The organism is Candidatus Scalindua japonica (genome assembly GCF_002443295.1).
Taxonomy (GTDB): Bacteria; Planctomycetota; Brocadiia; order Brocadiales; family Scalinduaceae; genus Scalindua; species Scalindua japonica.
The window spans coordinates 173,015-219,109 of sequence record NZ_BAOS01000022.1 but is presented as its reverse complement, the minus strand read 5'-3'; the positions used below and the strand labels follow the sequence as shown (position 1 = coordinate 219,109).

At 40.7% G+C, this 46,095-nt stretch carries 44 protein-coding genes and 2 pseudogenes (1 of these 46 running past the window's edge); 10 read left to right on the top strand and 36 right to left on the bottom strand.

Features of this window, described 5'->3' with window-relative positions:
- From SCALIN_RS12885 to SCALIN_RS12865, 5 genes are all read right to left on the bottom strand, one after another.
- Window positions 1–4,752, bottom strand: a 4,752-nt coding sequence (locus tag SCALIN_RS12885) for a MopE-related protein (protein WP_203415476.1), incomplete at its 3' end; no start/stop codon positions are given.
- Window positions 4,753–5,215: 463 nt separating this feature from the next.
- Window positions 5,216–5,497, bottom strand: a complete 282-nt coding sequence (locus SCALIN_RS12880; protein WP_096894879.1) for a transcriptional regulator — start codon at window positions 5,495–5,497, stop codon at window positions 5,216–5,218.
- Between the two features lie 38 nt (window positions 5,498–5,535).
- Window positions 5,536–5,811: a hypothetical protein gene (locus SCALIN_RS12875; protein WP_133111884.1), complete on the bottom strand. Its 276-nt coding sequence runs from the start codon at window positions 5,809–5,811 to the stop codon at window positions 5,536–5,538.
- Window positions 5,812–5,862: 51 nt separating this feature from the next.
- Window positions 5,863–6,621, bottom strand: coding sequence for a phosphoribosylformimino-5-aminoimidazole carboxamide ribotide isomerase (gene hisA, locus SCALIN_RS12870; RefSeq protein ID WP_096894877.1), 759 nt, complete (start codon window positions 6,619–6,621; stop codon window positions 5,863–5,865).
- A gap of 41 nt (window positions 6,622–6,662) precedes the next feature.
- The gene (locus tag SCALIN_RS12865) at window positions 6,663–6,902 is read right to left on the bottom strand and encodes an HP1242/YdcH family protein (RefSeq protein ID WP_096894876.1); all 240 of its coding nucleotides are present in this window, start codon (window positions 6,900–6,902) and stop codon (window positions 6,663–6,665) included.
- A gap of 247 nt (window positions 6,903–7,149) precedes the next feature.
- Between SCALIN_RS12865 and SCALIN_RS12860 the strand changes: the two genes are divergently transcribed.
- Both SCALIN_RS12860 and SCALIN_RS12855 read left to right on the top strand, forming a co-directional pair.
- Window positions 7,150–7,614: a hypothetical protein gene (locus SCALIN_RS12860; RefSeq protein WP_096894875.1), complete on the top strand. Its 465-nt coding sequence runs from the start codon at window positions 7,150–7,152 to the stop codon at window positions 7,612–7,614.
- Between the two features lie 5 nt (window positions 7,615–7,619).
- Window positions 7,620–8,165 carry an FKBP-type peptidyl-prolyl cis-trans isomerase gene (locus SCALIN_RS12855; protein WP_096894874.1) on the top strand — a complete coding sequence of 182 codons (546 nt, stop codon included), beginning with the start codon at window positions 7,620–7,622 and terminating at the stop codon, window positions 8,163–8,165.
- 28 nt (window positions 8,166–8,193) lie between these two features.
- Here SCALIN_RS12855 and SCALIN_RS12850 read toward each other — a convergent pair whose 3' ends face one another.
- Window positions 8,194–9,156, bottom strand: a complete 963-nt coding sequence (locus tag SCALIN_RS12850) for a YheT family hydrolase (RefSeq protein ID WP_096894873.1) — start codon at window positions 9,154–9,156, stop codon at window positions 8,194–8,196.
- Between the two features lie 59 nt (window positions 9,157–9,215).
- Here SCALIN_RS12850 and SCALIN_RS12845 point away from each other — a divergent pair, with 59 nt between their 5' ends.
- The gene (locus tag SCALIN_RS12845) at window positions 9,216–9,617 is read left to right on the top strand and encodes a DUF423 domain-containing protein (protein ID WP_096894872.1); all 402 of its coding nucleotides are present in this window, start codon (window positions 9,216–9,218) and stop codon (window positions 9,615–9,617) included.
- A 73-nt stretch (window positions 9,618–9,690) separates the two neighbouring features.
- Here the strand turns inward: SCALIN_RS12845 and SCALIN_RS12840 are convergent, their stop codons facing one another.
- From SCALIN_RS12840 to SCALIN_RS12830, 3 genes are all read right to left on the bottom strand, one after another.
- Window positions 9,691–11,205: a SulP family inorganic anion transporter gene (locus SCALIN_RS12840; RefSeq protein WP_203415475.1), complete on the bottom strand. Its 1,515-nt coding sequence runs from the start codon at window positions 11,203–11,205 to the stop codon at window positions 9,691–9,693.
- Between the two features lie 431 nt (window positions 11,206–11,636).
- Complete coding sequence (locus tag SCALIN_RS12835) at window positions 11,637–12,869, bottom strand: formate/nitrite transporter family protein (protein ID WP_096894871.1); 1,233 nt, start codon at window positions 12,867–12,869, stop codon at window positions 11,637–11,639.
- 14 nt (window positions 12,870–12,883) lie between these two features.
- Complete coding sequence (locus SCALIN_RS12830) at window positions 12,884–13,798, bottom strand: formate/nitrite transporter family protein (RefSeq protein WP_096894870.1); 915 nt, start codon at window positions 13,796–13,798, stop codon at window positions 12,884–12,886.
- Between the two features lie 888 nt (window positions 13,799–14,686).
- On the opposite strand from SCALIN_RS12830, the gene SCALIN_RS12825 reads away from it, so the two are divergent.
- A complete protein-coding gene (locus SCALIN_RS12825; protein WP_096894869.1) occupies window positions 14,687–15,241 on the top strand; it encodes a YceI family protein in 555 nt (184 codons plus the stop codon).
- 56 nt (window positions 15,242–15,297) lie between these two features.
- Here the strand turns inward: SCALIN_RS12825 and SCALIN_RS12820 are convergent, their stop codons facing one another.
- Together SCALIN_RS12820 and SCALIN_RS12815 are read right to left on the bottom strand one after the other, a co-directional pair.
- Window positions 15,298–16,662: a sigma-54-dependent transcriptional regulator gene (locus SCALIN_RS12820; RefSeq protein WP_096894868.1), complete on the bottom strand. Its 1,365-nt coding sequence runs from the start codon at window positions 16,660–16,662 to the stop codon at window positions 15,298–15,300.
- A 119-nt stretch (window positions 16,663–16,781) separates the two neighbouring features.
- Window positions 16,782–17,870, bottom strand: coding sequence for a two-component system sensor histidine kinase NtrB (locus SCALIN_RS12815; protein ID WP_096894867.1), 1,089 nt, complete (start codon window positions 17,868–17,870; stop codon window positions 16,782–16,784).
- A gap of 610 nt (window positions 17,871–18,480) precedes the next feature.
- Between SCALIN_RS12815 and SCALIN_RS12810 the strand changes: the two genes are divergently transcribed.
- From SCALIN_RS12810 to SCALIN_RS12795, 4 genes are all read left to right on the top strand, one after another.
- On the top strand, window positions 18,481–18,969 hold the full coding sequence (locus tag SCALIN_RS12810; RefSeq protein WP_096894866.1) for a ferritin-like domain-containing protein: 489 nt from the start codon (window positions 18,481–18,483) through the stop codon (window positions 18,967–18,969).
- Window positions 18,970–19,098: 129 nt separating this feature from the next.
- The gene (locus SCALIN_RS12805) at window positions 19,099–20,337 is read left to right on the top strand and encodes a Glu/Leu/Phe/Val family dehydrogenase (protein ID WP_096894865.1); all 1,239 of its coding nucleotides are present in this window, start codon (window positions 19,099–19,101) and stop codon (window positions 20,335–20,337) included.
- A 66-nt stretch (window positions 20,338–20,403) separates the two neighbouring features.
- Window positions 20,404–21,003 (top strand): peroxiredoxin, encoded by a 600-nt coding sequence (locus SCALIN_RS12800; RefSeq protein WP_096894888.1) that lies wholly within the window; start codon window positions 20,404–20,406, stop codon window positions 21,001–21,003.
- Between the two features lie 152 nt (window positions 21,004–21,155).
- Window positions 21,156–21,650 (top strand): peroxiredoxin, encoded by a 495-nt coding sequence (locus SCALIN_RS12795; RefSeq protein ID WP_096894864.1) that lies wholly within the window; start codon window positions 21,156–21,158, stop codon window positions 21,648–21,650.
- Window positions 21,651–21,768: 118 nt separating this feature from the next.
- On the opposite strand, the gene SCALIN_RS12790 is transcribed toward SCALIN_RS12795, so the two are convergent.
- From SCALIN_RS12790 to ychF, 6 genes are all read right to left on the bottom strand, one after another.
- Window positions 21,769–22,011 carry a GlsB/YeaQ/YmgE family stress response membrane protein gene (locus SCALIN_RS12790; protein WP_096894863.1) on the bottom strand — a complete coding sequence of 81 codons (243 nt, stop codon included), beginning with the start codon at window positions 22,009–22,011 and terminating at the stop codon, window positions 21,769–21,771.
- A 364-nt stretch (window positions 22,012–22,375) separates the two neighbouring features.
- Complete coding sequence (locus tag SCALIN_RS12785; RefSeq protein ID WP_096894862.1) at window positions 22,376–22,573, bottom strand: hypothetical protein; 198 nt, start codon at window positions 22,571–22,573, stop codon at window positions 22,376–22,378.
- Between the two features lie 383 nt (window positions 22,574–22,956).
- Window positions 22,957–23,181: a hypothetical protein gene (locus SCALIN_RS12780; RefSeq protein ID WP_096894861.1), complete on the bottom strand. Its 225-nt coding sequence runs from the start codon at window positions 23,179–23,181 to the stop codon at window positions 22,957–22,959.
- Between the two features lie 182 nt (window positions 23,182–23,363).
- On the bottom strand, window positions 23,364–24,566 hold the full coding sequence (locus tag SCALIN_RS12775; RefSeq protein ID WP_096894860.1) for a class I SAM-dependent rRNA methyltransferase: 1,203 nt from the start codon (window positions 24,564–24,566) through the stop codon (window positions 23,364–23,366).
- Between the two features lie 54 nt (window positions 24,567–24,620).
- Window positions 24,621–25,634 carry an MORN repeat-containing protein gene (locus SCALIN_RS12770; protein ID WP_096894859.1) on the bottom strand — a complete coding sequence of 338 codons (1,014 nt, stop codon included), beginning with the start codon at window positions 25,632–25,634 and terminating at the stop codon, window positions 24,621–24,623.
- 74 nt (window positions 25,635–25,708) lie between these two features.
- On the bottom strand, window positions 25,709–26,797 hold the full coding sequence (ychF, locus tag SCALIN_RS12765; protein ID WP_096894858.1) for a redox-regulated ATPase YchF: 1,089 nt from the start codon (window positions 26,795–26,797) through the stop codon (window positions 25,709–25,711).
- A 177-nt stretch (window positions 26,798–26,974) separates the two neighbouring features.
- Here ychF and SCALIN_RS12760 point away from each other — a divergent pair, with 177 nt between their 5' ends.
- Window positions 26,975–27,208, top strand: coding sequence for a CV_2116 domain-containing protein (locus SCALIN_RS12760; RefSeq protein WP_096894857.1), 234 nt, complete (start codon window positions 26,975–26,977; stop codon window positions 27,206–27,208).
- 297 nt (window positions 27,209–27,505) lie between these two features.
- Here the strand turns inward: SCALIN_RS12760 and SCALIN_RS12755 are convergent, their stop codons facing one another.
- From SCALIN_RS12755 to SCALIN_RS12675, 19 genes and pseudogenes are all read right to left on the bottom strand, one after another.
- Window positions 27,506–28,222 (bottom strand): BamJ family beta-barrel-assembly machinery protein, encoded by a 717-nt coding sequence (locus SCALIN_RS12755; protein WP_096894856.1) that lies wholly within the window; start codon window positions 28,220–28,222, stop codon window positions 27,506–27,508.
- Between the two features lie 209 nt (window positions 28,223–28,431).
- Complete coding sequence (locus SCALIN_RS12750; protein ID WP_203415474.1) at window positions 28,432–28,983, bottom strand: GFA family protein; 552 nt, start codon at window positions 28,981–28,983, stop codon at window positions 28,432–28,434.
- Window positions 28,961–29,251, bottom strand: coding sequence for a methyltransferase family protein (locus SCALIN_RS24060; RefSeq protein ID WP_420885434.1), 291 nt, complete (start codon window positions 29,249–29,251; stop codon window positions 28,961–28,963). Before SCALIN_RS24060 ends, SCALIN_RS12750 begins: the two co-directional genes overlap by 23 nt.
- 15 nt (window positions 29,252–29,266) lie before the next feature.
- Complete coding sequence (locus SCALIN_RS12740) at window positions 29,267–29,533, bottom strand: hypothetical protein (protein WP_096894854.1); 267 nt, start codon at window positions 29,531–29,533, stop codon at window positions 29,267–29,269.
- Entirely contained in the window at window positions 29,523–30,035 is a 513-nt protein-coding gene (locus SCALIN_RS12735; RefSeq protein ID WP_162532303.1) for a thermonuclease family protein, read from the bottom strand. Before SCALIN_RS12735 ends, SCALIN_RS12740 begins: the two co-directional genes overlap by 11 nt.
- A 19-nt stretch (window positions 30,036–30,054) precedes the next feature.
- Window positions 30,055–31,251, bottom strand: a complete 1,197-nt coding sequence (serB, locus tag SCALIN_RS12730) for a phosphoserine phosphatase SerB (protein WP_096894852.1) — start codon at window positions 31,249–31,251, stop codon at window positions 30,055–30,057.
- Between the two features lie 388 nt (window positions 31,252–31,639).
- Window positions 31,640–31,774, bottom strand: a complete 135-nt coding sequence (locus SCALIN_RS23400; RefSeq protein WP_261341028.1) for a hypothetical protein — start codon at window positions 31,772–31,774, stop codon at window positions 31,640–31,642.
- 54 nt (window positions 31,775–31,828) lie between these two features.
- Window positions 31,829–32,377, bottom strand: a complete 549-nt coding sequence (locus SCALIN_RS12725; protein WP_096894851.1) for a YaeQ family protein — start codon at window positions 32,375–32,377, stop codon at window positions 31,829–31,831.
- Window positions 32,378–32,766: 389 nt separating this feature from the next.
- Complete coding sequence (locus tag SCALIN_RS12720; RefSeq protein WP_096894850.1) at window positions 32,767–33,651, bottom strand: ROK family protein; 885 nt, start codon at window positions 33,649–33,651, stop codon at window positions 32,767–32,769.
- A gap of 124 nt (window positions 33,652–33,775) precedes the next feature.
- Window positions 33,776–34,117 (bottom strand): hypothetical protein, encoded by a 342-nt coding sequence (locus tag SCALIN_RS12715; RefSeq protein WP_096894849.1) that lies wholly within the window; start codon window positions 34,115–34,117, stop codon window positions 33,776–33,778.
- 547 nt (window positions 34,118–34,664) lie between these two features.
- Window positions 34,665–34,904, bottom strand: coding sequence for a hypothetical protein (locus SCALIN_RS12710; protein WP_096894848.1), 240 nt, complete (start codon window positions 34,902–34,904; stop codon window positions 34,665–34,667).
- 297 nt (window positions 34,905–35,201) lie between these two features.
- A pseudogene (locus tag SCALIN_RS24055) lies at window positions 35,202–38,487 on the bottom strand (type I restriction endonuclease subunit R).
- A gap of 205 nt (window positions 38,488–38,692) precedes the next feature.
- Window positions 38,693–39,211, bottom strand: a complete 519-nt coding sequence (locus tag SCALIN_RS12700) for an REP-associated tyrosine transposase (protein WP_096894847.1) — start codon at window positions 39,209–39,211, stop codon at window positions 38,693–38,695.
- Window positions 39,212–39,247: 36 nt separating this feature from the next.
- Window positions 39,248–39,442 (bottom strand): hypothetical protein, encoded by a 195-nt coding sequence (locus tag SCALIN_RS21720; RefSeq protein ID WP_133111882.1) that lies wholly within the window; start codon window positions 39,440–39,442, stop codon window positions 39,248–39,250.
- 8 nt (window positions 39,443–39,450) lie between these two features.
- Entirely contained in the window at window positions 39,451–40,083 is a 633-nt protein-coding gene (locus SCALIN_RS12695) for a restriction endonuclease subunit S (protein ID WP_162532302.1), read from the bottom strand.
- Window positions 40,016–40,807 carry a restriction endonuclease subunit S gene (locus SCALIN_RS12690; RefSeq protein WP_096894845.1) on the bottom strand — a complete coding sequence of 264 codons (792 nt, stop codon included), beginning with the start codon at window positions 40,805–40,807 and terminating at the stop codon, window positions 40,016–40,018. Before SCALIN_RS12690 ends, SCALIN_RS12695 begins: the two co-directional genes overlap by 68 nt.
- Window positions 40,808–40,940: 133 nt before the next feature.
- Window positions 40,941–43,250 (bottom strand): type I restriction-modification system subunit M, encoded by a 2,310-nt coding sequence (locus tag SCALIN_RS12685; protein WP_096894844.1) that lies wholly within the window; start codon window positions 43,248–43,250, stop codon window positions 40,941–40,943.
- 326 nt (window positions 43,251–43,576) lie between these two features.
- A pseudogene (locus SCALIN_RS12680) lies at window positions 43,577–44,329 on the bottom strand (PDDEXK nuclease domain-containing protein); the annotation flags it as partial.
- 237 nt (window positions 44,330–44,566) lie between these two features.
- Complete coding sequence (locus SCALIN_RS12675) at window positions 44,567–45,037, bottom strand: tetratricopeptide repeat protein (protein WP_096894843.1); 471 nt, start codon at window positions 45,035–45,037, stop codon at window positions 44,567–44,569.
- Between the two features lie 255 nt (window positions 45,038–45,292).
- On the opposite strand from SCALIN_RS12675, the gene SCALIN_RS12670 reads away from it, so the two are divergent.
- On the top strand, window positions 45,293–46,095 hold the 5' portion of the coding sequence (locus tag SCALIN_RS12670) for a rhodanese-like domain-containing protein (protein ID WP_096894842.1). The gene runs 28 nt beyond the window's last position; 803 of the gene's 831 nt are visible here — the first part of the coding sequence; its start codon is at window positions 45,293–45,295; its stop codon lies off the right edge, out of view.

The window sequence follows — 46,095 nt, the reverse complement described above, 5'->3', positions numbered from 1 at the left end:
ATTATATGTATATGTTGTCTGACCTCTGGGGATTATCATTTTTTCTAACCGTCCTCCATTGTCATAGTTGTAACTGACGGTCTTATTATCCGGTCTTGTTATAAGGGTAAGCTGTTTGTCAAGATTGTAGGTATATATTGTGTTATTGACACTCGTTCCAACGTTTGGAGAGTCGTATTCCTCCTGAAGGTCTACCGCCGTATAGGTAAATAAATGCGGCGGACGTCCGGGCGGTGTGATAGAGGTAAGATTACCGTTTGCGTCATAGGCGTAGTTTACCTCTCTGCCGTCCGCCAGCGTCTCGCTGGTGACCCTTCCCGATAGATCATAATTAAAGCTTCTATTGCTTGAAAGTGGTCCGATTATACCGGACAGGTATCCCTCAGTGTTATAGCTCAGGGTATATACCCTTTCTTTTGCGCCTGTCCCCTGCTTCATTGTCTGTAGACGTCCACGTGTGTTGTATGTGTTGTTAACAGGTTCCAGGGAACCTGACTGTGTCTGCACAATGCGGTCTTTTGAATCAAGGCTTACGGTAGTTGTCCTCCCTGCAGGGGTAGTGGACATAATTTTGTCAGTGTCCGAGTCGTATAACGTACTGTAGATTTCTCCGTTTATATTTACGGTTACGATCTCCGTCTTAAGACTCATAGGATCAGGGACTTCCGTTGAGTCTGGCAATGTTCTGGTATTGAGCGTTACGGTGCGGCCGATATTCTGTATGTATGTCAATCCGTTCGGTGTTATTATGGTATTGTTGCCCGGAAGGTAGAGTTTGTTTCCCCAGCGAGGGTCTTTTGACACTCCTCCCGAATTTATTGTCCCGTCGGGCAGGGTAGTGGTATATACGCCGTCAGGTTTTTTTTCTGTCGTTGTGACCAGTCCCGCCGCGCCTGTATTGGTCTTTGTCATTCCCGTAACTATGGAATCCACCACGCTGTAACTGTATGAACGTCCCATGGCAGAGGTCATGGTTGTTGTATAGTCGGCTTTTGTTCCTGAACGGGACAGGGCCCACGAGCCGCCCGCGGGGTTTGTATCACTGATGAGCCTGCCGAGACTATCATGGATAAAACTGTAAATATTACCTCTCCTGTCTTTCAATGAGGTCAGGAGCCCGTCATTAGTATAGGTCAGTTCTATCTTCTCACCGGCGGGGTTGGTGATATCGGCAAGGTAATCATTGGCATTGAGCGTAAAATTTGTGCGCTGACCGTAAGGGCTGATTATAGCGGCAAGTTTGTCTGAAACTCGCTCTATAGTAGTAACGTTATTGTTGCTGTCTGTAATTGATGAGAGTAGCCCTGATGCATTATACGCGAAGGTGTAAAGCGTAAGACCGCTTTTCGCGTTGACTGTCTTCAGATGTGTCAGGTCAACACTGTCAAAATAGTAGAGTTGTGAGCCTCCCGGCGACGGGATGATGATATCTTTTATATTCGAGTCGGTATTAACATTTTTTACGGTGTCATTTGTTCCGTTTCCGTAGAATACCCTGCCTGATAGCTTGTAGGTGTGATGAATATCAATGCCCCAACCTCCCAGTCCCAGGTCTCTGGCGTCAAATACCGTAGCAACATTTTTCCGCCCCGGTGTCCTGTTACTCTTGTAGTAGAGGCGAAATGACGTGTCGGTTATATCAATGCCCTCACTAAGTATCTGGTTCTGCGCTTCGATGATGGAGCTGCATATTATATCGGAGTCAGCTGACGACAGGTCTCCGCTGCCGCCGCTTCCACTGCATGAGCCGGTGACTGCCGGGCTTCCCCCGCAGTGCCAGCCCGCTTTGATAACGCCCACTCCCGGATCTGACTTTATTATTGAGCCGTCCTCGTTTACCGTCCCTGTTCCAATGATCACAAACTGGCCCATGTCGTGGTCAAACGAGTACATCTTAGTTATCTCACCGGGTCCCAGCCCATCAACGTTTGGTATGGTTATCGGAGCCGGAGGATCAAACACTGCGCCCGGAGGCTGGATAGTGATAATAAAACGCGGCTGCAGTCCGTTTGGCGGCTCCATAGGCACTTTGTCAGCGTTTACCTGCGTAACAGAAATAAAGCCCTCATTGGACCCGTCCGGGAATGTAACTGAATTTTTCTTGATTGTTAATGAAAAACCGGGAATGTTTTCAAGTGTATACTCAACGTCTTCAACGCCGCCTACCCATTGTGTGTTGGTAGTATTGAGGGGAAGCATATATATGGGCATACCCAGTGTGTTCTTCTGTCCGGCCACTGTGACTATCTCAAATGATAAAATCGGATATTCCCCTGTAAACATCGCCGTGCTGCCGTCTGCTATAAGATGAAGCGGGCCTACCGGGACGTTTGATATGAGGAATTGGCCCTCATCATCCGTAACCGCTTCCCGTGTTGTACCTTCAACGCGCATCGTCACACCCGGAACAGGAATATTCGAGTTATCAAGGATGACACCACTGATTCTCGTATTGCCGGGATCACCTATGGCAAGCCCGGACGAAGTGAACACGGCCGGCGGACCGGTATTTCCCACAAAATCGGCGGTAACAACATTATTATTAATCCCTTCCTGTGTCCCCTGTACAAAACTGACAGTGGCACGGCCATCGCTGTCCGTATTGACGACCGATGTTCCTGAACCACTTATAGCGCCTCCGCCATCAGTAACAGTAAATGTTACAGGAACACCCCTGATAACGTTATGACCTTCATCCGTCACCACCGCCACGAGTGGTCTGGATAATGGCGTTAGCACAGCACCGCGCTGGTTGTTGCCGGAACCTATATTAATCTTGCTTGCGGAGCTCTCTGTGGCGGAGGCCGTAAATATTACCTTGCCTGTAAAACCGACTGCAGTCGCCTCTACTTTGTTGTTGCCCTCACCTGATGTTGAACCGAGGTTAAATAGTGCTCCAGCATGTCCGTTTACGTCCGTAACTCCTGCTATTGACAACGCCGCCCCGTTATTTCCTGTCAGTTGTCCATTGTTCCGGGTAACCTTAAATATCACAGTCTTACTTGCCGCGGGGGTCCCGTCTGAGTTTGCCAGTGATACTACCAGGGGTGCGGGAAGAGGTGTGTTTATGATGCCGGTCTGATTATTCCCGGAGACCATTTCTATCTTTTTATTAACCGAGGAGTTAAGTGTAACGTTTATGGCAGCACTGGCTGTGTTGCCGGTCTGGTCTGCGGCTATAGCTGTAATAACATTTTCACCTTCAACCAGAGGTAGGGCTTCGACACTAAAAGTGCCATTCGACACAGATGCTGTAACTCCGTTTACGGCCACAGCGGCATTGCTCCCGTTCACCGTCCCAATGACAATATCATTTATGGTACCCGTAACAGTTATGGGCGATGAGGTGGCCACATACCCGTTCTCCGGTGAAATTATATTTATATTTGGAGCGGTGGAGTCAAGATAGACGGTAATATTGTCCGTATTCACATTATTAGACGAGTCAACGGCCATCGCGGTAATAGTATTAGCGCCTTCTTCAATTGCGATGCCTGAAACAGTATATGTGTTGCCGGTTACAACAACACTCACTCCGTTTACAGTCACAATAGCAGCCGGATTGCTTATGGATCCGGTTACTGTGATCGGCGAACTGCCTACCGTCGAAAGTGTCGCGGGAGATGTGATGGTTACCAGAGGTGGGTCTGATCCGTCGCAGTTTTCATCAATTCCGTTAGCGGGTATGTCCGTGGCGCCGGGATGTATGTTGTTATTGGTGTCATCGCAGTCTGTGCTATTTGAAACATATCCGGAAGGCGGCTCACATGCCATGATGGAATCGCCTGGGTTTCCATATCCATCACTATCAGTATCCGCGTAAAAGGCGGTCATCACTCCCTCATCAACCTGACCGTTGCTGTTATTATCAATCCCATCACATATCTCCAGCGCATCCGGATTTATGGCCGGGTCATTATCATCACTATCTCCGTTGTTTGTAACAAATCCCGAGGGTTGACTGCACGCGTTTGAGACAGAACCCGGGTTTCCGTAACCATCGCCATCCTTGTCCTCATAATACGCGGTTGTCACGCCTTCATCCGTCTGCCCGTCACAGTTGTTATCTATACCGTCACACACCTCTTGAACGCCGGGGTTTATGGAAGGGTCGGTATTGTCGCAGTCTCCCTCATCTTCCGTATATCCATCACCATCGGTGTCACCACTTTCAATTGTCAACTCTACTTCTAATTTATTTAGAATATTGCGTGATTTATCCTTATGCATATTGTGTTTATCACTGCTATTGTCATCATCTCCACTCCGCCCATTTTTCTCCCTCTCCTTTCTATCATCACTTCCATCTTCATGACTTCCGGGATCTCTTTTCCGCAGATAGATTGTGCCCTGATAGAGACCAATCTCAGCGGTGGGAGGCATGAGAACATCTATGTTTATCGAATAGGTCTTGCCCTTTTTTATCTTCTTAATATATGAAGGTGTAACTTTTATATACGGACGGAGTTCGGAGGCGACCTTAAGGAAAACTTTTGATATGGACTTTTTACTCTGAAATTGAACACCTATAGAGAAGTTGCGACCGATCTCCGTATTAAGACCCAGTTTTTCAGGTATCCATCGGACGATACTGTGTCTGTTTTTTTTATGGTTGTTAAGATTTGGTGCCTTATCAGACTTCTTACTCTGGTCCCAACTGTTCTTTTTGTCCTTTGCAAGGCCTGTTGATATGAAAGGGCTGAATATACTGATAAGGAGGACCAGGAGTAGTTGTATTCTGAGTTTACTCATGGCTATCTTCCAACTCCTTCAATTAAGGTATTACGTAATTGAAGATTCATACACAATACGTAACATATATGAAAGCGCCATATACTCTGCAGATAATGAGAAATGTATGTTTTGGGCAGGCATCTTATGTCTGAACATCTAAACAAACCCGTAAAACAAAAAAACCACAGGTGGAGAAGCGCATACACACTTCCGCGTCAGTGGGGATATATTTTCTTAAGGTTGATTGTCTGCAGGGTTCTGGAATTACCAATATTCCCTCCGCACATCCATGTACTGTTAATAAAAACCCTTACGCCGTTAGAATCATTCTAACGTTAGACAACTATCAGGTCGATGTTTAGGGCGTCAATATAGCTCTGGTAAATCCTCATGTCAAGAAAAATAATATTTATATCAATTTAATCTCAAGAAGACAAAATCCAAGCGACATCTGAGGAATTGAATCATAAGTTAATTTGACTCAGACTTTCTGCTCAATATCAAACAGAGGCCCCTGTATCCAAGTGCTGTGACACTCCGGACACTTACCGGGTTTGTGCAGTTTATCTTTGCTAAAGGTAAAGTCACATTTACGGCAGTAAGCCGGTGTGACTACCAGCCGGTAGCCCGCATGCTTAAGGCTCTTGATAAAATGTCTGAGGTCGTCCTCCACATCTTTCTGAGAGACTTCCAGATGCCTGGCGATCTCGACCAGATCCATGGACTTATCACGGAGTAGTTCAATCAGGTCTTTACGTAACATGAAACTTTCCAAATTGATTATTGATATGGACGGCTGCGTTATCTTGTGTAGGTTCCGCGCGTATAATTTATCACGGCATAACTAACCTGGTTATCACACGCTTCCCGGTAAAAATTTTCAATTTCAATGGACAACTTTACAGACGGTCTTTCAAGTATTTTGAATAGATTGGCTACAGACTCCGTGGCCTTTCTAATAGATTGGGCCAGTTTTGCTATCTCTGCCGCTTTGTTCTTTTCTGTCTCTTTTTTGTTCATTTCTCCACCCCTTTTTTTGGAGTGCGGTGACACTGTCACTGCTAAAATACACATCATCAGGTCCACCTACCGTAGAGACAAAGATGATGCACTCCATATTTACAAAATTCAATTCTGAAACCAGTCTACAACGCTACTATATGGGATGCTTCCCCCAAAGATATCCAAAGCACTACCAATAGTCAGGTCAACACGGTCACTACCAAGTTTTTTCACAAGGCCAAGATCCGCAAGGGTTTTAACACCACCGGCATATGTCACGGGAATCGGAGAATATTTCCCCAGGAGTTCAATAAGCTCTGTTTGGATCCCCTCCATTTTCCCTTCAACATCAACACCATGTACAAGAAATTCGTCACAGTGATCCGCAAGTTTATTGAGTATTTCATGGCTGATAACTTCATTCGTAAACTTTTGCCATCGGTCAGTGACGATCCAGAAGTCAGCACCTTTTTTACGACAACTGAGGTCCAGTACCAGCCGGTTTTTCCCGACAGTCCCCTGAAGCAATTTAAGCTTATCCATGTCAATCCGGCCATTGGAAAAGACATATGACGTGACTATTACATGACTGGCACCCGCATCAAGATACATGATCGCATTTTCTGGTGTAATCCCACCACCTATATGGAACCCACCGGGAAATCCATGCAGGGCTGATAGTGCCGCCTCCTTATTGCCAGGTCCCAGTGATATCACATGACCACCGGGAAGATTATCTTCCTTATACATCTTCGCAAAATCTTCAGGAGAACGATCAGTCTCAAAATTAGTCTTGAGTTCCTCCGAATTCTTATCTATAAGGGAACTCCCGATAATCTGCACAACTCGACCTTCACGCAAGTCGATACACGGCCTGAATTTCATATGTATTCCGTTTCCCTCATTCGTTCTCTTATAATAACAGTTTATGCCTCTTTAATAAAACCAAAAAGTTCATCTTTGAGCTTTAAACGATCTTTCTTTAGATCACGAAGATATTCGTCACCGGTAGGCTCCTCATCGCTTTCAATTCGGTAAACGTGTTTATCAATATCTTCATACTGTTTCATTAATTTTGCAAAATGGTTATTTTTAATTTTCAAATCATGGATCTGCTCTTTATATTCGGGAAATTCTTTAATTAAAGGATGATGGCTTAATGGCATTTAAAACCTCCAAAGTAAGATGCATGATTTCAATAAAATAAATTGATAAAACCAGTACAGTATCATGCGGTACTGTGCAGGATTATTTCGTTATTCTCTTTTTATATGAGATTCTTATAATGTCTTTATGTCCCAGGATTCTACATAATCTGATGTTGTTTTGTCAATTGCCGTTATTTTTAGACCTGGAACTTTTTGTATATAGAAATAGATTGAAATATTCTTTCTTGAAACGTATAGTTTCATAATGAAGAAAAAGAGAGTACCTGACAAATCTGATTTAGACGCAATCAGAGATCAAATACTGGATTTTGCATGTACCAGGCATGATTTCAAAACTGAAACGGATAAATTCCTCCGGAATGGCGACTGGAATGGAGTTTTTATAGTTAAGTTCAGAGACAATCCGGAAGAGGAACGATTATATTGCGAAGCTCCTTTAGGTGAACATTTTATGCGATTTGGCATGGATATAGATATCGACGGAGAGATCTGGAAAAATGAGCATGAATCTATCCTCAGGGAAGCATCTGGTTATGATGTAGCTGTTTATCCCATTCCCACTGAAGGAGAAGATCGCAAAAGGCGTTGCCGTTTATTTTCAAAGGCTTGGGTCCCTAATTTCAGCCAACGCATCTTTGGCCTGACATTAACCAATCTTTTAGATTGTAAAAAGGCTGTAATGTTGACACTTTTAAGAAAGAGAGGGTAATTCTTATGAATTGGTATAAGCTCAAGCAGTTGTTAATTATTGGTTTTTTACCATGTATAGTCATCGGATTGATGACAGAAAAGGCACTAACGCAGGAAAATATATCAGTCTCTACAGGTAAACAAATTTCTATTGAGTATACGCTCAAACTGGAAGATAAGTCTGTAGTAGATTCAAATGTCGGAGCAGAACCGTTAACCTTTATTCAAGGGTCTCATAACATTATCCCCGGCCTGGAAGAGTCTCTGGATGGTATGAAAATCGGAGAGAGTAAACAGATAACTGTTGAACCGGAGAAAGCTTATGGGGCTGTAAATGAGGAGTCGGTAAGTGAAGTTAAAAAGGAACAACTTCCACAAGACTCAATTAAAGTCGGTATGGTACTGCAGGGCCAGAACCCTGATGGACAAGTTATTATTGCCCGAATAGTAGAAATAAAGGAAAATACCGTAATGCTGGATTATAACCATCCTCTGGCTGGTAAAACACTTTATTTTGACATAAAAATTCTGGATGTAAAGGATGCACCGAAATCGGAACCGGCCAGTTAATACTTCGAAGTAAGAGTTAAAAATGGGTTCAGTCTTTCAGAAATTTGATTGCGCGTTTTTCCGACCAGTAACTCTTATCTTTATTAAATTGTATAAAACCGACATGCCCACCTGATCTGGGGATCTCTAAATAGACGTATTTGCTATTTGAGGTCTCGTTTACCGGGTAACAACCATCTGCAATAAAGGGATCATTACTGGCATTTACCATTAATGTCGGGATTTTAATTTCCGGAATAAATTGTTTACTACTACATTTTTTCCAGTAATCTTCCGCATTATTAAAGCCATGAAGTGGCGCTGTGTACCGATCATCATAATCTTTAAAATTCTTTATTAAATTGTAGTCATCATCGTTTATCTGGTTGGGCATTATTTTCATTTTATCCTTGATCTTTTGATGCAGAGTTTTCAAAAATCGTTTCATATATATTTTATTCTTAAATCTGGCAAGTTCCTGAGTACTCGCTTTCAGATCACATGGGACCGAAAAAACAACAGATTTTACTATTTTACTCTCTACCTGGCAGCCTTTATTACCAAGGTAAAGAAGTGTCAGGTTCCCCCCCATACTGAACCCTATTAACACAATCTCTTTATAAGACCCAGCCTTTACTGCATGTTGAATTACAAATTCTAAATCATCGATGGTACCGCTATTGTAAAAACGTAACTGGCGGTTTATCTCTCCGGAACATGACCTGTAATTCCATGCCAGAGCATCCCAACCATTTCGGTTAAGAATCTTCACCATTCCAACGACATAATTACGATGTGAACTTCCCTCTAAGCCATGAGAAATAATTGCTAATTTATTGCTGCCAATCTTCGACCAATCAATATCTAGAAAATCATCATCCGGTGTGAAAATACGTTCCCTCTGATAAAAGCCGGTATCAAATTTCCTGAAAAGCGTAGGGTAGATTGATTGGATATGTCCGTTTTGCAGGAACAATGGAGGACAATAATTAGATCTGTGTATTAATGGCATTTTATTATTTTTCTTTTATTTACTTGTATCCGTATACAAACATAGCATAATATATTGATATGAGTAAAATAGAAAAACTAAGTCTGGCTGCAGGTTTGTTCTTTGGTGCTACCGGTGTTATCCTGAGTGCAATAGGCAGTCACTCCATGGAAGGATATCCGGCAGAAGCACTGAAATCTTTTCAGATAGGAAACAGATACCAGGTTTACTATGCTCTGTTTTTACTGATATCAGGATTACTGCATAGCAGATGTCCGGGAAAATTAATGAACCTCTCTATCTTCTGTACCATAGCGGGTACAGTGCTGTTTTCAGGTTCAATCTATTTACTCACACTTGCAAATATCAAGGTTGGAATGATCACACCAATAGGAGGCATGCTTTTGGTATCAGCATGGATATTGTTACTAATACAGGTATTATTGACAAAAACTCAATCTAAACAGATTCCCTCTCCATAAAAAAGGGCTTGACCCCCAAGAATTATGTTTAAAGATTTATTAGACTTACAGACATACAGTAATGCGACAGTGCTTATACCGGTTGTGTTTTGTTTTCGACTGGCAATGCTAATATCCATTTGTCAAGCCCTTTAGAGTGATTTTTATTATTTCGAGCCTCGTTCAATGGCTTTTCCAGCTTTACCTTAATATCTCTATCGCCAGCTGTTTTAATGAAATCTTCTATGGCCTCTCTCACATCATAATCAATACTATAGCATTTTCTAAGATCAATAGTCAGGATGACTCCTTCAGGTATCTTGTCAAATTCCTTTACTATTGCTCCCTTATTTAAAAAGTTGACGTCTTCAGCCAGTGTCATTCTTAAGTGCTTTCCATCTTTGTCGAACTTCATATGTAAGAAATGAGAGTTTTTGTAGTTACGGAGCAAGACGACAGCGGTACCTACACAAACCCCAATGCCAAGCCCCACAAGTAAATCAACAAATATAATTCCAAAAATAGTGACAACAAACGGCAGGAATTGGTCCCATCCCAGTTTATATGTCTGTACAAATAGAGAAGGTTTAGCTAATTTGTACCCAACCATTATTAAAATGCACGCAAGGGCAGATAGGGGAATAAGATTAAGTACACTTGGAAGTAGCGCGACACATATCAACAGGAAAAGCCCATGAAAGATAGCAGATAGTTTCGATTGCGCTCCAGCTTGCATATTGGCAGAACTTCTAACGATTACCTGTGTAATCGGCAAACCGCCAATCATCCCGGATACTATGTTTCCGGTACCCTGGGCAAACAGCTCGCGGTTGGTTGGCGTAACCCTCTTGTGGGGATCCTGTTTGTCAGTAGCCTCCACACATAAAAGTGTTTCTAAACTGGCGACAATCGCAATCGTGACACCTAAAACATAAACCTCTTTGTGGAATAACCCGTGGATATCCGGAAAAGTAAATTGACTAAAAAAAGAGGAGATTCCACTGGCAACTGGGACACTCACCAGATGCTCCGGATCAACGGGAGCTATGAGCTGGCAGCAAATACCAACCGCTACCACAACTATTGGTCCTTGTATTAATGTAAACACTTTATGTTTCTTCATCAGATACAATTCCCACAACAACAAAATCACTACTGAAATAAAAGCAATTCCTACTTCCGCAAATGCGTGAGGTATCTGTTTTATGATGATGATGATACCAATGCCCGCAAGCATTCCTTTTATAGCCGACGAGGGGAAAAAATAACCGATAATACCTGCTCTGACTAAACCAAGCATTATTTGCAGCACTCCCCCAATGACAACGGCAAGTAGAAACGTTTCGAAAGGAGTTGTTTGTAGCGCTTCAAATACGACTACCGCAAGGCCTGCCGCCGGGCCACTGACCCCAAGCCTGGAACCGCTCAAGGCACCTACAAGTACCCCCCCTAGTATCCCTGCAATAAGGCCTGCAAACAGGGGGGCTCCGCTCGCCAACGCAATGCCAAGGCAAAGCGGTAGTGCCACAAACAGTAACACAATACTTGCCGGAATGTCTTGTTTGAGATGAGAAAGAATCCCATCTTTTGCTCTTCCACTTTCACCCATATATACGACCTCCAATAAATTGCTACTATCTTAACTAAACCACTCTGGACTGAAAGTCCAGGAGTTCAAAGTACGGACAAAAAATTCTATTATTCCGGTGGAAAACCTACTGTAAAACTAAAAACGGTATAGCTTCTGTGTCTGTTCTTTAGTTAGCTTATTGTCAACAGATTTTTTATAAAACAGCTGAAAGTCTTGCACAGAAAGTGCATAGTTTTAAACTAGCGTGCTCATACAATAAAAATGCAACTGTCGACAAATACAATTCTATTAATAATAAATCTGTCCAATAGAGGAACATATGAAAAAACCCACCAATCAAGGTGGGTTTTTTCAATCCGCATTATTCAGGACATGTACAAGTTGAACTTTTTAGAATTTGCATTCACGAAGATCTTACTGATCAATGCAGAGCCCTTATGATCAAATTATTAGCTGACTAAGTCCTTTTTGAAGTCCTCTTTTATCGTGAATGCAAAGTTCAGTCTTGGTCGCAGGTATATAAACCAGAATGCTACGCCTGCCAGAACAACTCCCCCCAAAACATTTCCTATAAATACAGGAAATTGATTGATAACAAAGAACCCTTTCCAGGTAAGATTGGATAGGTCTAATGTTTTTCCCGCCATCTTTTCCGCAGCAGCAACAACTTCCGGTTTGCTCTTTAAAATAATGCCCATCGGAATAAAATACATGTTTGCGACTAAATGCTCAAATCCACTGGCAACGAAACCGCCAATTGGAAATATAAGTGTCATTATCTTGTCAGCCACATTTCTTGCACTGAAACATACCCATACTGCCATACATACCATCGCATTGCAGAGCACTGCCTTTGAAAAGGCAGTGGTAAAAGTTAAATTAACCTTCTTGTTGGCAATAAGAAGTGCCTTTGCACCAACCATATAATCATAGAAAGAAAATTGTTGCGCTTTATACACAATGAAAACAACTAATAGACTTCCTATGAAATTCCCAATCAATGATATAGTCCAGTGATCAAAGATCCTCTTGGTTGTAATCCTTTTTTCCAAATACCCAATAAAAATCATACAGTTACCCGTAAAGAGCTCCGCACCGCCTACTACAACCATTATCAGGCCAAGACAGAATACAATAGCCCCGACTACTGCCGTAAGCCCGGAGTGTAGTGCGGAATCACATATGACTAGGGTAGCAAATTGAGCACCCAGCGCTATAAAAGCACCGGCATTAATACCCAGTAAAAATGTGTTCATGGCAGAATCTTTTGCCTTTACACCAGCTACTGCGTCAAGCCGTGCTGCAATTTGTGGGGGTGAATAGGCGTCTATATCATAAACAACCTTGCGGCTTTCTGGGGCTTTAACAGGTTTTGCCACCTCTGTTGCACTGACAGTTTTCCTCCTTTTAACAGGTTTAGCTACCTCTGTTGTCCTGACGGTTTTCCTCCTTTTGACAGGTTTAGCTATTTCTGTTGTCCTGACGGTTTTCCTCCTTTTGACAGGTTTAGCTACCTCTGTTGTCCTGACGGTTTTCCTCGTTTTAACAGGTTTAGCTACTTTTGTTGTCCTGATAGTTTTCGTCGTTTTAACAGGTTTTGCAGCCTTTGTTGTCTTGACAGTTTCCGTCGTTTTAACAGGTTTTGATGCCTTAGCAGCTTTTCCAGTCTTTATTTCCGCCATTTTGACCTACTTTCTTATTTCTTTGCTGTTCGTAAAAATACAAACCAATATACACCTGCAACTAATATAATACCGCCAAATAAGTTTCCAAGGACAACGGGAATCAAATTATCAACTATGAACCCTTTGCCGATGGTAAGATTCGTAATATCTAAAGGTCCTCCATTTACCCGTTCAACAGCCTCCATTACGAAACGGTTGCCTTTCAAGATAATACCCATCGGGATGAGCCACATATTCACTACGCAGTGCTCGAAACCACACGCTATCAGACATGATATTGGCCATAGTAATGATAACACCTTATCCAGGTTATTTCTGGCGCTATAACACAACCAGATACCCAGACATACCAGAACATTACAGAGAACCCCTCTCGCAAAAGCAACACCAAATGTAAGATGAACCTTATCATTTGCAGCAATGACAATTTTGGCTCCAAGCAGGTGGTTATTGGCTGTCCACTGTGCGGAAATGTATATCCAGAACACGATACTCAATGCGCCTATAAAATTTCCGATAAAAGCGATAACCAGATTCCTGGTAAGATCACCACATCTAATTTTTCCAGCAAAAAATGACATGGCAATAATACAATTTCCCGTGAAAAGCTCTGCACCCGTTATTACGATCAGGACTAAAGCCATGGTAAAGGTGACACCGCCAACTAACGCATTTAAACCGAAACTGGAGGTTGCTGTATGTGTTACCATCATCATCAACTGTGCGCCTAAAGCAATAAAAACACCGGCAAGAATACTGAGGGCAAGAGTTGTCAGGAAACTCATATTTGCTTTTGATATTCCCACCTGTCCTACTCTGTTTGCCATCATTTTGGGAGCATATGCATCGATATCAATGAATGGCGTGTTGGCTAGCTGAGCCGTGCTCGAAATGCCTTTTTCTTCCTTCTTGTCCTGTTCAGACATAATGATGTACCGCCTTTCGCAAACAACAATTTATATACAAAAAAATCAAGGTATTGATTGGGTACTTAATTGAAACTTGTAGTAGTTTATACAACAAAAAACACCTGTCAAGTTAAATAAATTGAGTAGCAAATTTAATGCCTAGATTTTAATAAAGTACTTGCTAATTATTATCAGCTGAAGTTTTATATATCTCGACAAGTACTTTTGCATATGCAAAATGAGTCATAATTGCCAACGCTAAATCCACTTAATAACACAACTTTAAAAAACTTATGTAAATATAAAAGCTGAGTTTGTAATTAGTAAAAGAATCCCTCACATTTAAATTTATACCGCACAATATAAAAAAAATTATTAAAAATTATTATAAAACCTGAAATGCTTATCCTGGAAAGATGGCGTCTTATTTCAGCCATATCACCGTATGTCCTAACACTTCTCTAAATAAAATATCTAATCTTCTCGCTTTATTTCTATATGCCTATATAAAAAGAAGTTGCACGTACATATTCTATTCTTTTTTGTTTATTACAAAAATAGCTGATGGCATTAGAGGTGCAAAAAAACAATTATTAACAATGGTTCATATTAGCCTTTTTTCAATGAAAAGTATTTTTATTTCCGGACTATCTAAGGAATCTTAAAAACCCGCATAATCAAGAGTTGTTCGTAGACACAAGGATTTCTCCTTATAGCTCGATCCAGTAGAAACCTTTCAGAAGAGAAGCATAATGGAAATCAAGACAAAGAAATTGTTGAAAACTAAAGGTAAAAAAAGTAGACATATGACGCAAAATAAGGTAGTCATATTAGAAGAAAAAAACATTTTAACGTCTCTAAATTAAACAAAAGCAATTTTCTAAACTTTTTATAAGGAGCAGAACGATGTCTTTAAAAGCTGGTTCTTATGGCTTTGATACAAATTCCGGAAATTTGTATGTTTATACTTTTAAGGAAGGTTTACTGAGTAAATTAGCACATGACTTGCTGATCGATGTTACTGATTTTAAAGTTAATTTAGATGTACCGGAAGCGGGTTTTGAATCAGGAAGCATGGAAATGCAGGCTCAGGGAAACTCACTAAAAGCAATTTGTGCACTGAAAGATGGGGAGAAGACAGACGCGTTAAAAGAAAAAGATATAGCGGATATTGAGAAAGATATTGGCGCCAAAGTATTGCATCCTGATAAATACCCTACTGTCAATTTCAGCTCTAAATCTATTCAGGGAAAAGAAGGTGGATATAGAATAAATGGAGATTTAAGTTTACACGGTGTTACCAAATCCATTGATTTTGATATAGACACCAGTGGAGGAAATTTAAAGGGAATGATTACATTACAGCAGAAGGACTATGGGATAAAACCATTCAAAGCGATGATGGGCACTTTGAAGATAAAAAATGAAATTAATATTGGCTTTGATTTGTCAATAAGCTGATTTTGGTTTTACAATATAACGTAGTTAAGCATATATGGGCAATACACGAATTGCCCCTACTCATTGTTATTTGACCATTCTTTGATTTTATATTCTATCTTTCTTGTAGAGATACCAAGTATTTTTGCCGCTTTAGACTTACTTCCATTCGTCGTCTGAAGCGTGTCCAGAATTACCTTCTTCTCTACCTCCTTCATCGTTGTGCCCGCAGGGATACGAAATGTGTCTTTTCTCGCCTTTTTTATACTCTGACTTATATTTGACGGAAGATTGTCCGGCTCGATAAATTCATTCCTTGCCATTACCACCGCTCTCTCAACCGCATTTTCAAGCTCTCTTACATTACCGGGCCAGTCATAATTATGTAAAATCCTGGCGCACTGAGGACTAAATCCCTTAATGTCCTTCTTGTTCTTTGCTGCGTATTTTACCAGAAAATTATCTGTCAACAACCCGATATCCTCTCTTCTTTCTCTTAATGTCGGAAGCACAAGATTGATTACATTTAAACGGTAGTACAGATCCTCTCGAAACCTTCCCTCTTTGATCTCTTCCTCCAAATCCTTATTCGTCGCCGCTATTATCCTCACATCCGACTCAAGTGTTGTCTCCCCACCGACTCTCTCGAAACATCCTGTCTCAAGCACCCTTAATAGTTTTATCTGTACATGTGAATTCAACTCTCCTATTTCATCAAGAAAAAGACTACCACCATCCGCCAACTCAAAACGGCCGCGCCTCTCACTCACCGCACCGGTAAATGCACCTTTCTCATGACCAAATAATTCGCTCTCCAATACCCCCTCAGATAACGACGCGCAATGAAGCGCCACAAACGGCTTGTCACGCCTCTCACTATTATAATGTATAGCATGGGCCACCAGTTCCTTGCCAGTTCCGGTCTCCCCATATATTAACACCGTAGCCGCTGCCGGTGCAACCTCCGTAATTGTCTTAAATACATGCTGCATCTCCGGAGTATTGCCTATTAGCCCGGAAAATCCATACTTATCATCCAACTGCTGCCTCAGCTCACGGTTCTGTATTATTAAAAGCTGCTTTTCCCATATCTTCTTAAGGATCAATTCCAGTTCATCAATGTTTACCGGTTTGGTCAAGTAGTCATCAGCACCCTTCTTCATCGCATCAATCGCGGTTTGTAGAGAACTGAACGCCGTTATCATTATTATCGGTATGTCGGCATCTTTCTTCTTAACCTTCTCTATAATCGTAAATCCACTGATATCCGGCAGTTTCATGTCCGTAATTACTATATCAAAATGATTAGTTTCGATTAAATTCAGTGCCTCATTGCCCGTATATACACAGATGGTATCATAACCATCCTGTATCAGGATTTTCCTCAGGCCGTCGGCTGTATTTTTATCGTCATCTACTAATAGTATTCCTGGTTTTTTCATTTTATATTATCTGCAATTCCAAATAACATCAGAACATAACATGTATTCTTTTCGATTGAAACCCTTTACCCTATGTTTCTGTATATAATTTAATACAAATTTTGAAATTAGTACTTTCATTATGCCAAAGGCAACTCAATTATAAACGCAACACCTTTATCCAGTTTTTCAAATCTTATATTACCACCATGAGCATGAATAATATTTTTTGTAATAGCCAACCCAACTCCAGTGCCGCCACTTTTTGTAGAATAGAAAAGATCAAATATTTTACCATGCTGTTCATCCGGAATACCCGGCCCGGAATCTTTTATAGATATATTTAAACAACCAGCCCCTTTTGCAACATTTATAAATATATCACCCCCGCCAGTCATCGCTTCAACCGCATTTAATATTATATTTAATAATGCCTGCTTGATTTTGTCCCTGTCTACTAATGTTTGCGGGCAACCTCTCAGCATAGTAAAGTAAATGTTAACCCCGCTTAAGTCCGCATGAGGAGTTATGAGAGATAGCAACTCCTCAAATATCCGACCAATATCCTCCTCTGTACGTTGTAAATCACCGGACTTTGAAAAACTTAAGCAATCCCTTGCCAATTTATTCAACCTGCTTATCTCTTCCTTGACAATTTTCACCACTTCCGAAAGTTCTTTCCCGGAATCCCAGTCATGCTTACAAATCTCCCTTTCTAATAACGACATCTGGATATTAATGGCGTTTAAAGGGTTCTTAATCTCATGTGCCAGTTCGTTGCTGTATTGTCCAAGCGTTGAAAGTGTCTTAGACCTGACCAGCTCCTCGTTAAATATCTTCTCCTCTGTTATATCACGCATGACACCAACGACATATTCGACCCTGTTGTCTTCATCTTTGATTATAGAGTAGTTGGTAATTACCCGTTTTTCCTTCCCTTCTTTAGTCTTAATAAGATATTCACGTGCTATTTTAGTGCGCTTTTCTTCAAAGAGGTCAAGGCCTGGGCATATCGCCAGACATTCCCCATTGGAAGAGTGACAATGAAATATGTCAAAGCAGTTAGATTTGTTCTTTCTTATCTCTTCTGAGGAAAAACCAACAATTTGTTCACAGGCAGGATTAAAAAGAATTATTCGTCTATCCTTATCAAAAACAAACACACCGTCATTAAGAAACCGTAATGCAATCTCCTGCAAACTCTCCTTATTTTCAATAATACTTATCATGCCAAACTCGATTAAAAGGTTACGAATCTTATTGCCTTGCCTAATTATGCGTTAGAGTATCACAAACGGTTATGTGTTAAAACCCAACCAATATTAGTGATCACTTTCCGGGTAATATTTTTCTATTAAGAATTGAATATGATATATCTCTCAGTAAAAATTATAATCGCAATATTTATGCCTATCATATAAAATATAAATAAAAATGCATCTTACTAGTCATATAAACATATTATTAATAGCAGTTTATAATCATAAGGTATTATTCAGAGAACAAACAAATCATTTTGTAATCTCTGGCAATATGCGAATAAATTGCGACACAAATCCCTTTGTCAACAGGAAATTTCGCAAATTTTTCGTATAAATAAAAAAAAGATATTTTTAATAACTACTTTCTCTTTTTTACCTAAATCCATAATGCATTGCCTGGCTAAGGCTTATATACTGAATAAGTTTTTTGTATACAACAAAAAAAATAATTGGTATGGACATTGCGATAGCAATTAATATAAAATAAATATTCTATAAATAAATTATACACAGGTTCATGTACAATCAACTGCTCGTGTCATATAAATACAATGAAAATAGAAAAGGAGCGTAAAAAATGGATATATATAAATATGCGATGAAAATGGAATTAGATGGAAGGCATTTTTACCTTGATCTAGCGAATAAAACAAATAATAAGGGTATAAAGAATATTCTAAACATGATGGCTGAATCTGAGGCAAAGCACTATAATGTAATCTTAAGCATGCAGAGAAACGACAAAACAGAGTATTCGACAGATACTGAAGTACTAACCGAAGTAAAAAATATATTCGAGAGAATGAAAGAAGAGAAAAAAGAGCTTAATGTTGATGTTTCACAAGTAGAATTTTATAAAAACGCGCTAGAGGTTGAAAATAATAGCGAAAAATTTTATAAGGAAAGGGCAGATGAGGAGACTGATCCTCATAAGAAAAAAATATTATTAATGTTAGCAAAGGAAGAAAAAAGTCATTGTATTCTCCTTGAAAATTTAGTTAATCTTGTATCACAACCTGAAACCTGGGTTGAAAACCCTGAGTGGTACCATGTAGACGAAGAGTAAAGTTTTATACAATACCGACTCCCCGTCAATAAAACAAATGTACCATGTTTTGTCATTCTTCATGATCGTAGCACGAGCAGTGTGATTCTAAACAGACAAACATAAGAACCTCAAAAGATAATAATATAAATGCCTTTTCTAAAATCTGTTTTAAAACAATATGACCTTGTAGTTGATAAGCTCGAACTTCCTGACGGTGTTCGAGAAAGGCTACGACATCCCAAACGTTCACTTATTGTATCCATTCCTATTGAAATGGATAATGGTATGATCAATGTATATAAAGGATATAGAGTACAGCATGATATTACATTGGGACCGTCAAAGGGAGGGATTCGATATCACCCTAACGTGAATCTTGAAGAAGTAACAGCGCTTGCCATGTTGATGAGTTGGAAATGCGCATTGATGAAGCTTCCATACGGTGGAGCAAAAGGGGGAGTTTGTTGTACCCCAGCTGCGATGTCCCTGAAAGAAAAAGAGCGACTTACCAGAAGATTTACCTCTGAAATTATCTGGGCTATTGGCCCGGAAGAAGATATTCCCGCCCCAGATATGAATACTAATATGCAGACGATGGCATGGATGATGGACACGTATAGCATGTTGAAAGGCCATACTACTTTAGGAGTTGTAACGGGAAAACCGTTGGTTTTAGGGGGGTCTTTGGGAAGAGAGGAAGGAACGGGAAGAGGTGTTTATTACATGGTAGAAGAGTCAGCAAAGATCATGGGAAAAGAGCTTAAAGGACTTCGAGTTGCTATACAAGGTTTCGGAAATGTTGGATCGACAGCAGCCAGGCTGCTTTTCGAACAAGGAAGTAAAGTTATCGCGGTCAGTGATAGCAATGGAGGAATTTATAATAGAAATGGGATTGATATTGAAAACCTGATTCAACACGTTAATGAAAACAAGGCAATCTCCCATTATCCGGACGTCGAAATAATTACAAACCAAGACCTCCTCACTATAGATTGTGATGCCTTGATACCCGCGTCGGTAGAGGGACAAATTACCAGATATAACGCGGGCAATGTTAAAGCAGGAGTAATAGTTGAAGGTGCAAACGGACCTACAACACCCGAAGCAGACATGATTTTGTCCGAACGGAATGTTAGAGTAATACCCGATATATTGGCAAATGCTGGAGGCGTGGTTATTTCATATTTTGAGTGGGTACAGGACCTTCAATTTTATTTCTGGAAGGAGAATGAAATACAGCATCGATTGAAAGAGATAATGGCAGAAATATTTAATACTGTTTTGTCAATGTCACAAAAAAGAAAAATTGATATGAGGATGGCAGCTTGGACGCTTGGTATCAACCGCATTGCAGAGGCACAGAAAATCAGAGGATTGTATCCATGATAAATTATTTTTTTCATGCAAAAAAGTATAATATTTTTAATATTATTTTACGAAAGGAGCATTATTATGAGCGTATTAGTAACTAAAGAAGCACCCGATTTTACGGCTGCTGCCGTTTTAGCTGACGGTAGCATTAAGGAAGATTTTAAGTTATCCGATTTGAGAGGAAAGTATGTAGTATTATTTTTCTACCCACTGGACTTCACATTTGTGTGCCCAACAGAAATAATTGCGCATGATAAACGATTAGCTGAATTTAAGAAACGAAATGTGGAAGTTGTTGCTGTCTCCATAGATTCACAATTCAGCCATCATGCCTGGAGAAATACACCTGTTAATAAAGGTGGTATTGGAGAGGTGCAATTCCCGATAGTAGCAGATGTTAATCATGAAATTACCCGTGCATATGGGGTTGAACATCCTGCAAGTATTGCCTTGCGCGCATCATTTTTAATCGACAAGGATGGTAATGTCAGACACCAGACAGTCAACGACCTTCCTCTCGGACGTAATGTAGATGAGATGCTTCGTGTAGTTGACGCCTTGCAGTTCCATGAGAAGCACGGCGACGTATGTCCTGCCGGCTGGCAGAAGGGAGAGGACGGCATGACACCAACAGCAGATGGTGTTGCGGATTATCTATCTTCTCATTCTGATGAACTATAAGCTGAAGCAATCATAAAACGCGGAACATAACACATTCCCACGCCCAACGTGGGAATGTGGCGTTTGGCCCTACACGAATTGGATTTTCAGCAAGCGCTTTTAACTTCTTATGAACCGTTATTTTTAAATATAAAACTTCAAGAGGTAATATAATGATTAAAGTCGGAACAAAAGCGCCGGATTTCTGCCTTAAAGACCATGGTGACAATGAAGTGTCACTAAAAGACAATAAGGACAAATGGATAATATTATATTTCTATCCGAAGGACAATACATCCGGATGCACAAAGGAAGCCTGTGATTTCACAGAAACAATTCAAGATTACAAAGGGCTGAACGCAGTTATAGTTGGAATCAGTCCTGATAGTACTGAGTCGCATAGACGCTTCATTGAGAAACAGGGACTTGGTATTACGTTGTTAAGCGATCCGGATAAAAAAGTACATAAAGCATACGGTGCCTGGGGTATAAAGAAAAACTATGGTAAAGAATACGAAGGGGTTATCCGCTCAACCTTTATCATATCTCCGGAAGGTGAGATTGCGGAAGCATGGAGCAAAGTGAAGGTGCGGGTTAAACGTAAAAACGGAGAAACGCGCCATGTTGACATTGTTAAGGAACGACTAAAAGAGCTACAAAGTGAGTAAAGAGTGTATTGATTTCATTACAATCATTACAAAGCCACTTCATCATTTACATAAAAGCCAATTGCTTAAACCGAATACACGGTCAAAAACTGTAGCAAATGTTTTCAACAACATCATTTCAATGTTTTTTAGAGAGACCTATTACCCACAACAATATTATGGAACCAACTAGAGATGAAATTAATGAACCTATTAATCCGTAAGTGGCAATACCCAATAAACCAAAAACAACCCCTCCAATAAAAGCGCCTATGACCCCGACTATAAGGTTTCCGATTATACCAAATCCTCTCCCCTTCATAACTCGACCAGCAAGCGATCCGGCTATAGCCCCAATAATTAAAAACAGTATAAAATCCATTGTCTCTCCTTGAGAATAACACTATTTAAACACCTAACACCTTTACCTGTTTTTCTAGTGCCAATATACCTGGCAAAAGGCAGGTATGAATAAATTAAACAACCCGCACCATACAGATTTGAGTTGTCTGTCCACGTTAGGCATTATATCAGATATTGCTTAAAGGTAAGATTGTTATATTCAAGATCACCTAAGTCTCCGATCCTGTCGAATTGATATAAACTTGATTCTCTTTTCCAACTGAATGCTTCTACAAAACTTTCTTCATCCAATTCAGTTGCTAATTCTGACTAAACCGACCCATCCGAAATCCTGACATCATCTAAGGTTGCAAGCATTTCTCCATCCTGACTCTAACCCCTTATTAAGAAACATCGACTATCTTAGCATGTGCCTCATTCAAGATGTTGTTATAGGTTTCAAATTTTCTGGCAACCTCTTTGTCATTCCCTCTTATATCGTCTGCCTTTAATTGACAGATCCTGCTCAAGCTGGCAACCAATTCAGGCAGATAGTATTCATCTAGTAGATATTCAAGTTTTTCCATATCTGTATCTTTCATTTTCCCATCCCTCCCATAAAAATTTAGAGTTAAATTCCAGACTAATGTTACATTCACCGTCAGATATCTACCTACTCGCTCTTTATTTTGATTATATCACACGAAACCACAAAGGAAAGACGAAAGAGGTGTAAAATGAAAGTGAAACCTTCTTGTCATGATAGAGAAAAAGAGCACCAACCGACATGGTAAGTAGTCGTTGTCTTTCCAACTCCGTCCTTGTAGTTAATAAATAAAACAACCTTTCTCATAATTAAATTATGAAAAAAAGATAAATCTTTATTGCAATGAGAACAACTATACCCAGCCCTAAAAACCATGCCCATAGATGCATTCTACCATCTTTCTCGTTCTTCTGATCTTCCATAACTGGATCCTCTTTTTCAGTCTGAAATATAACGAACTCCTTTTATGCATAGCCAGACAAAACCGACAGCTGTTGAGAAACCACCCAGAATAGTTATAAGCAAATTCGTACTGGCAAGATCGTACTCATAAGCAAGCGCCAAAAGCCCTGCAAGAAGAAAAAACAAAGGGAGGATATATCCTTTCCCGGATTGCTTTGTTTTTCCCGATTGTTCACAGTTATCACATTTACCAAAAGCCATTTTTTCGTTTAATTATTATCGTTATTATGTTTATCCGTAGGATCAGATATGGCAACCCACGAATTCAAACAAAAAAAGTAACGTTCTAAGATTGTGCCACATTGTATCCGGTTAAATCAAGGATTGATTTATAACAGAGAACCTTCGGATGCTTCCAGCTTTCAAGTTTCAAATCTTGAGTATCAGGACCTCTCGACTTCCATGGAAACCACACCTTGGCCTTTTGGCCATAGAGGGTGTACAGGAAAATCCGGTTCCGGTTCAAATATCTTGATAATTGAGCACGAGATACCCGCTCTTTCTGAGCCTTTGTTAACCTGTTGAGCGAGTCTGTTTTCAGTGCCCTGCATGGTGTTGTCGGTAACGAGGAGACGTCCCTTTGGAGACAAAATTGTCAGACATGACGCTACCAATTTATAAAGATCGCTTTTGAGGAAAAATCGCCCAGTGCCGACGATGGAACGTACGGGCGGATCAAGAACGATACGATCAAAAAATTCTGAACGCTTAACCAGTTTTTCAATGTAGTGAAATACATTATCCTTGATGAAACGAAATCTTTCTTCCTCGGGATCGAGGTTGTTAAGTTTGAAATTCTCCCTGGCCCAATTATGGCATTCCGGTGATGTATCGACCGAAACCACCTGACGCGCCCCTCCCAGGGCAGATGCCAGGCTGAAAGCTGAGGTGTAAGAAAAAAGATTTAATACACTCTTGTCCTTTGCGTTCAGAGCAAACTCTCGCCTTGCACCCCTTAAATCAAAAAACAGTCCAGTATCCAGGCTGCCCATCGGCCGCACAAGATAGTTGATTCCACTTTCCTTAACGCTGATTTTTCCTTTTACAGGCAACCCGAGCAAAGCGCGTTCCGGAATTCTACCTTTGGGCTTGCGTCCTTTCTCGCGGACCTTGAGGATAATGTGCTCAGGTTTCAAAGTAGCCATAACTTTGTGAAAATGATAATCAACCAGGTCTGACAACGCCCAACTTTCCAATGATAGCAACAGCGTGTCTCCATAAGAATCGAGAGTGAATCCGGAAAGATTGTCGCCGGGTCCATTAACGAGACGGACTACTTCCCCATTTAGCGCTTCCATAGCAGAGCGTTTATTTAAAGCATTCTCAAACCGTGAAACAAGGTCCACGCTGGGGTCATTTTCACTACTTGAGATCAGATGTATGGTATTGTTAGCTGGGTCAACAACACCCCAACTTAGAAATGCACCCTGGCTGTCCCGAAGCTTACACCAACCTGTTTCTGTAAATCCCTCACTTCCCGGTAAGCGATCAATAATAAGACGGGGTAAACCGTCCTTGATACGTTGGCAAAGAAGACGCGAAGGACAAAGTGTTTTCAATCCTGGTTTAGTTGAGTTTAATTTCATAAAGTGCTGGTCCCCATCTTAGTATATGTATTAAGTTTACTCGTTTCTTTGTTTTCATAGCAACTCATCATTTTTCCATTCTCCCTCTTGTTTAGTACCGTCTGCTACAATCCATGTTCCACGTCCACTCCGCTTATCATCTTCCCACTCACCCACATATGTATCACCATTTGCCCAGGTATATGTCCCATGACCATTCCTCCTGTCCTTTTTCCATTCACCTGTATAAGAATCATTATTAGCGAAATAACCCGTTCCCTGCCCATGTATTTCATCATTTTTCCATTCACCCACGTATTTATCACCATTTGAATACGTTTCTGTACCCTGACCGTCCCTCTTGCCATTTTTCCATTCACCCACATAGGTATCACCTGTTGCATACGTTTCTGTACCTTGTCCATTCCGATGATCATCTCTCCACTTACCCACATAGGTATCGCCATTTGCCCAGGTATATGTCCCTTGTCCATGTTTTTTACCTTCCTTCCATTCACCCACATATATATCACCGTTTACATATGAGTCTGTCCCCTGTCCATTACGCTTGCCGTCTGCCCATTCTCCCATATATTTATCACCATTGGCATACGTTTCTGTGCCTTGTCCATTCCGATGATCATCTTTCCATGTACCTATGTATACCACTCCATCTGGCCAGGTATACATTCCCTGCCCCTGTCTCTTTCCCTCTTTATACTCACCCATAAATATATCACCGTTAGGCCAGTTACATGAACCCTGCCCATGCTTTTTACTATTTTTCCATTCTCCCATGTATTTGATTCCGTTAGGCCAGGTGTATGTACCGCGGCCATTCTGCATGTTATCTCTCCATTCACCGATGTATTTAGCGCCATCTGCCCAGGTATATATCCCCTGCCCATTCTTTTTACCTTCTTTCCATTCGCCCACATATATATCGCCGTTAGGCCAGGTATATACTCCCTGTCCATGCCCCTTATCATCTTTGCGTATTTGTACATCAAATTCTTTAGCTTCTCCTGAGAACTCTTTCCTGCCAGTTTCTTTAGTTCCCTTGAACACTTTTTTTTTACCAAGCCACATTTTCGCTCCTCCCTAATAATTTTCAGATTTTCAGATTAAGCTCATAATCTAAATAGATGACACCTGATGTATCGTTATACATTAAATCGAAAATGCATAATGTCACCATCTTTTACCACGTAATCTTTTCCTTCAATTCTTAAGAGCCCCTTTTCCTTCACCTTTAGTTCAGATTTGTGCATTGCAAGATCATCGTATCCAAAGACCTCCGCACGAATGAAGCCTCGTTCGAAATCCGAGTGAATTACTCCTGCCGCCTGTGGTGCTTTTGTTCCATTACTTATTGTCCAGGCACGTACTTCCTTCGGCCCCGCGGTAAAATAGGTGCCAAGTCCCAATAATGTATACGCCTCACGTATCAACCTCTTGAGCCCGGACTCCTTTATTCCCATATCCTCATAATATTCTGCCTGTTCTTCAGGATCCATTCTGGCTATTTCTGCTTCGACATCTCCGGACAGGACAACACATTTTGAACCTTCCTTTTCTGCGTAAGCCGTAATGGTATCAATATATCCTTTATCTTTCTCGAAATCGAAGACATTTATGACATATAATACCGGTTTTGCGGTAATTAAATGTAAATCTTCCGTGCATAATCGTTTCTCATCCGAAAGAGATAAGAGTCGTAGCGGAGTACCGTTATTTAAACCTTCCAGCACTTCTTTAAGAACTGCAGTATCTTCCAATAACTTCTTGTCTCCTGCCTTGCAGAGTTTCTCGTTTTTCAATATACGTTTTTCTACTGTCTCTATATCTGCAAGGAGCAACTCAGTATGGATAATTTCAATATCCCTGATTGGGTCAACAGTACCTTCCACATGTACGGTATCCTCTTTTTCAAAACAGCGAACAACGTGTAAAATAGCGTTTACGCTCTTTATATGCCCTAAAAACTTATTTCCCAGTCCCTCGCCTTTGCTGGCTCCTTTTACCAGACCGGCAATATCTACAAACTCAACCATTGCGGGAATGGTTTTTTCGGGAGGAATAAATTCCGTTATTTGATTCAATCTTTCATCCGGGACTGCCACAACCCCTACATTGGGGTCGATGGTACAGAAAGGATAATTTTCGGAGGCCGCACCGGACGACGTTAATGCATTAAAAATTGTAGATTTGCCTACGTTAGGCAATCCGACAATACCACAGTTTAAACCCATAGCCTGATTTCCTTTTCCTTATTTCATGCCAAAAATAATAATGTGAAAATACAGTATAGCAGAAACAATAGCATTCTTTAACAGTTAAGATATGAAAACTTTCAATTGACAAGAAGACAATATAGGGTAGGATGAACGAGTTATTACCGTCTTATTAACTCTATTTAAAGGATAACCATGAATAAACAATATAAAGATTACGATTTAGACACTCACTCTGCAAAATCATATGGAAAAGATGAATGGATGACTGCCATTCATATTAACAAGCTAAGCTCCGATGGCTATAAAACAAAAGCGTTTTATTGCAAAGACGCTTTTGATACCAAAGAAGAAGCCGATGATCATTCAATAAATTTAGGTAAACAGATAATTGACGGTGAACATCCTGATCATAAACTTGATTTTTAGACATAGCTGAATTATATCGTTTTTTTGTCGTAAGGAGATCATAAGGCCTGAAAAAATATTTTTCTACTATAAGTTTCAGATTTGCCTATCTGAGTGAGAAATATGTCATTCCCGTTTCCCCGTCCTGACTGATTCATCCGGGAGGGCACGGGAATGACAATATTGCTTAATTAACAGGCAATTCAGATAATAGATTACCCTTTTTACTAAACCGGCATAAAGCATAAATCGACTTGAAACGCAAAGCAATTAATCTACTATTATCAGCACTTCAGATATTGCTACTGCCCGGTGGTTTTATGGAGTAGCAATATCAAGCAACTCCACCGTAAAGATCAATGTCTGGTTAGGCCCTATGCTTGCTGGCCCATTTAGACCATAAGCCAGCCTGGAAGGAATATAAAATTCATATTTACTACCAACATTCATAAGTTGTACGCCTTCAGTCCACCCTTTAATGACTTGATTTAATCCAAACTCCGCCGGTTGATTACGTTTGTATGAACTGTCAAACTCTTTACCGTCAATCAAAGTACCACTATAATGCACTTTAACCTTATCAGTAGCCTTAGGCTTAGCACCTTCTCCCATGGTTATAACTTTGTACTGTAAACCGGAAGCTGTCTCCTTAACACCAGCCTTCTTTTTATTGGCACCAAGAAAAGCCAGGCCCTTTCTGATGTTTTCAGTACCTTCAGCCATCCTTGCCGCTTGTAATTTCTCTTGGGCCTTCTGTTGAAAAGAGCCCATGGCAGCATTAATCTCGTCCTGTGTCATCTCAAGTTTGCTCCCCTTCACTACATCATTTAATCCTTTGGTAAGTATTTCCAGACTAACTTCCAATTCACTCTGCTTACTGAAATTACCAACTTGAGTACCGAGAATATAGCTCATTTTTTGAGATTCCGACCACCTGGCTGCAGTACTTGCAGACCTGGCATCCTCTTGCGCAGTAGTAATACCTGAAATAATAAACAGCATTAAAGCAGAAAATAACATAATTTTCAGTTTCATAATAAACTCCTAAAGTCAGTAATTTTAAATATAAATTTTACAATCAAAGTTTTTCATCATATCATGGAGTAAGTAATTATGATATTATAATTTGGTAAATTAAAGAGACATGTCAGAAAGGTTGATAACTGATAACAAGAGAAAAAACAGTGGCTAACAGTATCTGGCAGAAGGATAAATCCGGCAGACTTAGCCGTCAACATGGTTAATTACAATTTCCTTGACTTGTTCTTGTGACCCAACCACTTAGGTAGATCATCATCAATGTCGATAATACGCATGCCATAGAAAATATGACACGTTGGTTTGAATTTCTCCGGAACTTTAGACGTACCTCCAAAATCAAAGAGGGAGGGAAACGCAAGCCACATATTACGTCCTTCATCGGCGATGAGCGTCCCACAACAGGCACAGCTAACCTTACAGGGAAGGATCCTCTCATATTTGCCCAACTCACTGTTATAAAAGCGCAGGTGCTCTATACCTTTTGTTATTCTGACGTCATGTTTATGAAATATCGCTGCCCACTGCATAGGTGCGCCATGTAATTTCTGGCATCCAAGGCAGTGACATATTTTTGCATCAACAGGGTCAGACGCTACTTCATATTCTATCGCATTACAGAAACAGGTTGCCCGGTACTTTGCGGTAAAACCAACATCTGTAATCGATGCATATTCTTCTCCGAATTCTTTTTTCATAATCTGGACGACATATCTCCTTTCTTTCTGCACACCACTACCAGGCACCTTGGAAGACACGATATGGAGTGCTCTTCATATATTCACGATACTCATCACCCAGAGCCTTGATCAATTGATGCTCCTCAAAAGGGATGAAGCAGAGGAAAGATGCAGTAACCATCACGGTAAACAGTAGTTGTCCGGCATTAGGGGGTATCAAAAGCGAGGAAAAGGACTGGGCAGTCATAGCACGATACATTGGATGTCGGACGGTTGCATAAGGCCCTTTGCTGAGGAGAGGAGTTTTAGTCCCTGTAGCGTGTGATAGCGGTGAGTCCTCTTTTATTATTTCTCTATCAAATTAACCATCGCTTTCTAATTGAACAATTGCACTCTCTACTGTGCTTCTCATGATATTTATATTCTCGATTGTGGCGTCAGTCGATGTACGGGCCATTGCCTTGCCTGCAGCATTCATAAATGTAGTATAATGTTCATCGCTATCTAACAACAGAGGGGCAACCTGGCTGACCCAATGCGCCAGTTGATCATGTTCCTTAGATATTTCGTCTTTAGATCCAACAAGTTGTGCCTTTTTCAATGCATCAAGTAACTCTTTATTGTCCATCCCATAATCCTCCTTTTGTTTCCTCTGCATATTTAAACGCATTTAAAAACGTATCCTCATATTTAATATTTGGTGGTATCGTCTTAACATTAGCATATCCTGCCCTGACAATCTCCTCATTTAACATCTTACCATTTGACAAATAAACATAGCATAACAGTCTTCCATACCTGTCCATTTCCTTTATGTCGAACTCTATCGTTACAAAGTCGCCACGCTTAATCAGACCATTTACATATGCTTTTGCCTTTGCACCCATTTCGACAATTGTCTCTATATCATGTTCGCTCATGTTTGCCTCTTTCAATGCCTTCCTGTCAATTCGACTCTCAGGCGCATCTATGCCTATAAGCCTGATCCTTTTTTCAAGTCCCTCGTAGAGAACTTGTACTATATCGCCATCTATTATCCTTGTAACTAAAGTTTTTTGTTGAGCGTATATGGGTGAGTATACCAGGACAAGAACGAATACCAATGATAGGGTTTTTATCTGTTTTTTCACATTAGACATCCTGTTACAATTATATTGTATTTTTCTCTTTTTCACTAATGCCGAGAAGGTATATTATAGAATCCATGTTTTTTTGTGATATGTTATAGTCCGCCTTTTCTCTGACAGTCTTGTGAGCATTGAATGCTATTCCTAAACCTGCCTTGTCAAGCATTAGTAGATCATTTGCACCGTCACCGATTGCCACTACCTGGTCCAGAGTTATCTCCTCTTTATTTGCTATATCCTCTAAGATTTTTGCCTTAAATTCACCATTGATAATCCTTCCCGTGACCCTGCCGGTTATCTTGCCGTCCTTTATTTCAAGGTTATTGGCAAATGCGTAATCAAGACCAAGCTCTTTTTTTATTCGATCGGTAAAAAACGTAAAACCGCCGCTTATTACGGCTGTTTTATAGCCTATTTTTTTTAATATTTTTATAAATTTTTTAGCACCCGGAGTGAATGGAATGTTATTGTAAATTTCCCCTAGAGCTTCTTCGTCTAAACCAGCGAGAAGCGACACGCGCTCATCTAATGACTCATTAAAACTTATCTCACCATTCATTGCCTTGCGTGTTATCGCGCTGACTTCGTCACCTCTGCCGGCGGCCTTTGCAAGCTCATCAATAACTTCAACTTGTATAAGAGTACTGTCCATATCCATTACAACAAGCCGTTTTGACCTCCTGAATATATTCTCTTTTTGAACGGCAATGTCAACGCCAAATTCGGAGCTTATGGATAGCAGCCTCCTTGTTATATCGCGAACATTTATTGATTTATTGGTGTTAACAATCATCTCAACACAGCTAAGTTCTCCCTGACTGAGCTGTCTAATTCTTTCAATATTAACATTTTCAGAATACATTGCCCTGGAAATCCTGGCAAGTACATCTGCTGTTATTTTATCTCCCAGGCATGTGATCGCGTACAGGAAATTATTGTCATATTTCAGTTGATCATCCTTTGAAACAACTGTAAAGCCAAGATCAACATTAAGTCTTTTCGCCTCAAGCAACAAATCCTTAAGTAGTGATTTTTGAGTTTCCTTACTTTGTCTGAAGTCTAATAACATAGAGAGCAATATTAGATTGTGTATAACAATCTGTTCAATATCAACTATTCTTACCTCATTTTCAGATAGTATTGAGGTAAAAGATGAAACAATACCCTTCGCATCCGGCCCGTTAACCGTTATTACTATAAAATCATCCGAATCTTCCATTTTTCTCCTTCTTATTAATAAGATGGTAAAATGCCTCAGGATTCAAATGTGAAATCAGAATAGAGAACAAAATCAACCATCACAATATGTTTATTTTTCATTAATCAATATCAGGGATTGATAATTCTAACACATTCGATGTTCCAAGTACAAACCCATTAACTTGATTTTCGACTTGCAGATAAACATTGAGAATACTTCTTTGCTGACTGTTTGAACATTGTTATTCCCGGCTTGATCCGGAATTCATACTTTTATTTGACCGGTCTGGTTACAGTGCGCCTGAATATCCGCAGCTCACGACGATGCTGGTGAAGTACCCCAAGAGCATGCCGGGGCCAAGCGACCGGGCCTGGTTGTATGAAGAAAAGAAAGAAAGAGATAACTCCTAGTGCTTCAACCATCCCGATAAGAGTCTCATGCTGGAAGAGGACTGGGGAATAAGCCTGCCATTAATACCATCAATGAAGACATCCAGGAGATTGAGCACAGCACACGCAAGGTACATGGCCATAATAAGCATCAGTGATTTCCCTGCCAAATATAAGAAAAAAAGATTTTCCTGTCATTAATTTGCTTATAATTCCTGTTCTTTTAATATTATTGGATCAAACTCAACAGTTCGGTCGTTGTTGATAATCCAGACGTGCCTGTCCTGAATAGTGCATTGCCATTCCATTGTTCGGTCTATCATTAAAGCCAAATCCTCCAGGGCTTGCGCGGGCAGGCTTATTACGGACAGATTTTTTAACAGGTTAAACTTGGAACTTTTATTTTCCCACCAGATAGCGGAGCTTCCTTCTTTATAGGTATAGATAATAACATGTTTTGAACGGGAGCATGCTTTACGTGTACGTTTCACATCAGTTTCTCCAATTTCAATCCACGATTCAATAGCATCTGTTAAATCCTTCTGCCATATGGCAGGTTCATGCTTTGTGTCAGTCCCTTTAGTGTACACGAGCCTTTCATGCGCATTGAGAGTAAACGCCAATATTCGGGCAATTATATATATTCCCGTCTCAGGTGGTTGATGAGCTATAGTAAACTTGTGTTCCTGATAATAGTTACGGTCTAAGTCAGAAATGTTCAAGTTGACTCTCAATATATTTACTTTGCTACCCATAGTTATTTTCTATTTTCCTGAAGACTCCAGTCCGTTTAAAGATACTCTTCACAGAAGTTTTGTGACATCAATAAGATATTCTTCTATTGTCGGGTTTTTACTGCTTGAGGAGTGTGCTGTTAAGGCTTAATAAAAGCTGTTTTGTATTTTAGCAGAATCAGCTGGTAAACAAGTACATTTTATAACGATTTGACAAAATTTTATTTTCACTGTGTCGGTCCTGTTAGTAGGAAGGTTTCGCGCTATCGTATCAGACCTTGTTTTGATCCGGGAATTGTGTGAATATTGCTTCATGACTTAGTCTGAAGGGGTGCATCTTCGGACAACCTGTCAATGGGTAACCCCTGTTTCCGCAATTTCCTTCTCTACCGCTACTTCCCCTCAAACACCTACCGACCAATCAGTGCCGCACCGATAACCCCGGCAGAATCTCCAAGTCTGTTTTTTAAAATAGAGGTTTCCAGGCTATCGCTGAAAACCTGTTTCCTTACCTCTTCAACACCTTTTGTATAGATTTCATCAATATTAGAGACCCCACCACCAATAACAATTACGTCGGGGTCCAGTACGTTTATCAGATTAGCTAACGCTCTGCCAAAGCGTTTAAAAAAGTGCTCCATAAACCTGACAGAATGGTAATCGTTCTCTCTATATCTATTTACAATATCTTTCAGCACAACCCTTTCAGAAAATTGCGATTCATAAAGTCTTTCAAGTCCGGCACCGCTTATATACGTTTCAACACACCCTCTTGAACCGCAGTAACATAACGGCCCCTCAGGATCAATTGATGTGTGCCCCCATTCTCCGGCAATATCCTGTCTTCCGTTAATCACACTACCATTATAAACAATTCCTCCACCACAACCGGTGCCCATAATAACTCCAAACACCAGGCTCCCATCGGTTGCAGCTCCCGATAACGCTTCAGCCAACGCAAAACAGTTGGCATCATTCTGCACCTCAACTTCCCTGCCAAACATCTTCTCTAAATCATCTTTTAACGGTTTCTTATTAAGGCATAACGTGTTTGATTTTTTCACAACTCCTGTTCTGTGGGATACGGCACCGGGAGCGCCCAGACCAATGGAGTGTGCATCACCTCCTATATGATCACTCATGATATGATAAATCTTTTTTATATTAGAAAGAATATGCTCATACCCGAGTTCCTGTTCTGTTGGAATCCTCTGCCTGAAGAGTTCAATACCTGCAGGGTCAAGGACAACTCCCTCAATTTTTGTACCACCAAGATCTATTCCTATACGATACATATCACACCCTTTTTAACCTGACCAATTTCAACGGATCAAACACCATCGGAGTAAAACCTGCATATTCAATAATCAAGGTTATGCCCTGGCCCGCTTATATATGCAAAAGTTAACCGTATCAGCACTATGAATCATCAGCTTGAAGGTCTTGACGCCAAAAGCCATCTGCCATTTTATTAATTGTTATTTTGATAAGCTCTTCAACAGTACCAACTTCTTCTTTTAAGTTAGCACCATCCTCATGATATTTGGCCAGGTCAGCAAAGATACCCTTTTTGTGTTTTTGTAACATATCATTATTCTGTTTTGTAAAATCATCTAACGCGGTCAAAATCGCAGCCTTATACACCTCTTCATCCTTTGAGCCTGGATGTTTTCCCGCAAAGACAACCACGCAGTGTTGGAAAATACCGTTTATCATTGCCGCGTAGGTGTCATATGTTCTGTTAAATGTAATAGCTATCATATTGTTTCTCCTAATTCTATACGTGTTTTATACACTGTTATTAATCAATCCGACAAGTTTCACTAATCTTTTCAACAATTGTTAAGATAATTGTATCCATATTGCATAACAGGAGAAAAGTCTATGAGGAATTTCCCCATTCCTGCATCCCATATCCTGAGAGTATAGGTGAACCCTGGTTCCTACCTACACCACAAGCCTTCTATGCATTTGGTAACATTTATGTAACAGCTTGTGTCCTGACAACTATACACAAACCTATTTGTGTCCCGTTTTTCTCTGAATACGGGACACAAATTCCTATTACAATATTTTCTTCATTTCGATAGGATCGGCATAGTTGGAACAGGTATAGTATATTGATTCCTAAAAATTGTTATAACAATAACTACTGTTAGCCTGTATCTTATTGATTTTGTTACTGAAATAATAAAGTTTTTTCTTGAAGAAACCGATAAAAAGATATAATTTAAAAATTCGTTCTCTGCCAGTGGCAGTAGAATCTACAAAGGCTTCCGCCGAACTAGCCTGGCAAATCGACGGTTTTTTATAACCATTTTGGACCACTACGTATCAGGTCAATTGTTGCCGGCCGGCCCTTGCGTCCTTTGGTATCGGCAAGATACGCAGTAATAAAGTCCGCTTTGATAGAACCTGTAAGCTGTATAATAACAACATAATTTCCCATCACTATAGTTACTCTTCTTTTTTTGTTGTAACGTTTCTTTTTCCTATCCCAACCTACATATTTCTCACTGTTCGGATCTTGTAATGCTGTCTTGGTCAATTCAATTCGTCCTGCTCGCTTAAGAGAAAATGTATCCTTGTATGTGTTACGACGTAATAATTCATAATTGTAAAACCTTATACTACGCAGCCCACTTCAATCCCTTAGATGCATACTCATACACTAACTAATATCTTTGATCGCACGTTTTCTTAAACTCAACTCTGTCATAACTCTCCGGCAAATCTTTGTCCAGTACATCTTCTATTGCCGCTCTGACCTTTCTCAGGTTTTGGCTATCTTTATGCCAGTCCTGAACAAGGACCCCTGGATGCTCTTCCTGCTTATAACACAGATTTAACCTGCCAATTTCAACAGATCAAACACCACCCGGGCAAAACCTGCTGCTTTTGAAGGATCAGACAACAGTTGCATCATCTGATTTTGATGCGCTTCGCTGCTGTCCATCACTGCGTTATCAACTGCTTTGGGGAAATCTCCCAACATTGCCTGTTCGGGGGTATTATTTGTAATCTGCTTCATGACCAGTTCATCTTCTCTGACCTTATCTCTGATAGTATAGGCATAATTCACCAGATCATTATCGGTGAGTTGATCGGTGATAAACAGTTCGTTCAAACGACTGATGACCTGTGACATTAACTCTTCTTTCTTATCTCTGGCTTTTGCTGTACCCACCCCTTCTCCGGGCACCAGTTTATATTCCACGATGTTATCACTAATACTCAGGTTCTGCTGGCGAATGGCTGTCAGCCTGTAGTGGCTTAATTCTACGCTATGCAAATCAATGTCATCATCGTCGATTGCCGATTCGCGCAACATAGGGCGTAAATTACGTGCGAATAAGCTCAGCTTTTCTAAATCCTTATCATCATAATCAACAATCTGCGACATAAACTCGTAAAAACGAACAAAAGTGCCCAAGTCCTTTTTGAATATATCCAGAGCATCTTTTTCTCTTTTACACTCCTTAAGGCTGTTTTCCGCATTGGCAATTAATACCGGATCAGCACTTGTTTTGGTGCGATCAAATATTTCTTTGGCTTGTTTATATGCCTCCACAGCAGATTTATAGCGAATCTTCCAACGCTCTACTGCAGGTTTGCAGATATTGGTTATTGCCGCATTACTTTTACTCTTTTTGAAAAATGCCTCGCAAAACTGTTCTACTTCAGACCATTGGAAAATACCGGCAGCTCGCAGCTTATCAAACAGATTAAAGATCAGATCAGGGTCGGATACATCCGCCAGCTCTGCAGTTTGATAGTACGGTTTGAAAGATTCAAGAATATCTTCCGGCTCATTAAAGAAATCCAAAACAAATGTCCCGCTATCAGATTTTCCAGGATAGACACGATTCAGGCGAGACAGTGTCTGCACACACTCAACACCACCGAGTTTCTTGTCCACGTACATGGCGCATAGCTTGGGCTGATCAAAACCGGTTTGAAATTTATTAGCGACTATCATCACCTGATAATCCTTAGACTCAAATGCCTTACGCATATCACGACCTTTAAGATCAGGATTCATATTGTTTTCGGTAAACTTTTCTCCAATCAAGCCTTCAGTGTTTGGATCATTCTCGTTAAACTCCACCTCACCGGAGAAAGCCACCATGGCATGGATGGTTTGATAACCCTTCTCGGTAATATATTTATCAAAGCACAATTTATAACGAACAGCCTCTTTACGGGAACTGGTCACCACCATTGCTTTCGCCTGTCCTCCTAACAGCCCCATCACATTATCCCTGAAATGTTCAATGATCACCTGCACCTTTTGTGAAATATTATAGTCATGCAGCCGCACCCATTGGTTGAGTTTCACTTTGGCTTTTTTTGCTTTCCACTTCCTGATCTTTGCCCTGAATGGCCAACGCCAGGTTATAGGCAACTTTATAGTTGGTGTAATTTTTCAATACATCCAGAATAAAACCTTCCTCAATCGCCTGACGCATACTGTATACATGATAGGATTCCGGCAAATTGGTTTTAGAAGGTGGTTCATCCGGCTTCGGTAGACGGCCAAACAGTTCCAGAGTTTTGGTTTTTGGTGTTGCCGTAAAGGCAAAATAGCTGAGATTACGGGAAGCGCGACGTGAGGCAACAGCAGCATCCAGTATATCGTCTGCTGTCAGTTCCTCTTCAGCGCCTCCTTCAATCATCAACACCTCTTTCAATTGCCGTGCTGTAGATCCGGTTTGTGAAGAATGGGCCTCATCGGCAACTATCGCGTAGTTTCGTTTCTTCAGGCTAACGCTGTTTTCAATCGCTTTTAATACAAAGGGAAAGGTTTGAATCGTGACAATAATAATGGGTTGTGAGCTTTCCAGGGCAGAGGCCAGTTTTTCAGATTTTGACCCATCACCCTCTTCCTTGTTGATTCTACCTACCACACCATCCACATGCTCGAACTGGTAGATAGTATCCTGCAGTTGGGCATCCAGCACGTTTCTATCAGTTACGATAATCACCGAATCAAACTGTTTGTTTCCTGCCTGATTATAGAGTGATGATAACTGATGGGCCGTCCATGCAATCGAGTTAGATTTCCCCGAACCGGCACTGTGCTGGATCAGGTATTTATTCCCCGGACCTTCGGTACGAGCCGCATCTATGAGTTTGTTGGCCACATCCCACTGATGATAACGGGGGAATATCATCGTTTCTACCTTAGATTTACGCCCTTCCCAATCCTCTTTCTCTTCAATCTGTAGATGTACGTAACGGGCAAGAATATTTAACAGATTATCCGGCAGTAAAACATCATTCCACAAGTAATCGGTTGCATACCGGTTAACATCTTCAGGAGTATCATTACCGGCGCCACCCTCTTTGGTACCTTTATTAAACGGCAGAAAGAAAGTCTCTTCTCCTTCAAGGTGTGTCGTCATAAACACCTCGTATTGGCTTACAGCAAAGTGGACCAAAGCGCCGCGTTTAAAGGTTAACAGTGGTTCAGGTTTTTTGGTGACCGGATCAACGGGAAAACGGGTAGTTTTATATTGTTTAATGGCATTGTGTACCGCCTGTTTAAATTCTGATTTCAACTCTAGGGTTGCTATGGGTAATCCGTTGATAAACAATACCAGATCAATGCGCCATGCCCTGGCTTTTGTGCCTGTCTGAGCAAGGTGTTCGTCACCTTCCCCTTCGGGGGAAGGTTGGGATGGGGCAGAAATATCAGCCCAGGGGCTATACACCAACTCAGGAACTACACGTAGACGGTTTTCTTTATAACGCGCAAGCGTATCCGGGTTCAGATCATGCTCCGGTTTAAACTGGCATAGGCTGAAACGGGTGCCGCGATCACGCAGTTCATGTCTCAATACACCTAAGGTGCCAAAGGTACGCATCTCCTTATTGGCGGCATTGGGATCAGCTTTATTCAGCTGTGAAGCAACACGCTCTAAAAACTTCTGCTCAGGATTATTGGGGTATAATTTGCGAAATTTCTGCCACTGACCATCCTGCGTCTCTTTAACAAAACCCAGCAAATCCTCTTCATACAGAGCCAGATCACGGTTATAGTTTTCAGGCTTACCCAACAACCAGCCGTTGGTGACCAGTTGGTTGATCATTTCGTTTTGAAACACGCCTTCGGTAGACTTATCATTCATAATATTTCTTGTTTTTTGTGGTGGGCACGGCTTTCGCCTTTGCCCATCCTACATTGTTTGTCACCAGCGAAAATAAATAGATTGTACCGGTTATATAAAACCGTCATATTCCACGCCGCACCTCAGCAAACCGTAGGATGGGCAAAGCGAAGCGTGCCCATCAAATCCGTCTTGTTTTGTTCCGGAGACTCCCAGGTGCAACATATTACTCAAAGTCCATATCTTTGAAATCTTCTTCACGTAATACGTCTGTTTCATACCAACCCTTACGAACAGCTTGAGGATATGAACTATATGGCCAATCCTGAGGTTCAGAAACATAACCATGTTTAACAGGATTAAAGTGGATATAATCCACATGTCTTCTCCAATCCTCCTCATCGCGGATATAATGTTCCCAGAAACGCCGTTGCCAGATACCCTTCTCCCGTTTTCTGGCCTTGGAAGCGTTTACAGACCCACAGGGAAGGCCGGATGAAAATTTACGTTTAATCACCATCCAGCGTCGGGAAAAATCTTTGTCACCTTCAGGCAGTTTCCATAATGTGTGCAGATGATCCGGTAACACCACAATCGCCTCAATTTCAAAGGGGTAACGAGACATACATAGACGAAAGGCGGCACGCAACCGTTCTATATTATCAATTAATAGAGGTTCCCGATTCTCCGTCACGACCGTAAAGAAATAGATCGCACCCGATTGATAAAAACGCCGATATTCCATGTTGTACCTCAATTAACACCAAATAACCAAACCGTATTATGGGCAAACCGTAGGCAAAATGTAGGATGGGCAAAGCGAAGCGTGCCCATCATATTCGTCTTCTTCCATCATCCCGCACCCACCCATTTGATCACCATAACGCAACATCTCCCTTATATCGCCATACCGTCTTCTTGACCCGTGTGATTTTATTTTATTGGATTGATGGGCACGGCTATCGCCTTTGCCCATCCTACATTTTATTTATTTTGTTCCGGGGGCTTCCATTTGCGAACGTCTATCTTTCCGGTAACGGCGGCGGAGATTAGGGCTGTGCGGCGTTCTTGCATTAACTTAATAGCATCAACTGCTTTTTTGATTAACTTATCAAATCTCTCCAGTTCAAAATCTAGATATTTAACTATTTGATGCTGCTCATTAATTTCTGGTATTGTAATCTTAAATTTACTTACAATATCTGCATTAAGGTTCATCTGACTTGTTTCGTTACCACCGTCTCTAATTGCATGATAGGCCGCTATAAAGAAATAACGTAAATATTTATTCCACATTGTTTCTTTTGGAGTAATCGCTGCGCAGGCTTGGTTATAAGTTGCGGAGACACCTAATATAGCAACACGGCCTCGCGTAACACCTTGTCCATACATAGCCATCAATAAAGTACCAGGCGGTGAAATTGTTACTGCCGAATTACATACACCTTCTGGTGTAATATGTTCCTCTGTTTCAAGAATTTCTTTATATTTAACTTCTCCAGTTTTAATCCACGGAATATCGCCACCCCAGTACTCCTTCTTAGATCGGTCAGGAGTTGCACCAGTAGAAATGTTTGCATAATAACCTAAAGAAGAAACACCCCAATGCTCCGGCACCCCCCCCCAACCACTCAACACCAGAATCCTTCATGGCGACATCGGGATTTAAACCTTTGGTAACGACATGGCTAATCACTGCCTGGCGTTTTTCTTTCAGCAGTTTGATTAGCTGTTGTTGTTTTTCGATCAGGGTATCGATTTTGGTTGTTTCGTGGTTAAGGAAATTGGCGATTACCACCGCTTCTTCTTTAATAGGTTGTGGGTAAAATACATTTTCTAACGCATATGTCCCCAATCCATAACGAGTTAATCCATTTGATCTTGTTGCAAAATATGCACGTGCGTACTCACATTCAAAAACTCGCTTAACATAAGCACTATAAGATTTATTAAAAGGTCTAATCACTGAAAGGTGATAACCGCAAACAACTCCGGGCATGTTCTCAGATACGAAAGTTGGTATTGCTATATCATTAGGGTCTTCAGAATCTTTCGTGATAATTGTATCACCAGCTTGAAGAGTGAATTTCTCAATCTGTTCTATTGTTGCGCTAGCCTTCATAAAATCTATAGAATTATCAATAAAATCATTGTAATAAACATCAGTATAATTACATAAAACTATTGGTAGTTCACCATCCTTTGTTTTCTTATCAATGTTACTTGGGTGAATATTAGCAATAAATTTTAATTTTTTTACATCCCAGTGTTCTGGTACTTCCCCCAACCACTCTACCCCAGAATCCTTATACTCCGGATACGCTTGGTATCTACCCGTCATTATGAATACCCCACACACTGTAGGATGGGCAAAGGCTTGCCGTGCCCATCTTTGGGTGTTATTGATGGAACAGATAGATGGGCACGCTTCGCTTTGCCCATCCTACACATGTTACATCCATGCCAATTCGTCATCATGAATGCACCTCTTTAAGTAGATCCATAATCTCCGCACTCACCTTATCCAAATCCGCATCAATCTCCGCCAGATCTCGTGGCGGCTGATAGACATAGAAATGGCGATTAAAGGGAATTTCATAACCCACAATACCGATCTCCTGATCCTTTTCATCTTTTTTTCCAGCATCTATCCAGGCATCCGGCACATGAGGCTGTACCTCTTTGGCAAAGTAAGCTTCGTTGATTTCGTTAACCGGCCTGGAAGGATCAAGGGCAACATTCTCGTTATCACGCAGATCACCATCTGCTTTGTATTCAACCACCTCACCACCTACCTTAAACAATCCGTAAACAGGATTGGCCTTGCCCTTATGGATTTTCTTAATGACTTTCTCCGCATCCGGGTTCCTCCAACTGACGGCAACAGTTATCTGTTTTTTCTCATTGGCCTTTAATTTGATACCTGTTCCTTTAATGACATCATCATAACCATTCATATCGTCATGCTGTTCTGAACCAATGATCTGTTGCAGTTGTCTGGCTTTTAACAGTATCTGTCTCTGGTTTAACCAGGTTTTGATGTCTAACAGATCTTTAATCTGTTTCTCTTTCAGCTCGCTAAAGTGATTTTTTATATGCGTGCGAATATCCGTTTCGTTCTCGCTTAATACGCCATAAGAGTCACAATCAATATCGTCAGTCCAGTTGCTTCCGTATTCAGCATATGCCCATTTCATAGCCACGTTTAAGGGTTTGGGGGCAAAGCGCAGCTCGGCAATGCGTTCATCACTGAACTGCCAGGATTCACGCAAGGGGCGTTCAATGGTGATCCGGCGGTAGCCGAATTCATACGTGTTAAAGATCTTACTGCCAAAGGTTTTCGGCGCCTCCGTCTTCGAGTTTTCCGATTGGCGTCCACGGTTGCTTTTAGTATCTGCCGGCTTATCCAGCTCACGTGCATCGACCACATCAAAATTGCCAAAGCAGCGGGTAATGGTGGCAATGTCATCATCACCCATTACATTACGCTTAGAACCTAAAGATTTACGCATTTTCCCATAGAGGTTGACTCCATTAATCAGTTGAACTTTGCCTTTACGTTCCTTTGATTTTTTATTAGACAGCACCCAGACATAGGTGGCAATACCGGTATTGTAGAACATGTCGGCAGGAAGTGCGACAATGGCCTCTAATAGATCAGCTTCTAATATATAGCGACGTATCTCCGATTCACCAGACCCCGCACCGCCGGTAAATAGAGGTGAGCCGTTGAGGATAATACCGATACGGGCGCCCCCTTCGGAAGCGTCCCTCAATTTACTGATCAAGTGCAGCAGAAACAGCAGCGATCCGTCAGATACACGGGGTAACCCAGGGCCGAAACGCCCATCAAAACCTTTGAGCTTATTTTCGTCTTTTATATCCTGTTCAATCTTTTTCCAATCAACGCCAAAAGGAGGATTGGATAACATGTAGTCAAATTTATCGGCATAGAGCTGATCACCGGAAAGAGTGTTGCCAAATTTGATATTGGTGACGTCCTGCCCTTTGATCAGCATATCCGCTTTACAGATAGCATAACTCTCCGGATTGAGCTCCTGGCCAAAGGCACGCATAACTGCCTGAGGGTTTAACTCATGCACATACTCCATACCTGAAGAAAGGAAACCGCCGGTACCTGCTGTGGGATCGTAGATGGTGCGTATAATGCCCGCTTTGGTTAGGGCGTCATCATCTTCCATAAACACCAGCGAGGTGGTGAGACGCACGATATCACGCGGGGTAAAGTGTTCTCCTGCGGTTTCATTAGAGCTTTCAGCAAATCGGCGGATCAGCTCTTCAAACACCAGACCCATTTCATAGTTGGAAATTGCCTCAGGGCTTAAATCCATTGTCCTGACTCTTTGCATAACCTTATACAACAGGTTGGCATCGTTAAGTTGTCCGATATACTCACCAAATTTAAAGTACTCAAATATCTCACGGGCATCTTTGGAAAAACCCTGAATATAAGATTCCAGGTTATCCTTTATACCGGATTCACCCAGTTTGGAGAGGTCCATCTTGGAAGTGTTAAAAAATGATAAACCTCCGGTAGCACGTAACAGCTTTTTTTCTTCGCCTACTTCCGGTAGGTTCATCTTTTTTACTTTTTCATATTCGGCCAGTACAGCATCTTTACTCTCTTCCAGTACCCCTTCAAGGCGACGTAACAGAGTAAACGGCAAGATCACCCGGCCATATTGGCTTTGTTTGAAATCGCCGCGTAAAAGGTCGGCCAGAGACCAGATATAGGCTGCCAAATTGTTAGTTGTTTGAGTCATATACTAATTTTCCAATAGTAATTATTATGATATTTTTGATTCTGCAACTTACTTGTCAAATAAGAAGTCCTTTATAACGAACACGTTACAACTATTTCATATAAAATGTAACATTATTATCAAATAAAAACTATGCCCTAAGATAATATGTACGGAAAATGTTTATTGGAGAAAATCCTACTTATTTAAAAACAGGTAAAACTATTTTTATGGAGATATATTAAGAATAGAAAAAAATCCCAGATCAAGTAGGTCCCGCCAAACAAATCGTCGGGTAAAAATGACAATTCTACAGTAATATTTTAAAGGTGATTAGTAACTGCTTCCTACTGTTGCCATTCTTCCCCTCCATTCAATTCCGTCTCAATCTCTTCAATGCTTGGCAAACAAGATTTGAATTCATCAGGCAGATTTTTTGTGATTATATATTCACTTACTCCAATCGGTTTATGGACATCCTTCAGGGAATACTCCACCACTGTATCATTTTTTGACTTGCAGATAAGAATACCGATAGTAGCATTATCCTGCTCTGATTTTAAAGTCCCATCTACCGCCGATACATAAAAATTAAGTTTACCGGCGAATTCCGGTTTAAATTTTACGGATTTCAGTTCAACCACTACATAGCAATGCAACTGTACATGATAAAACAACAAATCTATAAAAAACTCATCACCGGAAACTTCCAGTTTGTATTGCTGACCTATATATGAAAACCCGGCTCCCAATTCCAGCAGAAATTTGGTGACATGATTTACCAAAGCATTTTCCAGCTCTTTTTCGTTATGTTTTTCTGTTAATGTCAGAAAATCGAAATTATAGGGGTCTTTCAGAGTTTCGTTGGCTAAATCTGATTGTGGTTTCGGCAATGTGGCCTTAAAATTGGTTATGGCTTTACCCTCTCGCTTAAACAGATTACTTTCAATATGATGAGTCAGAACAGACCTTGACCAGTTGTTTTGAATGGTTTTTTGAATATAGAAGAAAGCTTCATCCGGGTTTCTACACTTGGATATGATGGTAATATTGTGTCCCCATGGAATTTGTGTTAATTGGGCAACCGCTTGTTGCCCAATTGATTTTTTCGACTGCAAAGGAGCTTGTGATGAAATCTGGCCAGCAGCTTGTTGGCTTTTTCCAATTTCTAATTGCGAAACAGGTTGTTTCGCAAAAGGAAGAAAGTGTTCTTTTTTTTTATCTGAAAGAATCCAGAAACCATGTTCTGAAATATTAGTTATTTCCGGTTTTAAAATGTTTTTGCCATTTCTAATGATTTCATTTTTGTGTTTCTCTCTCCAGCAGAAACGCCGGAATTATTTATTAATTAATTTTAACAGTTTGTTGGCCAGTTCAGAATCAAGACTTTTCAGTATTTCATACTGCTTTAAGGCAGAGTCTTTATCGTCTGATGCATTATAAATGTAACCAAGGTTATAATGTGCTGTGGCATCAGGCTTAATCCTTAAAACCTGCTTTGACGCTTCAATCGCATCTTCATACAAGTATAAATTCAGACAGACGTAACCGAGAGCTTTATGGGCCTCCGCGTCATCAGGAACGATTTTTATTGCCTGCTTTAATGACTCAATCGATTCTTGGTACATGCCTGATTTGAGACAGGCAATACCAAGATTAAAATAAGACTTTGCATCATGAGGATTCTTCTCTGCGGCCTGCCTGTAAGCTTCTATCGACTCCACGTTAAAGTCCTCTGACAGAGAAATACCGCCCGTGAAAACAAACCACATGGTTACTGTGATTATTAATAGATATGGTCTCTTCATATTTGAAATGTGTCAAAAATTGAATTGCAGCAACTGCTAATTAATTTTTATTATAAAAGAGTATGTATGTTTTTCAATACAAAAGATTATTCATCGTGAGGGCTCCAGGGAGACAGAGAAAAAACGTTGGAGGATAAATGGGCATAAGCCTGTACATAGAAACGCCTGGAAATGAGGTGAAATATTATACAAAACATGTATTATTACATAGTTGTCTTTACCTATTATCGTTTACAATGTTTAAAGGAGGGTATTATGCGCTGGAAACAATTTCTCACTCCCGTTAAATCGATTAATGTGGACCAGGCGAGAGAGTATAGGGAGGAAAAACCTCCCGATGAACTTACCTTTTTAGATGTACGTCAACCTAAGGAATATGAGACAGGTCATATCCCGGGAGCCAAACTTATACCCCTGCCGGAAATAACATCACGGATTGGTGAAATAGATCCTGATAAAGCAACCGTTGTATACTGTGCCGTAGGAGGACGCAGCCGGATTGCCGCCCAGATGATGGCGGCACAGGGATTCGGTGATGTTTATAATCTTTCCGGAGGATTTAAGGCATGGAAAGGTGAGGCCGCTTTTGGAACAGAGAACAAGGGGTTGGAACTTTTTACCGGTAACGAATCGGTTGAAAAGACCCTGATAGTCGCTTATTCTCTTGAGGAAGGCCTGCGAAATTTTTATTTTGAAATGAAGGCCAGAGTAAATAACAGTGATGCCAGTAACCTCTTCGAGAAACTATCTGAAATAGAGATTAAACACCAGAATCGTATTTTAGAAGAGTATAGCAAAATCACGGAGAAATCCGTAACCAGAGAAGAGTTTGAAAAAAGTGTTGCTGTCAAGAAACTTGAAGGAGGTCTTACTACAGAAGAGTATGCAAATCTTTTTCATCCGGACTGGGAATCGGTAACAGACATTATTGAAGTGGCAATGTCAATTGAGGCACAGGCACTTGACCTCTATTTACGTGCTAGTGAAAGAGCCGGGGATTCTCAATCTCAAAAAGTATTGAGGCAGATTGCTGATGAAGAGCGGACTCATCTGGCACA

What these genes read in the sequence shown, in the direction of transcription:
- SCALIN_RS23400 (WP_261341028.1), bottom strand. Translation starts at nt 31,774, where the DNA reads ATGCTTATTATGGCCATGTACCTTGCGTGTGCTGTGCTCAATCTCCTG.
- SCALIN_RS12835 (WP_096894871.1), bottom strand. Translation starts at nt 12,869, where the DNA reads ATGGCGGAAATAAAGACTGGAAAAGCTGCTAAGGCATCAAAACCTGTT.
- SCALIN_RS12875 (WP_133111884.1), bottom strand. Translation starts at nt 5,811, where the DNA reads ATGATGTGTATTTTAGCAGTGACAGTGTCACCGCACTCCAAAAAAAGG.
- SCALIN_RS12795 (WP_096894864.1), top strand. Translation starts at nt 21,156, where the DNA reads ATGATTAAAGTCGGAACAAAAGCGCCGGATTTCTGCCTTAAAGACCAT.
- SCALIN_RS12675 (WP_096894843.1), bottom strand. Translation starts at nt 45,037, where the DNA reads ATGAAGAGACCATATCTATTAATAATCACAGTAACCATGTGGTTTGTT.
- SCALIN_RS12790 (WP_096894863.1), bottom strand. Translation starts at nt 22,011, where the DNA reads ATGGATTTTATACTGTTTTTAATTATTGGGGCTATAGCCGGATCGCTT.
- SCALIN_RS12880 (WP_096894879.1), bottom strand. Translation starts at nt 5,497, where the DNA reads ATGTTACGTAAAGACCTGATTGAACTACTCCGTGATAAGTCCATGGAT.
- SCALIN_RS12855 (WP_096894874.1), top strand. Translation starts at nt 7,620, where the DNA reads ATGAATTGGTATAAGCTCAAGCAGTTGTTAATTATTGGTTTTTTACCA.
- SCALIN_RS12740 (WP_096894854.1), bottom strand. Translation starts at nt 29,533, where the DNA reads ATGGACAATAAAGAGTTACTTGATGCATTGAAAAAGGCACAACTTGTT.
- SCALIN_RS12700 (WP_096894847.1), bottom strand. Translation starts at nt 39,211, where the DNA reads ATGGAATATCGGCGTTTTTATCAATCGGGTGCGATCTATTTCTTTACG.
- SCALIN_RS12830 (WP_096894870.1), bottom strand. Translation starts at nt 13,798, where the DNA reads ATGTCTGAACAGGACAAGAAGGAAGAAAAAGGCATTTCGAGCACGGCT.
- SCALIN_RS12860 (WP_096894875.1), top strand. Translation starts at nt 7,150, where the DNA reads ATGAAGAAAAAGAGAGTACCTGACAAATCTGATTTAGACGCAATCAGA.
- SCALIN_RS12770 (WP_096894859.1), bottom strand. Translation starts at nt 25,634, where the DNA reads ATGTGGCTTGGTAAAAAAAAAGTGTTCAAGGGAACTAAAGAAACTGGC.
- hisA (WP_096894877.1), bottom strand. Translation starts at nt 6,621, where the DNA reads ATGAAATTCAGGCCGTGTATCGACTTGCGTGAAGGTCGAGTTGTGCAG.
- SCALIN_RS12690 (WP_096894845.1), bottom strand. Translation starts at nt 40,807, where the DNA reads ATGACGGGTAGATACCAAGCGTATCCGGAGTATAAGGATTCTGGGGTA.
- SCALIN_RS12780 (WP_096894861.1), bottom strand. Translation starts at nt 23,181, where the DNA reads ATGGCTTTTGGTAAATGTGATAACTGTGAACAATCGGGAAAAACAAAG.
- SCALIN_RS12725 (WP_096894851.1), bottom strand. Translation starts at nt 32,377, where the DNA reads ATGGGTAGCAAAGTAAATATATTGAGAGTCAACTTGAACATTTCTGAC.
- SCALIN_RS12755 (WP_096894856.1), bottom strand. Translation starts at nt 28,222, where the DNA reads ATGAAACTGAAAATTATGTTATTTTCTGCTTTAATGCTGTTTATTATT.
- SCALIN_RS12845 (WP_096894872.1), top strand. Translation starts at nt 9,216, where the DNA reads ATGAGTAAAATAGAAAAACTAAGTCTGGCTGCAGGTTTGTTCTTTGGT.
- ychF (WP_096894858.1), bottom strand. Translation starts at nt 26,797, where the DNA reads ATGGGTTTAAACTGTGGTATTGTCGGATTGCCTAACGTAGGCAAATCT.
- SCALIN_RS12785 (WP_096894862.1), bottom strand. Translation starts at nt 22,573, where the DNA reads ATGAAAGATACAGATATGGAAAAACTTGAATATCTACTAGATGAATAC.
- SCALIN_RS12840 (WP_203415475.1), bottom strand. Translation starts at nt 11,205, where the DNA reads ATGGGTGAAAGTGGAAGAGCAAAAGATGGGATTCTTTCTCATCTCAAA.
- SCALIN_RS12800 (WP_096894888.1), top strand. Translation starts at nt 20,404, where the DNA reads ATGAGCGTATTAGTAACTAAAGAAGCACCCGATTTTACGGCTGCTGCC.
- SCALIN_RS12720 (WP_096894850.1), bottom strand. Translation starts at nt 33,651, where the DNA reads ATGTATCGTATAGGAATAGATCTTGGTGGTACAAAAATTGAGGGAGTT.
- SCALIN_RS12775 (WP_096894860.1), bottom strand. Translation starts at nt 24,566, where the DNA reads ATGAAATTAAACTCAACTAAACCAGGATTGAAAACACTTTGTCCTTCG.
- SCALIN_RS12820 (WP_096894868.1), bottom strand. Translation starts at nt 16,662, where the DNA reads ATGAAAAAACCAGGAATACTATTAGTAGATGACGATAAAAATACAGCC.
- SCALIN_RS12715 (WP_096894849.1), bottom strand. Translation starts at nt 34,117, where the DNA reads ATGATAGCTATTACATTTAACAGAACATATGACACCTACGCGGCAATG.
- SCALIN_RS12850 (WP_096894873.1), bottom strand. Translation starts at nt 9,156, where the DNA reads ATGCCATTAATACACAGATCTAATTATTGTCCTCCATTGTTCCTGCAA.
- SCALIN_RS12685 (WP_096894844.1), bottom strand. Translation starts at nt 43,250, where the DNA reads ATGACTCAAACAACTAACAATTTGGCAGCCTATATCTGGTCTCTGGCC.
- SCALIN_RS12810 (WP_096894866.1), top strand. Translation starts at nt 18,481, where the DNA reads ATGGATATATATAAATATGCGATGAAAATGGAATTAGATGGAAGGCAT.
- SCALIN_RS12760 (WP_096894857.1), top strand. Translation starts at nt 26,975, where the DNA reads ATGAATAAACAATATAAAGATTACGATTTAGACACTCACTCTGCAAAA.
- SCALIN_RS12825 (WP_096894869.1), top strand. Translation starts at nt 14,687, where the DNA reads ATGTCTTTAAAAGCTGGTTCTTATGGCTTTGATACAAATTCCGGAAAT.
- serB (WP_096894852.1), bottom strand. Translation starts at nt 31,251, where the DNA reads ATGGAAGATTCGGATGATTTTATAGTAATAACGGTTAACGGGCCGGAT.
- SCALIN_RS12865 (WP_096894876.1), bottom strand. Translation starts at nt 6,902, where the DNA reads ATGCCATTAAGCCATCATCCTTTAATTAAAGAATTTCCCGAATATAAA.
- SCALIN_RS21720 (WP_133111882.1), bottom strand. Translation starts at nt 39,442, where the DNA reads ATGGGCAAAGGCGATAGCCGTGCCCATCAATCCAATAAAATAAAATCA.
- SCALIN_RS12805 (WP_096894865.1), top strand. Translation starts at nt 19,099, where the DNA reads ATGCCTTTTCTAAAATCTGTTTTAAAACAATATGACCTTGTAGTTGAT.
- SCALIN_RS12815 (WP_096894867.1), bottom strand. Translation starts at nt 17,870, where the DNA reads ATGATAAGTATTATTGAAAATAAGGAGAGTTTGCAGGAGATTGCATTA.